Origin of the sequence: Microbispora sp. NPDC049633 (assembly GCF_040675265.1) — a bacterium.
In the GTDB taxonomy this organism is placed as follows: Bacteria; Actinomycetota; Actinomycetes; order Streptosporangiales; family Streptosporangiaceae; genus Microbispora; species Microbispora maris.
Genome location: NZ_JBFAOO010000001.1, coordinates 1 through 54861 on the forward strand (window position 1 = coordinate 1; position 54861 = coordinate 54861).

Annotated in this window: 56 protein-coding genes, 2 tRNA genes and 1 other RNA gene; 28 read left to right on the plus strand and 31 right to left on the minus strand. The window is 71.7% G+C overall.

The genetic code is table 11. The features are described from left to right. Both AB0J39_RS00005 and AB0J39_RS00010 read right to left on the minus strand, forming a co-directional pair. Positions 1–1880, minus strand: a 1880-nt coding sequence (locus tag AB0J39_RS00005; protein WP_363460071.1) for a DUF222 domain-containing protein, incomplete at its 3' end; no start/stop codon positions are given. A gap of 214 nt (positions 1881–2094) precedes the next feature. After that, positions 2095–2724, minus strand: coding sequence for a TetR family transcriptional regulator (locus tag AB0J39_RS00010; RefSeq protein ID WP_363460073.1), 630 nt, complete (start codon positions 2722–2724; stop codon positions 2095–2097). Positions 2725–2796: 72 nt separating this feature from the next. Between AB0J39_RS00010 and AB0J39_RS00015 the strand changes: the two genes are divergently transcribed. Together AB0J39_RS00015 and AB0J39_RS00020 are read left to right on the plus strand one after the other, a co-directional pair. Further along, positions 2797–4257 (plus strand): FAD-dependent oxidoreductase, encoded by a 1461-nt coding sequence (locus tag AB0J39_RS00015; protein WP_363460075.1) that lies wholly within the window; start codon positions 2797–2799, stop codon positions 4255–4257. 109 nt (positions 4258–4366) lie between these two features. Next, a complete protein-coding gene (locus AB0J39_RS00020) occupies positions 4367–5050 on the plus strand; it encodes a GNAT family protein (RefSeq protein ID WP_363460077.1) in 684 nt (227 codons plus the stop codon). 62 nt (positions 5051–5112) lie between these two features. On the opposite strand, the gene AB0J39_RS00025 is transcribed toward AB0J39_RS00020, so the two are convergent. Next, positions 5113–5655, minus strand: coding sequence for a hypothetical protein (locus AB0J39_RS00025; RefSeq protein WP_363460079.1), 543 nt, complete (start codon positions 5653–5655; stop codon positions 5113–5115). 227 nt (positions 5656–5882) lie between these two features. On the opposite strand from AB0J39_RS00025, the gene AB0J39_RS00030 reads away from it, so the two are divergent. Further along, positions 5883–8900, plus strand: coding sequence for a BTAD domain-containing putative transcriptional regulator (locus tag AB0J39_RS00030; protein ID WP_363460081.1), 3018 nt, complete (start codon positions 5883–5885; stop codon positions 8898–8900). A gap of 260 nt (positions 8901–9160) precedes the next feature. On the opposite strand, the gene AB0J39_RS00035 is transcribed toward AB0J39_RS00030, so the two are convergent. Genes AB0J39_RS00035 through AB0J39_RS00045 form a run of 3 tightly spaced genes read right to left on the minus strand, consistent with a single transcriptional unit; the run spans position 9161 to position 11754 of the window. Next, on the minus strand, positions 9161–10630 hold the full coding sequence (locus AB0J39_RS00035) for a methyltransferase (protein ID WP_363460083.1): 1470 nt from the start codon (positions 10628–10630) through the stop codon (positions 9161–9163). Positions 10631–10639: 9 nt separating this feature from the next. After that, positions 10640–11230, minus strand: coding sequence for a TetR/AcrR family transcriptional regulator (locus AB0J39_RS00040; RefSeq protein ID WP_346223665.1), 591 nt, complete (start codon positions 11228–11230; stop codon positions 10640–10642). After that, positions 11227–11754: a GNAT family N-acetyltransferase gene (locus AB0J39_RS00045; protein ID WP_363460085.1), complete on the minus strand. Its 528-nt coding sequence runs from the start codon at positions 11752–11754 to the stop codon at positions 11227–11229. The genes AB0J39_RS00040 and AB0J39_RS00045 overlap by 4 nt, the downstream gene beginning before the upstream one ends. An 80-nt stretch (positions 11755–11834) precedes the next feature. On the opposite strand from AB0J39_RS00045, the gene AB0J39_RS00050 reads away from it, so the two are divergent. From AB0J39_RS00050 to AB0J39_RS00060, 3 genes are all read left to right on the plus strand, one after another. After that, a complete protein-coding gene (locus AB0J39_RS00050; RefSeq protein ID WP_363460087.1) occupies positions 11835–12302 on the plus strand; it encodes a helix-turn-helix domain-containing protein in 468 nt (155 codons plus the stop codon). A 49-nt stretch (positions 12303–12351) separates the two neighbouring features. Continuing rightward, complete coding sequence (locus AB0J39_RS00055; protein WP_363460089.1) at positions 12352–13137, plus strand: SURF1 family protein; 786 nt, start codon at positions 12352–12354, stop codon at positions 13135–13137. A gap of 69 nt (positions 13138–13206) precedes the next feature. Then, entirely contained in the window at positions 13207–14403 is a 1197-nt protein-coding gene (locus AB0J39_RS00060) for an amidohydrolase family protein (protein WP_363460091.1), read from the plus strand. Here AB0J39_RS00060 and AB0J39_RS00065 read toward each other — a convergent pair. The 3 genes from AB0J39_RS00065 to AB0J39_RS00075 all read right to left on the minus strand — a co-directional run bounded on the left by AB0J39_RS00065 (position 14400) and on the right by AB0J39_RS00075 (position 16495). Then, positions 14400–14750 (minus strand): YkvA family protein, encoded by a 351-nt coding sequence (locus AB0J39_RS00065; protein ID WP_363460093.1) that lies wholly within the window; start codon positions 14748–14750, stop codon positions 14400–14402. The genes AB0J39_RS00060 and AB0J39_RS00065 overlap by 4 nt on opposite strands. Before the next feature lie 88 nt (positions 14751–14838). After that, a complete protein-coding gene (locus tag AB0J39_RS00070) occupies positions 14839–15789 on the minus strand; it encodes an LLM class F420-dependent oxidoreductase (protein WP_363460095.1) in 951 nt (316 codons plus the stop codon). A gap of 58 nt (positions 15790–15847) precedes the next feature. Beyond that, positions 15848–16495: a TetR family transcriptional regulator gene (locus tag AB0J39_RS00075; protein WP_363460097.1), complete on the minus strand. Its 648-nt coding sequence runs from the start codon at positions 16493–16495 to the stop codon at positions 15848–15850. Positions 16496–16649: 154 nt separating this feature from the next. Here AB0J39_RS00075 and AB0J39_RS00080 point away from each other — a divergent pair, with 154 nt between their 5' ends. Next, positions 16650–17273, plus strand: a complete 624-nt coding sequence (locus AB0J39_RS00080; protein ID WP_363460099.1) for a hypothetical protein — start codon at positions 16650–16652, stop codon at positions 17271–17273. Positions 17274–17277: 4 nt separating this feature from the next. Here the strand turns inward: AB0J39_RS00080 and AB0J39_RS00085 are convergent, their stop codons facing one another. The 7 genes from AB0J39_RS00085 to ffs all read right to left on the minus strand — a co-directional run bounded on the left by AB0J39_RS00085 (position 17278) and on the right by ffs (position 23677). After that, on the minus strand, positions 17278–18345 hold the full coding sequence (locus AB0J39_RS00085) for an aspartate-semialdehyde dehydrogenase (RefSeq protein ID WP_363460101.1): 1068 nt from the start codon (positions 18343–18345) through the stop codon (positions 17278–17280). Then, on the minus strand, positions 18342–19616 hold the full coding sequence (locus tag AB0J39_RS00090; RefSeq protein WP_363460103.1) for an aspartate kinase: 1275 nt from the start codon (positions 19614–19616) through the stop codon (positions 18342–18344). Before AB0J39_RS00090 ends, AB0J39_RS00085 begins: the two co-directional genes overlap by 4 nt. Before the next feature lie 86 nt (positions 19617–19702). Next, positions 19703–20233, minus strand: coding sequence for a DUF5063 domain-containing protein (locus AB0J39_RS00095; RefSeq protein ID WP_346223673.1), 531 nt, complete (start codon positions 20231–20233; stop codon positions 19703–19705). Next, complete coding sequence (recR, locus tag AB0J39_RS00100) at positions 20226–20825, minus strand: recombination mediator RecR (RefSeq protein ID WP_169983653.1); 600 nt, start codon at positions 20823–20825, stop codon at positions 20226–20228. Before recR ends, AB0J39_RS00095 begins: the two co-directional genes overlap by 8 nt. Before the next feature lie 3 nt (positions 20826–20828). Further along, positions 20829–21179 (minus strand): YbaB/EbfC family nucleoid-associated protein, encoded by a 351-nt coding sequence (locus AB0J39_RS00105; protein ID WP_079320096.1) that lies wholly within the window; start codon positions 21177–21179, stop codon positions 20829–20831. Positions 21180–21366: 187 nt separating this feature from the next. After that, positions 21367–23538 (minus strand): DNA polymerase III subunit gamma and tau, encoded by a 2172-nt coding sequence (locus tag AB0J39_RS00110; protein WP_363460106.1) that lies wholly within the window; start codon positions 23536–23538, stop codon positions 21367–21369. Positions 23539–23581: 43 nt separating this feature from the next. After that, positions 23582–23677: signal recognition particle sRNA small type (gene ffs, locus AB0J39_RS00115), an RNA gene on the minus strand. Positions 23678–23761: 84 nt separating this feature from the next. Here ffs and AB0J39_RS00120 point away from each other — a divergent pair. Then, positions 23762–23847 (plus strand) — tRNA-Ser (locus AB0J39_RS00120). A gap of 94 nt (positions 23848–23941) precedes the next feature. Here AB0J39_RS00120 and AB0J39_RS00125 read toward each other — a convergent pair. Then, entirely contained in the window at positions 23942–24667 is a 726-nt protein-coding gene (locus AB0J39_RS00125; RefSeq protein WP_363460108.1) for an SDR family oxidoreductase, read from the minus strand. 105 nt (positions 24668–24772) lie between these two features. Between AB0J39_RS00125 and AB0J39_RS00130 the strand changes: the two genes are divergently transcribed. The 3 genes from AB0J39_RS00130 (at position 24773) to AB0J39_RS00140 (ending at position 27744) form a co-directional block, all read left to right on the plus strand. Next, positions 24773–25621, plus strand: a complete 849-nt coding sequence (locus AB0J39_RS00130; RefSeq protein ID WP_363460110.1) for a LysR family transcriptional regulator — start codon at positions 24773–24775, stop codon at positions 25619–25621. A gap of 10 nt (positions 25622–25631) precedes the next feature. Then, the gene (locus AB0J39_RS00135) at positions 25632–26462 is read left to right on the plus strand and encodes an MBL fold metallo-hydrolase (protein WP_363460112.1); all 831 of its coding nucleotides are present in this window, start codon (positions 25632–25634) and stop codon (positions 26460–26462) included. 145 nt (positions 26463–26607) lie between these two features. Then, complete coding sequence (locus tag AB0J39_RS00140) at positions 26608–27744, plus strand: lipase family protein (RefSeq protein WP_363460114.1); 1137 nt, start codon at positions 26608–26610, stop codon at positions 27742–27744. Here the strand turns inward: AB0J39_RS00140 and AB0J39_RS00145 are convergent. Continuing rightward, a complete protein-coding gene (locus AB0J39_RS00145; protein ID WP_363460116.1) occupies positions 27741–29276 on the minus strand; it encodes a phospholipid carrier-dependent glycosyltransferase in 1536 nt (511 codons plus the stop codon). The two genes, AB0J39_RS00140 and AB0J39_RS00145, sit on opposite strands and share 4 nt — an antisense overlap. 134 nt (positions 29277–29410) lie before the next feature. On the opposite strand from AB0J39_RS00145, the gene AB0J39_RS00150 reads away from it, so the two are divergent. From AB0J39_RS00150 to AB0J39_RS00165, 4 genes are all read left to right on the plus strand, one after another. Continuing rightward, positions 29411–30271, plus strand: coding sequence for a neutral zinc metallopeptidase (locus AB0J39_RS00150; protein WP_363460118.1), 861 nt, complete (start codon positions 29411–29413; stop codon positions 30269–30271). Between the two features lie 57 nt (positions 30272–30328). Continuing rightward, the gene (locus AB0J39_RS00155; protein WP_363460120.1) at positions 30329–30625 is read left to right on the plus strand and encodes a type II toxin-antitoxin system VapB family antitoxin; all 297 of its coding nucleotides are present in this window, start codon (positions 30329–30331) and stop codon (positions 30623–30625) included. A gap of 84 nt (positions 30626–30709) precedes the next feature. Next, positions 30710–32068: an AAA family ATPase gene (locus AB0J39_RS00160; RefSeq protein ID WP_363460122.1), complete on the plus strand. Its 1359-nt coding sequence runs from the start codon at positions 30710–30712 to the stop codon at positions 32066–32068. Continuing rightward, positions 32065–33270 (plus strand): tetratricopeptide repeat protein, encoded by a 1206-nt coding sequence (locus AB0J39_RS00165; protein WP_363460124.1) that lies wholly within the window; start codon positions 32065–32067, stop codon positions 33268–33270. The genes AB0J39_RS00160 and AB0J39_RS00165 overlap by 4 nt, the downstream gene beginning before the upstream one ends. Before the next feature lie 51 nt (positions 33271–33321). On the opposite strand, the gene AB0J39_RS00170 is transcribed toward AB0J39_RS00165, so the two are convergent. The 4 genes from AB0J39_RS00170 to AB0J39_RS00185 form a co-directional block, all read right to left on the minus strand. After that, positions 33322–33406: transfer RNA gene (locus AB0J39_RS00170), tRNA-Ser, on the minus strand. A 61-nt stretch (positions 33407–33467) separates the two neighbouring features. Further along, positions 33468–33962 (minus strand): tRNA adenosine(34) deaminase TadA, encoded by a 495-nt coding sequence (gene tadA / locus AB0J39_RS00175; RefSeq protein WP_363460126.1) that lies wholly within the window; start codon positions 33960–33962, stop codon positions 33468–33470. Beyond that, positions 33959–34441: a tRNA adenosine deaminase-associated protein gene (locus AB0J39_RS00180; protein WP_363460128.1), complete on the minus strand. Its 483-nt coding sequence runs from the start codon at positions 34439–34441 to the stop codon at positions 33959–33961. Before AB0J39_RS00180 ends, tadA begins: the two co-directional genes overlap by 4 nt. A 15-nt stretch (positions 34442–34456) precedes the next feature. Next, complete coding sequence (locus AB0J39_RS00185; RefSeq protein WP_169983642.1) at positions 34457–34945, minus strand: tRNA adenosine deaminase-associated protein; 489 nt, start codon at positions 34943–34945, stop codon at positions 34457–34459. A 138-nt stretch (positions 34946–35083) separates the two neighbouring features. Between AB0J39_RS00185 and upp the strand changes: the two genes are divergently transcribed. The 6 genes from upp to AB0J39_RS00215 all read left to right on the plus strand — a co-directional run bounded on the left by upp (position 35084) and on the right by AB0J39_RS00215 (position 39137). Further along, positions 35084–35722: a uracil phosphoribosyltransferase gene (upp, locus tag AB0J39_RS00190; RefSeq protein WP_363460130.1), complete on the plus strand. Its 639-nt coding sequence runs from the start codon at positions 35084–35086 to the stop codon at positions 35720–35722. Positions 35723–35894: 172 nt separating this feature from the next. After that, the gene (locus AB0J39_RS00195; RefSeq protein ID WP_079314255.1) at positions 35895–36113 is read left to right on the plus strand and encodes a hypothetical protein; all 219 of its coding nucleotides are present in this window, start codon (positions 35895–35897) and stop codon (positions 36111–36113) included. A 71-nt stretch (positions 36114–36184) separates the two neighbouring features. Next, entirely contained in the window at positions 36185–36361 is a 177-nt protein-coding gene (locus AB0J39_RS00200; protein WP_169983590.1) for a hypothetical protein, read from the plus strand. Continuing rightward, positions 36358–36888: a PH domain-containing protein gene (locus tag AB0J39_RS00205; protein WP_079314254.1), complete on the plus strand. Its 531-nt coding sequence runs from the start codon at positions 36358–36360 to the stop codon at positions 36886–36888. Before AB0J39_RS00200 ends, AB0J39_RS00205 begins: the two co-directional genes overlap by 4 nt. Positions 36889–37083: 195 nt before the next feature. After that, positions 37084–38349: a helix-turn-helix transcriptional regulator gene (locus tag AB0J39_RS00210; protein ID WP_363460328.1), complete on the plus strand. Its 1266-nt coding sequence runs from the start codon at positions 37084–37086 to the stop codon at positions 38347–38349. Between the two features lie 98 nt (positions 38350–38447). Then, entirely contained in the window at positions 38448–39137 is a 690-nt protein-coding gene (locus tag AB0J39_RS00215) for a FadR/GntR family transcriptional regulator (RefSeq protein WP_363460133.1), read from the plus strand. A 135-nt stretch (positions 39138–39272) separates the two neighbouring features. On the opposite strand, the gene dnaN is transcribed toward AB0J39_RS00215, so the two are convergent. The 3 genes from dnaN to AB0J39_RS00230 all read right to left on the minus strand — a co-directional run bounded on the left by dnaN (position 39273) and on the right by AB0J39_RS00230 (position 42567). After that, positions 39273–40364: a DNA polymerase III subunit beta gene (dnaN, locus tag AB0J39_RS00220; protein WP_363460135.1), complete on the minus strand. Its 1092-nt coding sequence runs from the start codon at positions 40362–40364 to the stop codon at positions 39273–39275. A gap of 68 nt (positions 40365–40432) precedes the next feature. Continuing rightward, positions 40433–41080: a response regulator transcription factor gene (locus tag AB0J39_RS00225; protein ID WP_363460137.1), complete on the minus strand. Its 648-nt coding sequence runs from the start codon at positions 41078–41080 to the stop codon at positions 40433–40435. Next, positions 41071–42567 carry a histidine kinase gene (locus AB0J39_RS00230; protein ID WP_363460139.1) on the minus strand — a complete coding sequence of 499 codons (1497 nt, stop codon included), beginning with the start codon at positions 42565–42567 and terminating at the stop codon, positions 41071–41073. Before AB0J39_RS00230 ends, AB0J39_RS00225 begins: the two co-directional genes overlap by 10 nt. Positions 42568–42701: 134 nt before the next feature. On the opposite strand from AB0J39_RS00230, the gene AB0J39_RS00235 reads away from it, so the two are divergent. The 5 genes from AB0J39_RS00235 to AB0J39_RS00255 all read left to right on the plus strand — a co-directional run bounded on the left by AB0J39_RS00235 (position 42702) and on the right by AB0J39_RS00255 (position 46598). Beyond that, the gene (locus tag AB0J39_RS00235) at positions 42702–43601 is read left to right on the plus strand and encodes an ABC transporter ATP-binding protein (RefSeq protein WP_363460141.1); all 900 of its coding nucleotides are present in this window, start codon (positions 42702–42704) and stop codon (positions 43599–43601) included. Next, entirely contained in the window at positions 43598–44347 is a 750-nt protein-coding gene (locus tag AB0J39_RS00240) for an ABC transporter permease (RefSeq protein WP_363460143.1), read from the plus strand. Before AB0J39_RS00235 ends, AB0J39_RS00240 begins: the two co-directional genes overlap by 4 nt. A 70-nt stretch (positions 44348–44417) precedes the next feature. Continuing rightward, a complete protein-coding gene (locus tag AB0J39_RS00245; protein WP_363460145.1) occupies positions 44418–45200 on the plus strand; it encodes a helix-turn-helix transcriptional regulator in 783 nt (260 codons plus the stop codon). A 95-nt stretch (positions 45201–45295) separates the two neighbouring features. Beyond that, entirely contained in the window at positions 45296–45760 is a 465-nt protein-coding gene (locus AB0J39_RS00250) for an SRPBCC family protein (RefSeq protein ID WP_363460147.1), read from the plus strand. Positions 45761–45863: 103 nt separating this feature from the next. After that, positions 45864–46598 carry a metallophosphoesterase gene (locus AB0J39_RS00255; protein WP_363460149.1) on the plus strand — a complete coding sequence of 245 codons (735 nt, stop codon included), beginning with the start codon at positions 45864–45866 and terminating at the stop codon, positions 46596–46598. A gap of 7 nt (positions 46599–46605) precedes the next feature. Here AB0J39_RS00255 and AB0J39_RS00260 read toward each other — a convergent pair whose 3' ends face one another. Together AB0J39_RS00260 and AB0J39_RS00265 are read right to left on the minus strand one after the other, a co-directional pair. Then, positions 46606–47910 (minus strand): carotenoid oxygenase family protein, encoded by a 1305-nt coding sequence (locus AB0J39_RS00260; RefSeq protein ID WP_363460151.1) that lies wholly within the window; start codon positions 47908–47910, stop codon positions 46606–46608. Between the two features lie 15 nt (positions 47911–47925). Further along, positions 47926–48483 carry a hypothetical protein gene (locus tag AB0J39_RS00265; protein WP_363460153.1) on the minus strand — a complete coding sequence of 186 codons (558 nt, stop codon included), beginning with the start codon at positions 48481–48483 and terminating at the stop codon, positions 47926–47928. 95 nt (positions 48484–48578) lie between these two features. Between AB0J39_RS00265 and AB0J39_RS00270 the strand changes: the two genes are divergently transcribed. Beyond that, the gene (locus AB0J39_RS00270) at positions 48579–49133 is read left to right on the plus strand and encodes a PadR family transcriptional regulator (RefSeq protein WP_363460155.1); all 555 of its coding nucleotides are present in this window, start codon (positions 48579–48581) and stop codon (positions 49131–49133) included. A 52-nt stretch (positions 49134–49185) separates the two neighbouring features. Here AB0J39_RS00270 and dnaB read toward each other — a convergent pair whose 3' ends face one another. Continuing rightward, positions 49186–50508 carry a replicative DNA helicase gene (gene dnaB / locus AB0J39_RS00275; protein ID WP_346224074.1) on the minus strand — a complete coding sequence of 441 codons (1323 nt, stop codon included), beginning with the start codon at positions 50506–50508 and terminating at the stop codon, positions 49186–49188. Positions 50509–50842: 334 nt separating this feature from the next. Between dnaB and AB0J39_RS00280 the strand changes: the two genes are divergently transcribed. Continuing rightward, positions 50843–52171 (plus strand): MATE family efflux transporter, encoded by a 1329-nt coding sequence (locus tag AB0J39_RS00280; protein WP_363460157.1) that lies wholly within the window; start codon positions 50843–50845, stop codon positions 52169–52171. A gap of 2 nt (positions 52172–52173) precedes the next feature. Here the strand turns inward: AB0J39_RS00280 and AB0J39_RS00285 are convergent, their stop codons facing one another. The 3 genes from AB0J39_RS00285 to AB0J39_RS00295 are packed head-to-tail and all read right to left on the minus strand — an operon-like array spanning position 52174 to position 54691. Next, positions 52174–52917, minus strand: coding sequence for an amino acid ABC transporter ATP-binding protein (locus tag AB0J39_RS00285; protein ID WP_363460159.1), 744 nt, complete (start codon positions 52915–52917; stop codon positions 52174–52176). Beyond that, positions 52914–53813, minus strand: coding sequence for an amino acid ABC transporter permease (locus AB0J39_RS00290; protein WP_363460161.1), 900 nt, complete (start codon positions 53811–53813; stop codon positions 52914–52916). Before AB0J39_RS00290 ends, AB0J39_RS00285 begins: the two co-directional genes overlap by 4 nt. Next, positions 53810–54691, minus strand: a complete 882-nt coding sequence (locus AB0J39_RS00295) for an ABC transporter substrate-binding protein (protein ID WP_363460163.1) — start codon at positions 54689–54691, stop codon at positions 53810–53812. Before AB0J39_RS00295 ends, AB0J39_RS00290 begins: the two co-directional genes overlap by 4 nt. Positions 54692–54861 lie beyond the last annotated feature (170 nt).

Here is a 54861-nt window from a genome sequence, read left to right on the forward strand (position 1 = left end):
TCGATCTGGCACTTGGTGGCGGGCAGGGGGCAGCCGTCGATCCAGCAGGTGGCGTAGCGGGCGAAGATCGCCCGCCGCTGGGCGGGGGTGGCCAACCTGACCTTGCGGCCCATGTCCAGCACCTGCCCGTCGGCGTCCATGACCAGGCGCATGAGGGTGGAGGTGCGGGCCAGGCGGTGCACGGCGGAGATGGGCAGCACCTGCCCGGTCGCCAGCAACAACCCCGGCGCCGTCCCCAACAGCGGACCCAACACCGTCCCCCGCGCCGCGCCCGGCCCCGCCCCTGGCAGCCCTCCGGCCGACGCTCCCGGTTCCGATCCCCGCACGCCTCGCGGTGCCCCCGGCGTCTCCGGCGTCTCCGGCGTGGTGGACGAGCACCGTGCCTTACTGCCGCACCCGCACCTGCACCCGCCCTGGCCGTGCCACTGGTGCTCGTGGCCGTCGTCCTCACGCGTGGCCTGCGCATGGCGGCAACCCTCCGCAGGCCGAGGCCCAGCGTGGGTGTGAGAGGCAGAGGTGCCCCCCGGTGGACCAGACGGTCGCCACTCACCCCACCGCGACTCCCACGAGTGCGACTCCTGCCGCTGTGGGGTGCTTCCACGTGAGTCCCTCTGCTGCGACTCCCCCTGCTTCGGCAAGCTGCTCTGCTGTGGCGTGCTCTGCTGTGGCTCCTGCTGTGACTCCCTCCGCTGCCTGTTCTTCGCCTGCGCGTTGCCGGTCATGTCAGCGCCGGACTGCTCGTCACGGGGGCCGGTCGCAAGGTCGTCGCCGTTCACGGCGCTCCCGGCGCTCCCGGCGGCGCTGCTGCCGGTGCTCTCGACGGCGGCCTCTGCGGCTACATCGGCACCGGTGTCTACCGCACTGGCGGGGTTGGTGCTGCCGACGTCAGCCGGGTCGGGGCCGGTGGTGGGGGTGGGGTCGGTGGGGAGGGATTCGGCGTTGACCAGGACCAGGAGCTCAGCGGCGATCTTCTCCTCCAGCAACGCCATGAACGCATCCGCCTGACGCACCCGCAGCGGCCGATCATCACCCTCCGCCCTGGGCCTGGCATAAGCCTCCAGCAGCGCCTGCAACCGGGCGGCGTGCTCACGCGGCAGATAGAACTCCCCCTCCAGACCGCCGCCCCGGCCCGGGCGGACCCGCAGGAACCGCCGCCCGTAATCGGCCCGCTCATCGCGGTCCTCACCATCGGGGTCCAGCACCGCCCGCAGATAACGACCCGCCTTGGCCACCTCCGCCGCCCCCGCCCTGCCCGCCAGCTCCACCAGGATCGGCTCGGCCAAGCCGGCCTGCTCATCCGACAGACCGGAAACCGCAGCGCAGATGGCCTCGGCCACCCCCGCCGCCAAATCGCCGGCGGCGAACATCTCCCGCACCCGGGGCAGGCGGGCCAACTCGACGCCCAAGGTCAGTAGCCGGCTTGCACCCGCGACGGTCATCCCGCCCGTGGTGCGCAGCCAGCTACGGGTGGAGGCATGCCCATGCCGCTTGGCCTGCCCCGCCCGATGCACCCGCCCGACGCGATCCGCCAACGCCGAGGTGATCCGATCCCGGGCGAACATCAGGTCCTCGGCCTCGGCCAGGCAGATATCCACATCGTCCGGAACCGGCGCCAACGCCAACGACTGCACCGACTCACGCACCGAGGCCACCAGCACCCACGACGACCTGCCCCTACCATCGGCGGCCCGGCCATCGGCGGCCCTGCTGGCGCTGGGCGCGCCGTCTTCCACATTGTCGTCGCGGGCTGCCTCGTCGCGGGCTGCCGAACCGTCGGACGACCACAAAGGAGAATCGGCCGTCAGCCGATCCCACCAACCGCCGTCGGTATTGTTCGAACGACGAGAGCGGTCGGGATCGAATTCGAACAGATCCACCATGCTCCTCTCAATAAATTCGAAAGTCTGTATGAATTCTTCCACTCTCGCTTCATCCCGAGCAACCGCGAGAAGCGAATAGTTGGAGTTACAGATCGAGCGAAAAAAGGGGTATCAATACTGACCAAATCGGCACCCGTCCCATCAACCGATCGGTATCGAGCCGAAGGGCCTGGGGTCGATACGAACACCGGGAGCCGGCTTCGCACGCACGGCTTCAGAAACCGGCGATGGCGCGTTCGACGGCTCCCATGGCGCGGTCGAGCAGGGCGATGTGGTCGGCGAGCACATCCTCCGCGGGATCGCCGGCACGGATCCTGCCGACGCTGGTGACGTACACGGTGCGGTAGGCGGCGACGACCAGGGCGGCCGCGAGCCTCTGGGCGGGTTGTGCGGGGTCGGTTCCGGCCGCTTCGGCGAACAGGCCGGCGAGCACGTCCTCGAACTCCTCGACCAGTTCTCTCACCCGCGCCCTGAGCGCGGGCGAGTCGAGGACCACCTGCCAGAACACCCGATATCCCGGGTTGATGCCGCCGATGGGGTGGCCCTCTTCGAGCATGCGGAGGAACAGCCGGCGCAGCGCGGAGAGCGGGCTCTCCCCCTCGGCGCGCCCCCGTACGGCATGGGTGACCAGCTCGACCGCCTCGGGGAAGCGGTCGAGGAACAGGTCCTCCTTGCGGGGGAAGTAGTTGAAGACGGTCTTGGTCGAGACTCCGGCCGCCTCGGCGACCTCGGCGACCGTCACGTTGTCGAACCCGCGCTGGATGAACAGGCCCGAGGCCACGTCCGAGATGAGCGAGCGAGTCTGGCGCTTCTTCCGCTCCCGCAGCCCCAACGTCTCCGCCACCTGCCCCACTCTAGTTGCTAAAAACTTTTATTGACAGTAACTTTTTAGCGACGGCAACTACGGGGAGGACGAATGTCGTACGACGTGGTGGTGGCCGGCGGGGGGCCGGTCGGCCTGATGCTGGCCTGCGAGCTGCGGCTGAGCGGCGCGTCGGTCGTGGTGCTCGAACGGCTGACCGAGATCGACCAGACGATCAAAGCGGGCGCCCTCAACACGCCCAGCGTGGAGGCGCTCTACCGGCGCGGCCTGCTGCCGGCGCTCAAGGACGCCCACGACCGGACACTGGAGCTGATGGCCGCCTTCATGCGCGGGCGCGGCCCCGCGGAGGGCCCCACGGAGGGACCACGTCGCGTCCCGCCCAGGTTCGCCGGTCACTTCGCCGGGATCATGCTGAGCGCGGAGCGCCTGGACGCCGACGACCCGGATCTGTCCGGCCAGGGACCGGCCGCCGGGATCGGCCTGGTGTCCCAGCAGCAGCTCGAGCACATCCTCGCCGTACGCGCGGCCGAGCTGGGGGTCGAGGTACGGCGCGGTACGGAGGTGACCGGCTTCACCGACGACGGTGAGCAGGTCACGGTCACCACGACCGGCGGCCCGGTGCACGGCCACTGGCTGGTGGGCTGCGACGGCGGCAGGAGCACGGTACGCAGGCTGGCCGGATTCCCGTTCCCCGGCACGGACCCGGAGATCACCGCCTACCAGGCCGTGGCGGAGATGGAGGGCGCCGAAGGCCTGGGCGTCGGGTGGCTCGCCACCCCCACCGGTGTCTACTCCCACGGACCGGTTCCGGGCCGCGTGCTCGTCGCGCGCTTCGACGGCGCCCCGCCCGGCAGGGACGGCAGGACCGTCCCGGTGACGATTCAGGAGTTGCAGGACGCCGTGAGGCACGTGACGGGCGCCGAGGTGGTGGTCAAGGACATCAAGACGGCCACCCGGTTCACGGACAACGCCCGGCAGGCGGCGACCTACCGGCTCGGCCGGGTGCTGCTGGCCGGCGACGCCGCGCACGTCCACTCGCCCTTCGGCGGCCAGGGGCTGAACCTGGGACTGGGGGACGCCGTGAACCTCGGCTGGAAGCTCGCCTCCGTCGTACGAGGGCGGGCGCCGGAGACTCTCCTCGACTCCTACACCGGCACGACCTATTTCGTGAAGAAGATCTCGGGCGTCTGGCAGCGCTACGACATGCCCGGCGCCGATGAGCACCCGCTGGTGGGGCGCAGCGTGCCCGACTACGAGTTCGAGGACGGCTCACGCGTCGCCGACCACCTCCACGAGGGCCGGGGCCTGCTTGTCGGCCAGGACGAAACCGGACCTGACGGCTACGACGACCGGGTGACCACCATCGCGACGGCCGTGCGCGACCCGCACGCTCCCGGCGCGCTTCTCGTACGCCCGGACGGGTTCGTCGCATGGGCGCGGGACCCGCGGGAAGCCGGCGGCGAGGGGCTCGAGAACGCCCTGGAGACCTGGTTCGGGCCGCCGTCGAACCCGCCCGCGGCGGATCGTGGATCTTTGGCCAAATCTTTACCCTGAGCGCCGACCCCAAGGCTCCTGATTCACCCCTCTGACCTGCGGTTTCTCGGGCGGTCACCCCCCTTAACCGGACCCCCGCCAAGATGTCTCGTGTCATTTGGTATCGGCCGTGTTCAGCAGCCCCCATCATGTGCTCATGCCCGCTTTTGTCACCCTGTCCGGGCGCTCCGTGCGCCTGGAACCGCTCAGCCTCGCGGTGCTCGACGACCTCGTCGCCGCGGCGAGTGAAGACCGTTCGACATACGCCTTCACTCGGGTTCCCGCTGGCCGGGATGAGATGGCCTCCTATGTGGAGGCCGCCATGGCTGAGCAGGCGGAGGGCCGCACGATGCCCTTCGCCATCCGGTGGCTGCACACCGACCGCGTGGTCGGTGCCACCCGTCTGATGAACCTGGAGTACTGGCAGGGCCCGATGCCCTGGCCGCCGGGGTCCAAGGGCGCGGTGGGCGAGGTCCCGTCCGTCGCGGACATCGGGTACACCTGGCTCGCCGCGTCGGCCCAGGGCACCGGTGTCAACCGGGAGAGCAAGTATCTGCTGCTCTCCCTGGCCTTCGAGACCTGGCAGGTTCACCGGATCACCCTCAAGGCAGACGTACGCAATACCCGATCCCGGGTCGCCATCGAGGCCCTCGGCGCACACCTCGACGGTGTGCGACGAGCGGACAGCCGAGGCGCCGACGACACGGTCCGAGATACCGCGTACTACTCGATCCTGAGTCCCGAGTGGCCGGCCGTACGCGAACGTCTTCGCACGAAGCTGGGAATTCTGGAAGCGGCGTCGGAAGCAGCGTGATCGTCCTGTAGAGAAGAAAGCGGCCCGTCCCGGAAGGGACGGGCCGCGTCGTGCGGAGACGGTCAGGCCTCGTAGCCGTACTCGTCCTCGTAGGCGTTGTAGATGTCGCGCCAGTAGCCGCACTTGACGGGCTGGCTGCTGTGCAGGCCGATCTGACAGACCTTCGCCTGGACCTGGGCGACGTCGTAGCGCCAGAAGTTGATGTTCTTGTAGCCGCCGGCGCCGCAGTACTTGTACGACTTGTAGCTGGAGGACCAGTCGTCCTCGCTGTCGTCCCAGGACGACACCCGGAACTTGATGTACGCGCACTTGCCGCCCTGCCCGTAGGTGCGGTGGTCGTTGTCGTACAGCTTGCCGGTGATGTGGACCCGGTTCGACTCCTCGTCGTTGTAGTTCACGTCGACGTAGCCCCTGGCCTTGGCGAGGTGGTTGGACGACCAGTAGGTGCCCCACCAGCCGTCGTAGTCCCAGTCGTCGTGGTGCGGGGAGGCGGCGGAGGAGGAGGCGGAGGCGGGGGCGGCGTTGGCGGCCGTCGCGAGGGCCGGCAGCCCGAGGGCGGCGACGGTGGTGGCGGCGGCGAGACCGAGGGTGATGGAGCGTCGCATTTCGGTTCTCCTGTTCGAGGACGATCCCCCGATCGCGGGGTGCTGTCGGGGTTGCACCTCAGTGATAGGCCCGCCCGCCTGCAACTTGCTTTCAGCGCTCACACCGTGGTTTGCAGGTTGCTTTCAAGCACCTGAACGCAGACTGAACCAGCGCGTTCGGTCCTACTGCCGCCGCGCTACACGATCTATCATTTGGTCGGAAATCTTGCCATTGGGAGACAGGTCACATGCCTGATCACGCCGCCGCGGACGGCCTGCGCTTCGCCGTGCTAGGACCCGTCCTGGCCTGGCGCGACGGCGACGAACTCGACCTCGGCACGCCATTGCAACGCTCCATCCTCGCCATGCTCCTGCTGCGGGAGGGGCACCCGGTCACGCCCGACGAGATGATCGACGGCGTGTGGGGCGAGGACGCGCCCCCACGCGCGCTCGGCGCGTTGCGCACCTACGTCTCCCGCCTGCGCACCGTCCTGGAGCCGGACCGTTCCCCGAGGACCCCGCCGCGGCTGCTGACCTCGGTGGGCCGGGGATACGCGCTGCGGCTCGACTCCGCCCACTCCGCCCCTGCCCAATTCGACCTCGCCGTCTTCGAGCGCGAGTGCGCCGCCGCCGAGTCCGACCGCCGTACGGGCAAGGCTGGAGAGGCCGCCCGGCGGCTGCGCGGGGCCCTGAGCCTGTGGTCGGGCGAACCGCTGACCGGCGCGGTCGGCCCGTACGCCGAGCACCAGCGCGACCGGCTGGCCGAGCGCCGGATGAGCGCGGTCGAGACGCTCATGGAGCTCGACCTGGAGCTGGGCCGCCACGCGGAGATCGTCTCCGAGCTGGTGGCGCTCGCCGCCGAACATCCGCTGCGCGAGCGGTTACGCGCCCAGCTCATGCTCGCCTACTACCGCTGCGGCAGGCAGGCCGAGGCGCTGTCGGTCTTCACCGAGACCCGGCAGGCGCTCGTGGAGGAGCTCGGCATCGAGCCCGGGGCCGAGCTGACCGGCCTGCACCGGCGCATCCTCGCCGCCGATCCCGCCCTCGCCCACACACCCCCTCCCGTACGGCTCTCGCATCCGGACGGCCACGATGACGCCGCGACGGCCGGGACCGCCCCCGCGATCGAGATGCCGCGGCCGGCGCAGCTCCCGGCGGCCGTCTCCGACTTCACCGGGCGCACCGGCCTCGTGCACCGGCTGCTCGCGCTGCTCCGTGGAGAAGGAGCGGGTGAGGGCGTGCCGATCGCGGCGATGTCGGGCATCGGCGGCGTGGGCAAGACGACCCTGGCCGTCCACGTGGCCCATCTCGCCGGAGACCTGTTCCCCGACGGCCAGCTCTACGCCGACCTGCGCGGATACGGCGCCGAGCCCACCGCGCCCGAGACGGCGCTGGTCGCGTTCCTGCGCGCCCTCGGCATCCCGATGGACGTGATCCCCGACGGCCTGGCCGAGCGCTCCGCGCTGTTCCGTTCGCTGCTCGCCGACCGCAGGATGCTGGTGCTGCTCGACAACGCCCGCGACGCCGAGCAGGTCGAGCATCTGCTGCCCGGCGCGCCCGGCTGCGCCGCGATCATCACCAGCCGGGGCAAGCTGGCCGACCTGCCCGCGGCCCGTCTCGTCGACCTCGACGTGATGGAGCCCGAGGAGGCGCTGTCGCTGCTCGCCGCGGTCGCGGGCCCCGAGAGGGTGGCGGCGGAGCGGGCCGCCGCCATGGACGTGGTCGCCGCCTGCGGTTTCCTGCCGCTGGCCGTGCGCATCGTCGCCGCCAGGCTCGCCTCCCGCCCGTCGTGGACGGTGGCCTCGCTCGTCCCCCGGCTCGCCGACGAGCGCCGCCGCCTGGACGAGATGAAGATCGGCAACCTGGCGGTCTCGGCCACGTTCGCCCTCGGCTACGGCCAGCTGGACGCCCGGCAGGCGCGGGCGTTCCGGTTGCTGTCACTGCCGGCGGGCTCGGGCATCTCGGCCTTGGCGGCGGCGGCCGTGCTCGGCCTCACCCCGGCCGAGGCCGAGGACCTGATCGAGTCGCTGGTCGACGCCAGCCTGCTGGAGGCGCCCGCGCCGGGCCGCTACCGATTCCACGACCTGCTCAAGCTGTTCGCCCGGCGGCAGGCGGAGGACGCGGAGGAGCCCGAGGCCCGGGCGCTCGCCCTGCGGCGGCTGCTCGGCTTCTACCTGGCGTCGGCGGGCGCGGCCCACCGGCTGGCGTACGAGGGCAGCGCGATCGCCGACAACCTCACCGACCTGGGTGTGCTCGGCCATGCCTTCTCCTCCGCCGACGAGGCCGTGGCCTGGTTGTCGGCCGAGGCGGAGGACATGTTCGGGGCCGTGGCCCAGGCGGCCCAGGCTGCCCAGGCGCACGAGCCGGGCGGGGACCTGCTCGCGGCGGCCGACCTGCTGCTGGCACTGGAGCCGCTGCTGGAGTCGGGCACCAGCCAGCGCGACTTCGAGCAGCGCACCTCGGCCCTGCTGACGGCGACCCGCCGGACCGGCGAGCGGCGCGGCGAGATGCGCTGCCGCTACGTCCTCGGCCGGGTGCTGTTCGGCGCGAACCGGCTGGCCGAGGCCGAGGCCCACTTCCTCGCCGCACGGACGCTCGGCGAGGAGACCGGCGACCACATCGTGCTGGGCGAGACGTGCAACGCGCTGGCGGTCGTCGCGGGCCGGCGGCGGCGCCACACCGAGGCGCTCGAATGGTTCGACCGGGCGACGGCGGTCTACCGGGAGGTGGGCAACCCGGCGGGCGAGGCGCTGGCGTCGTGCTACTCGGCCCGCGACCATCTGGGCCTCGGGCGGCCCGGCGACGCCATCGCCGCGGCCGAGCGCGGGCTCGCGGTCTTCAGCGAGATCGGCAGCGGCGCGGGGGTGGCACGGGCCCGCTACCACCTCGGCAACGTGCTGTCGCATGTCGGGCGGCTCAACGAGGCCGTCGTCCACCACGCCGAGTGCCTGGCCTTCTTCCGGGCGAGCAACCAGCGGGTCTGGGAGCAGCGGGTCTGCTACCGGCTGGCCGCCACCTTCATCGCCGCCGGGCGGTTCGCCGAGGCCGCCCGGCACGCCGAGCAGGCCCTGACCGTGAGCCGCGAGATCACCCACCCGTACGGCGAAGCGCAGTCACTGGCCGCCCTCGGCAAGGCCCTCGCGAGTCTCGGGGAGACCGGCCGAGGCAGGCAGGCCCTGGTCAAGGCCCTCGACATCTTCACCCGGCTCGGCTCGCCCGAGGCCGACGACATCCGCGCGCTCCTGCGCGAACAGGTCGAGACGTGAGTCGAGTCGCAGGTCGTCGTCGAGCCGGCTCATCCGGACATGGTTGATCACATCGATCACCGATTCTCAATCGTGGGGGCGTGAACCGCCCGGCCGGTCGCCCGTCGTCACTGGGACGCGCAGGGGGCCCGGATCCTTACCGGTGCGCCCCGTGACGACTCGCCGCCTCACGTCGGCGACCGGCCGGGCTTTCTCCGCGGGCTCCGAACCCCCCCGAAGCCCGCTCAGGACCACTGTCGGCCCGGCCGTTCAAACTCCGATCAACGTGGGCTTGCAACGCGGAGGAAGCCCTCGGCGATCAGGGAGCGCAGCGCGGCGGGAGCCCGCCCGAGCACGGCGCCGGGGTCCTCGCCGGTCAGTTCGGCGATCGCGGCGAGCAGCGGCCGCGTGGGCAGGTCGCCGTCGCACACCCCGGCCAGGGCCGCCTCCACCGTCCCCACGGTGACCGTACGGCGCGCGCCCAGGGTCTGCCGCAGGACGATCCGGGAGGGGTCATCGGCGCCGGGCGGGCCGACGCGCTCCTCCACCACCCCCTCGGCCGGCTTCAGGCGCGCGTCGAGCAGGTCCTCGTCGGACAGCTCGTGCGCGGTGCGCGCCGCGCGCAGGACCTCCTCGACCAGCGCGCCGGACGGAGGCTCGACCGGCTGCGTCATCTCCTCCACCCGCACGAGCGGGCTCAGCGACCCGGAGTCGTGCAGGGCGATCCAGCCGAAGCCGACGCCGGTCACGTCCATCGACTCGAACCAGCCGAGCCACTCGTCGTAGCGCTCCCGGTAGGCCGAGGTGCCGTGCTCCGCGGAGTCCCGCAGCCACAGCTCGACGTACTCGGCCGGGTCCTGCACGTCGCGCTGCACGGCCCAGCCGTCGCAGCCGGTCTCCGCGAGCCAGCCGCCCACCCTGTCCTGCCAGTCCTCGCCCTTGACGTGCAACCAGTTGGCGAGGAAGCGCGCCCGGCCGCCCTGGGCGAGGTACCGGGGCGTGCGCCGTACGAGGTCGCGGCAGAACTCGTCGCCCCGCCGGCCCGTCTCGCGGTAGGTGTATCTGGCCTCGGGCGCGATGACGAACGGGGGGTTGGACACCACGAGGTCGAACCGCTCGCCGTCCACGGGGTCGTACATCGAGCCCTCGCGCGCCTCGACGCCGGTCACGCCGGACAGGCCCCAGCTGAGGCGGGCCAGCCGCAGCGCCCTGCGGTTCACGTCGGTCGCGACGACGTCCTCCGCCCGGGGCGCCAGGTGCAGCACCTGCACGCCGCAGCCGGTGCCGAGGTCGAGCGCCCGCCCGACCGGCGCGGTCCAGCCGAGCTGGGCGAGGTTGGCCGAGGCGCCGCCCGCTCCCACCACGTGGTCGGGCCGCAGCGAGGGGTCGCCGGGCCGCACCTTGCGGTCGGACACCACGTACGCCGGGTCGCCGGTGCCGGTGTCCCAGGGTTGGAGGTGCACGGTGGCCTGCACGGAGTCGCCCAGGCGCACCAGCAGCCCGGCCTCGATGAGGTCCTGCAGCGGGAGGTCGGCGGCGGCCATGCTGACCGGGACGCCCAGCCACCACAGGCGGATCAGCGCGGCGAGGGGGTCGGCGTCCCTGGTCGCCCGCAGTGCGGGCACGACCTCCTCGCGGGCCAGGGCGGAGGCGGCCATGTCGCCCAGCCGCTCACGCACGCCGTCGATCGTGTATCCGGTTTCCACGAACCTGTCGCGAAGCCGCCGGACCAGGTCAGAAGGGGCGTCCACAGATCGAATCTACGGCATCTTCAGGCTGTTCCAGGCGGCCTCGCCCAGCTCGCGGATCTCCTCCTGCGTGGGCTGGTGGGCGCCGCTGAACCACAGGCGGCACATCTCCTGCGCCGGGCCGAGCCACAGCACGTAGCACATGGTGGCGGGGACGGGACGGAGCACGCCGTCCTTCATGTGCGGCCGCCACCAGTCGGAGACCTGCCGGAAGAACTCACGCCGCGACTCGGCGACCTCCGGGCCGCCGGGCTCGTTGCGCCGGGGCGGACGCTCGCTGATCAGCAGGCGGGCGCGCTCGGGGTGCTCGCCGCACCACGCCATGTGCATCGCGACGATCGCCTCGATGCCGGCGCGGGCGTCCTCGTGGCGGACGAGCTCGCCGACGAAGGCGTCCTGGTACATGTCGAGGATCTCGGCGTAGAGCACGCCGAAGACGTGTTCCTTGCTCGTGAAGTGGTGGTAGAAGCTGCCGACGCTGACGCCGCTCTCCTGCCGGAGGCTGGCCAGGGTGGTGGCCGACACCCCGCTCTGGCTGAACCTGCGCAGGGCGCCCTCGATGATCCTGGCTCTGCCGTCCCGCGCGCTCTTCGCGTTCTTCACATAGTCAATGGTGAACCAACAGAACCTTGTTCTGCAAATGCGAGGCGCGCTTTGATCTCGACGTATGGGCCGTCTGTGACGATTGTGGCAGAGGGCCACGTCCTGCGCACCATCGCCAGCACCCGCCGGTTCTCGGTCATGACGTCCATGCCGACGGCGACCGCGCCGCGTACGGACGCCCGGCGCAGGAGGGTGCGCACGAGCCGCGATCCCACACCGAGGTTCTGCCACCGGTCGTCCACCACGACCGCGATCTCGGCCTCGGCTCCGCCGCCGCCGGACAGGTGGCTCATGGCGTGCCCGATGACGGCGTCGCCGTGCAGCGCGAGCAGCGCGTCCCGCCTGTCGTCCCGCGCGACCATGGCGCGGACCAGGCTCGCGCTCGGCCGGCCCGGGCCGACGAAGAAGCGGTTGGTCAGCGTGGCGCGCGACAGGCCTCGCAGGAAGAGCCGCACCCGCTCCTCGTCGTCGTCCGGGCACGCCGCACGGATGTCCACGGCGGGCCTCACCTGAGTTCCCAACATGGACTCAGCCTCCCTCGAAACGTCTGAGTCTGTCAACTAGACTTAGATGTCGGAAGGAGGTTGTGGCTACGATGCGCGACATGCGGCGTTATCGGGTGGACAACTGCTCCATCGAGCGAACCCTCGCCGTGCTGGGCGAGAAGTGGACCTTCCTCGTCCTCCGGGAGGCGTTCAACGGCATCCGGCGGTTCGCCGACCTGCAGACGCGCACCGGTGCGCCCCGGCAGGTGCTGAGCGCGCGGCTGTCGCGGCTCGTCGACGAGGGCCTGCTGCGCAAGGTGCCCTACCAGGAGCCCGGCCAGCGCCAGCGCGACGAGTACCGGCTCACCCAGAAGGGCCTCGACCTCTATCCGATCATGATCGCCCTCATGCACTGGGGCGACCGCTATCTGGCCGATCCCGAGGGAGCACCGGTCGTGGTCACCCACCGCGACTGCGGCGCACCCGTCGCCCTGCACCTGACGTGCGAGGAGGGCCACGAGGTCGACGGTCCGCGCGAGGTGACCCCCCGTCCCGGCCCGGGCGCCCGGCTGAGCACACCTGCTTGAGACACGTCCTGACAGCAGGACCGGTCGTGGCGCTGCCTAGGCTGGTGGCGTGTACCGGTTCCTCCTCACACGCCGCTGGGTCGGGCTGCACCTGCTCGTGCTCGCGCTGATCCCCGCTTTCTTCTTCCTGGGGAAGTGGCAGTGGGGGCGGTTCGAGGAGCGGTCGGCCACCAGCGCCAGGATCACCGCCAACCTCGCCGCCGCTCCCGTGCCGATCGACCGGCTGGCCCGGCCCGGCGCGACCGTGCCGGAGCGGGACAGGTACCGCCTCGTCACCGCCACCGGCCGGTACGACCCCGCCCACGAGCTCGTGGTGCGCCGGCGCACCCTCAACACCCGGGTCGGGTTCTACGTGATCACCCCGCTCGTCACGCCGCAGGGCGCCGTGCTGGTGAACCGGGGCTGGGTCCCGGCCGGGGCGACCGCGGACGCCCCGCCGCGGGTGCCCGCACCGCCCGCCGGAGAGGTGACGGTCACCGGACGCCTCCGCCCGGCCGAGACCCGGGAGAACACCGGCATCAGGAACCGGTCCGGGCTGCCCGCCGGCCAGATCCTGCTGATCGACACGCCCGCTCTCGCCAAGGGCCTGCCGTACGGGGTCTTCGGAGGGTTCGTCGAGCTGACCGCGCAGACTCCCGTGCCGGCCGAGGCGCCGGAGCTCCTGCCCCCGCCGGACGTCGGCGGCGGAGGCGGGCTCAACCTGGCGTACGCCGTGCAGTGGTGGCTGTTCATCGGCATCGCGGTGGGCGGCTGGGCGCTGCTGGTACGCCGTGAGGCCCGCGATCTCCGGACGGAGCGGGAGTCACAGGGCGTAACCGTACGCGCCGCAAGGTGAGCGAACGGATACCAACCGGAGACCTCGCAGCTTGTACCGTGTTATCCCTTGGCCCTACCGTTTACTACCGTGACGACGCCGCTGCATACCGACCCAGAGCCGAGGCGGCGGGACTTCGTGATCATCTCGGTCGATGATCACCTGATCGAGCCGGCCGATCTCTTCGAGGACCGCCTTCCGGAGAAGTACAAGGACCTCGCGCCCAAGGTCGTGGAGACCGACTCGGGCCACCAGGTGTGGCGGTACGGTGGCGCCACCTATCCCTGCGCGGGGCTGGACGTGGGCGCGGGCCTGCCCAAGGAGCAATGGACGCTCGATCCCGTCCGGTTCGAGGACATGCGGCCGGGCTGCTACGACATCGAGGCCCGGATCGGCGACATGGACCGGGCCGGGATCTGGGCGGCCCTGTGCTTCCCCGGCATGCTCGCGAGCCAGGCCGGAGTGGCGTTCGGCCGCACCCGCGACCAGGACCTCGGGCTCGCGCTCGTACAGGCCTGGAACGACTGGCACGTCGACGTGTGGGCCGGCACCTACCCCGAGCGCATGATCGCGCTCCAGCTTCCCTGGCTCCCCGACCCCGAGATCGCGGCGAAGGAGATCAGGGCCAACGCCGCACGCGGGTTCAAGGCCGTCGTGTTCCCCGAGTTCCCCACCCGGCTGCGGCTGCCGTCGATCCACAGCCGCCACTGGGACCCGTTCTTCGCCGCCTGCGAGGAGACGGGGACGGTCGTGTGCCTGCACACCGGCGCGTCCTCCTGGGCGCCGGTGCCGTCGCCCGACACCCCGGTCGAGGCGATCACCACGCTGATCCCGGCCAGCGCGATGTTCGCGTGCGCCGACTGGCTCTGGTCGGGGGTGGCGCTGCGCTTCCCCAAGCTGCGCATCCTCATCGTGGAGGGCGGCGTCGGGTGGCTGCCGATGCTGGCCGAGCGGGCCGACTACGCGCTCGATCACCCGGTCGCGGGCGAGCCGAGCTGGGAGGGCGGGCTGAAGCCCAGCGAGGTGCTGCGGCGCAACTTCTTCTTCGGCACGCTCGACGACAGCGCGCTGAGCTCGGTGCGGCTCGCCGTCGGCATGGAGCGGGTGATGCTGGAGACCGGCTACCCACGCGCGGAGTCCACCTGGCCGGACACCCAGCGCGCGGTGGCCCGCAACCTCGGCAGCCTGCCCCCCGCCGACATCGCCAGGGTCTCGTACGGCAACGCCGCACGCCTGTTCGGCCACCCACTGCCCTCGCGGGCCTGGCTGCGGCAGGAGCAGCTCTAACGCCGGACCTTGCCGGCGTGTGTGGGCCGGCCGCCGTGCTCCCAGTCGACGAACTGGCCGCTCTCGCCGAGCAGCGCGGTCGCCAGCCAGAGGAACACGCCGAAGTCGTCGACGACGCCGATGCCCAGGAGGAAGTCGGGGACGACGTCGATCGGCGACACGATGTACGCCACGGCCATGCCGAGCATGGCGAGCTTGCCCTTGGTCATGCCGGGGTAGTCGCCCTTGATCGCGGCGCGGAGCATCCGGGGCACGGCCCGGATGCGGGCCCCGAGCCCCGGCGATCCGGGCTTGGAGACCTCGCGGTAGGCGCGCCAGGTGGCCGCCGCACGTCCTGCCTTCACCATGAGGACACCTCCAGGTAGATTCCTCTGCCCGCTTTGCCTCCCCGATAACGTCCGGCGGCGCTCCCCCGGTTCCTTAGGCCCGGTTCCGTCAGGCGCCCGGCGCGAGGTCCCGTACGGTCTGGGCCAGGTCGCCGAAAGGCAGGGGGGCGAGCACGGGCGTGTCGAGCCCGGCGGCGACGTACTCCCGGACGCGGGCACGGCAGGCCGCCGCGTCGCCGTGCACGATCAGGTCGTCCACGACCTCGTCGGGGATCGCCTTCAGCGCGGCCTTGCGGTCTCCGGCGGCCCACGCCTCCTGCATGGGCCGCAGCGCCTCACCCCGGCCGAGCCATTCGTGGAAGGCCGCGTACACCGGCACGGTGAGGTAGGAGGCCAGCAGCCGGCGGCCGATCTCCCGTGCCTTGGCGGTGTCCTCCGTCACCACGACGAACAGCCGCGCGGTCAGCTCGGTCTCCGGCCCCAGCTCGGCCCGGACCTTCCGTACGTCCTGAGGCGACAGCCAGTTGGTGATCGCGCCGTCGGCCTCGCGGGCGGCCATGCGGAGCATGCCGGGGCGCAGCGCGGCGAGCACGATCTTCGGCGGCGTCGCGGGGGCCTTCTCCAGCCGGAAGCCCTTCACGGCGAAGGTCTCGTAGCTCTCGGTGACCTTCTCCCCCGCCAGCGCCGCGCGCAGGAAGCGCAGGGTGTCGCGGACCCGCGCGTACGGCTTGTCGAACTCGCCGGCGTTCCAGTTGCCCACGATCACCGGCGACGACGCGCCGATGCCCAGCACGAACCTGCCCGGGGCGACGTCGGCCAGCGTGGCCGCCGACATGGCCAGCAGGGCCGGGCCGCGGGTGTAGACGGGGACGATCGCGGTGCCCAGGCGCAGGGACGGCGCCCACTCGGCCGCCAGGGCCAGCGGCACGAACCCGTCCGTGCCGCCCACCTCCGCCGACCACGCGTCGGTGTAGCCCAGTGCGGGCAACTCGGCGATGAGCTCCTTCGACTCGACCGGCGTCTGCCCGAAGAACGGAATCGTCATGCCCCAGCGGTCCACGGCCACCCCTTTCAAGGTCTCGACCCGACCATACCAACCGGACGGTATGGAGTCGCGGTCACGCCCGGAGTTCGTGGACCACCTCGATGACCTCCCTGGCCACACCCTTGATGCCGGGCAGATGCGACAAACCGACCAGACGGTCGACGAGTGGGACGACCCGGTCGATCAGCCGGTAGGTGCGCGCGCACCCCGGCGAGTTGTCGTGGACCCAGAACAGCACGACTCCCATCCACAGCAGCCACAGCAGCTCGGGAAGCTCCTCGCGGAGTTCGTCGTCCATCCGCCCGGCCGACCCTTCGACCACCTCCCGATAGAGCGCGACGGCCGACTCGCGCGCGGGGGCGGACTCGGCGCTGAACGGGCTCAGGGGGTTGCTGGGCTCCGCTGCGTGCTTGAAGAACTTCACCGCGAACTCGTGGTACGGCTCGGAGATCCGCACCCACTCCCGCAGCACGCCCCCGAGCCGCCCGGCGAACGACCGCTCGGCGGCGAACACCTCGCGGCACGCCGCCTCGTGCGTCGCCTGCGCCCGGTCGTAGTACGCCTGGATCAGCTGCTCTTTGGACCTGAAGTAGTAGTAGGCGTTGCCCACCGACACGCCCGCCTCCGCGGCGATGGCGCGCATCGTGGTCGCCTCGTACCCCCGCTCCCTGAACAACCGGAGGGCCGTCTCGACGATCAGCTCCCGTGTCTTCTCGGCCACGCTCGTCACTGTACGGGTCGGGCCCGCATCCGGTCATGAACCGACAAGATGATCCACGCGTGGCGGCAAACCGCCTCGTGGCAACGGGCGGACCGGTCGCCGGATGTGGCATTAGAGACCACAGCCCCCGCCGTCGACCGAGGAAACGAGGCTCTTGGACGTCCGCCCGTCATGGCGGGGGCTGGCCGGCATCGGCACCGCCGTCCTGATCTCCCTGCCCATGCAGAACGACAGGGACCCCGTCCCGCCGCCGTCCCCGGCGCCCGCCGCGACCGCCGAGGCCGTCGAGGTCGTCGAGGCCGCGCGGCAGGAGGTGACCCTCCCGCCACTGCTGGCCGGCACGTTCGTCGCCACCGTGAGAACCCGGGACGCTTTGGACGCGGACGCACGGCTCCCGCACGAGGAGGCGGTGGGCCTGCTGCTGGACGCCGGGGTGCGCCGGAAGTCGAGTGGCGACTGCGCCGACCGCCGCCGGCGGTACTGCACGTCACTCCAGGCGATCAGGTACGGCACGCTGATGCGCGTCGTCGACCTGAGGCGGGCCAGCGGCTGCCCGGTGACGGTCACCGGCGGCACCGAGACCGGTCACGCCGGCGGCCGCTACAGCCACGGCAACGGCTACAAGGTGGACCTCGCCCACAACGCGTGCCTCGACGCGTACGTCACCCGGACCTGCCGCTTCTGGCGCACGCGCGCGGACGGCGCGGCGCTGTACCGCGCCGCGCCGTCGGACGTGTGGGCGGACGAGCCGACCCACTGGGACGTGCTGTTCCGGTGACGACCTACGCGAACTCGGTGGCGACCAGCGCCGCGATCTCGGCGGTGTTGAGCGCGGCGCCCTTGCGGAGGTTGTCCCCGCACAGGAACAGGTCGAGCGTGTTCGGGAAGTCGAGCGCCTGGCGGATCCGGCCGACGTAGGTCGGGTCGGTGCCCACGACGTCCGCCGGGGTGGGGAACACGCCGTTCGCGGGGTCGTCGAGCACCACCACGGTCGGCGCGGCGTCCAGGAGCGCCCGGGCGCCCTCGACCGTGACCTCCCGCTCGAACGTCGCGTGGACGGCCAGCGAGTGGGTGGTGACCACCGGGACGCGGACGCAGGTCGCCGAGACCTTCAGGTCCGGGATGCCGAGGATCTTGCGCGACTCGTTGCGGACCTTGAGCTCCTCGGAGGTCCAGCCGCCGTCCTTGAGCGAGCCCGCCAGCGGCACCACGTTGAGCACCAGCGGGGCGGGGAACGGCGAGTCGGACAGGTCGGGCACGGCCTTGCGCACGTCGCCCGCCACGGTGCCCATCGTCCGGTCGCCGGCGACGGCCTCGATCTCGGCGTAGAGCCGCTCGGGCCCGGCCACCCCGGCCCCGGACACCGCCTGGTAGGAGGCCACGACCAGCTCGCGCAGGCCGTACTCGCGGTGCAGGGCGCCCATGGCGGCCATCATCGACAGCGTCGTGCAGTTGGGGTTCGAGATGATCCCCTTGGGCCGGTTGCGGGCCTGCTCGGGGTTGCACTCGGGCACCACGAGCGGCACGTCCGGGTCCATCCGGAAGGCGCCGGAGTTGTCCACGGCCACCGCGCCGCGCGAGGCCGCGACCGGCGCCCACTCGGCGGAGACCTCGTCCGGCACGTCGAACATCGCGATGTCGACGCCGTCGAACGCCTCCGGCGACAGCGCCTGGACGACGACGTCCTCGCCGCGCACGCTCAGCACCTTGCCCGCCGAGCGCGGCGAGGCGATCAGCCGGATCTCGCCGTACGCGTCGGACAGGTCGCGGCGGCTGGTCAGGATGTCGAGCATGACGGTGCCGACGGCACCGGTCGCGCCGACGACGGCGAGGGTGGGCTTGCGGCTCATCGTCCGGTACCTCCGTACACAACTGCCTCGACCTGGTCGGCGTCGAGGTCGAACGCGCGGTGGGCGGCGGCGACCGCGGTGTCCACCTCGTTCTGTCCCACGACGACGGAGATGCGGATCTCCGAGGTCGAGATCATCTCGATGTTCACCCCGGCGTCGGCCAGCGCGCCGAAGAACTTGGCGGTGACACCCGGGTGCGAGCGCATGCCCGCGCCGATCAGGGAGACCTTGCCGATCTGGTCGTCGTACAGCAGCGACTCGAAGGCGACCTGGTTCTGGATCTTCTTCAGCGCCGTGAGGGCCGTCTGGCTGTCGTTGGCCGGCAGCGTGAAGGAGATGTCCGTGCGCCCGGTCGCCGCGGCCGACACGTTCTGCACGATCATGTCGATGTTGATCTCGGCGTCGGCCAGCGTGCGGAAGATGGCGGCCGCCTCTCCGACCTTGTCGGGCACCCCGACCACAGTGATCTTGGCCTCGCTCCGGTCGTGCGCGACCCCGGAGATGATGGGCTGCTCCACTTCGGTTCCTTCGCTGTAGGGGTCGGAGACGACCCAGGTGCCTTCCCTCGTGCTGAACGAGCTTCTGACGTGAATCGGCAGGCCGAACCTGCGGGCGTACTCCACGCAGCGCAGGTGCAGGATCTTGGCCCCGCACGCCGCCATCTCCATGGCCTCGTCATAGGAGATCCGCGGGATCTGCCGCGCCGTACGGACGATGCGGGGATCGGCGGTGTAGATGCCGTCCACGTCGGTGTAGATCTCACAGACGTCCGCGCCGAGCGCCGCCGCGAGGGCGACGGCCGTGGTGTCGGACCCACCCCGGCCCAGCGTCGTGATGTCCTTGCTGTCCTGGGAGACGCCCTGGAACCCGGCCACGATCGCGATCTGACCGGCGTCGACGGCCTCCTGGATACGGCTGGGCGTCACGTCGATGATGCGCGCCTTGCCGTGCGTCGAGTCGGTGATCACACCGGCCTGCGAGCCGGTGAAGCTGCGCGCCTCGTGACCCAGGTTGGCGATCGCCATCGCGAGCAGCGCCATGGAGATCCGCTCACCCGAGGTGAGCAGCATGTCGAGCTCGCGGCCGGGCGGCAGCGGCGACACCTGCTGGGCCAGGTCGAGCAGCTCGTCGGTGGTGTCGCCCATCGCGGACACCACGACGACGACGTCGTTGCCCGCTTTTTTCGTCGCGACGATCCGCTGGGCGACCCGCTTGATGCAGGACGCGTCGGCTACGGAGGAACCACCGTACTTTTGCACAACGAGCGCCACTGGAATCTCCAACGAATCAGGACGTGGAGCTCACAGTGTACTTGGACGTCCCAAACCGAGACCGGCGGCGACCAGCATGTGGACGGTCAGACCGCGGTGCCCTCTTCGACCACGTCGAGCCGGGTGTGCGCGACCAGCGCCTGCAGGGCCCGCAGCGCCGCGCCGGCGTGGTTGCCCCAGGTGTTGAAGTAGGAGTACTGCCACCACCACAGCGCCTCCAGCGGACGGCCCGCCCGGTAGTGCCGCAGCCCGTGGATGAGGTCGGCCGCCACCGCCGTGAGGTCGTCCGACAGCCGGTACGGCGTGACGACGGTGTCCTTGTAGGGGTCGAACACCTCGGCGTAGTCGTCCACCGGGCCGAGCCGGGCGGCGAGAGCCGTACGGAGGGGGTCGATGTCGGGGTCGTCGCTCAGCGCGGGTTCGACGTTGCCCTGCAGGATCACGTCCTGGGCGGCCCCGAGCTGGGTGCCCGCGAGACTGACCTGGGCCACCTCCACCAGGAGCAGCGGCAGCGTCGCGTCGCCGCCCTCACCGCCGGCCAGGCGGGTGAGGCCGTCGATGAAGTTCTGCGCGTGTCCGGCGACGCGTGCGGCCAGGTCGTTCCACTCGTCAGACATCCAGCAGCCTCCGTCCTTCGAAAGCGCGGCCCAAAGTGACCTCGTCGGCGTACTCGAGATCACCGCCCACAGGCAGGCCGCTGGCCAGTCGGGTCACTTTCAATCCCAGGGGCTTGACGAGCCTGGCCAGGTAGGTGGCCGTCGCCTCGCCCTCGAGGTTCGGGTCGGTCGCGAGGATCAGCTCGGTCACCTGGCCGTCGGCCAGCCGGGTCATCAGCTCGCGAATCTTCAGGTCGTCCGGGCCGATGCCGTCGATGGGGCTGATCGCCCCGCCGAGCACGTGGTAGCGACCGCGGAACTCACGGGTCCGCTCGATCGCCACCACGTCCTTCGACTCCTCGACCACACAGATCACGTGCGGATCGCGCCGCTGGTCCCGGCAGATCCGGCACTCCTGCTCCTCGGCCACGTTTCCGCACACCCGGCAGAAGCGCACCTTCTCCTTCACTTCGAGCAGGGCGTGCGCGAGCCGCTTGACGTCGGCCGGATCGGCCGCGAGGAGGTGGAACGCGATCCGCTGCGCGCTCTTGGGACCGACGCCGGGCAGCAGCCCGAGCTCGTCGATCAGGTTCTGGACGACCCCTTCGTACATGCTCTAGAACCCCGGCAGCTGACCGCCGAGGCCGCCCCCCAGTCCCTGCGCGAGCGGGCCCAGCTTCTCCTGCTGCAGCTCCCCCGCGGCGCGTACGGCGTCCCGCACGGCGGCGAGCACGAGGTCCGCGATCGTCTGCGCGGTCTCCTCCGGGTCGCTCGCGTCGATGGCCAGCGGGCTGATCTCGAGCTCGAGAAGCTCGCCGCTGCCGTTCACGGTGGCGACGACCAGGCCGCCCCCGGCACTGCCCTCCACTTCGGCGTCGCTGAGCTCCTGCTGCGCGGTGACGAGCTGCTGCTGCATCAGCTGAGCCTGCTCCAGCAACTGCTGGAGGTTGACATCCCCTGGATTCACGATGGTTGCGCTCCTCAGCGTCCAGCGACATGTTCGTCGCGACCGAGCCTACGGTGTCGCCCCGGTTTCCGCACCGGCGCGGCGTGCGTGTTCCACGCGGGTCGCCGGCCTGTCGCGGGCGGACGGACACCGGTTACCCAACCAGTCTCCGTCCATGCGGCGGCCGTCCCTCCGGCGGGGAAGGCGCTCAGGAGTGATCGATCTCCTCGATGACGCGGCCGCCCAGCTCACGCTGGATCAGCGCCATGCCGGACAGCTCGCTCACGTCGGCGTCGTCGTCGTTGAGCGGGTCCACGTCGTCGTCCGGGCGCGCGGTCCCGCCCGTACGGCCCGGCACCGTCTCCGGCCAGGCCTGCCGGGGGCCCGTCTGGGCGGCGGCCCTGGCCGCCGAGCGGGCCGCGGCCAGGCCGGGACTCGGCGCGGACCGCGAGGCAGGGGAAGGCGAGGCCGGGGAAGGCGCGTCGTAGTCGTCGGACGGCGCGTCCGGCCACGACTCGTCGGTCGCCGCCGGCGCCGCGGCCTTCCGCTCCGGGGCCGGGGCCGGCGTGGCGCCCGTGGGCGGCATGGCCGCCGGAGCCGGCGTGGGCAGCGCGGCCGGTGCGGAGGGTTGAGCCGGGGGAGCCGCGGGAGCCGGGGGAGGCGGTGCCGGCGTCTGGGGCGCCGGCGGGCCGGACGGCCCGCGCGGTGCGGGGCCGGCCGGGCCGGGACCCGAGCCGCCGACCACCACGTCGACGCGCCAGGTGCCGCCGAGCACGTCGCCGAGCGCGGCGGCCACCACCTCGTCGCGCTTGCCCTTGAGGAAGCCCTGCACGTCGCCCGGCTTCTCGAAGCCGACGGTCACGACGTTGCCCTCGACGCCGAGCAGCCTGCCCTGGGCGTTGAGGATCATCCAGGCCACCCGCTGGCGGTTCTTGATCGCTTCGAGCACCTGCGGCCAGGCCTGCTGCACCGGCCCTCCGCCCGCAGCGGGCGCCTGGGCCTGCGGCGCCTGCGAAGGCGGTGCGGCAGCCGACCCGGAGCCGGGCCGTACGGGGGTGGGCCAGTCGTCGGCGCTCCGGGCGGCCGCCTGAACCCGCGGTGCGGGAGCCGGGGCGGGAGCCGGGGCGGGGGCCGGAGCGGAAGCCGGAGCGGAAGCCGGAGCCGGGGCAGCGGCGGGGGCCGGGGGCGCCGCCGGTGCGGGTGCGGCGGTGTGGACACCGGCCGCGACGCCGCGCTCCAGCCGTTCGAGCCGTGTCAGCAGCGCCGCCTCGCCCTGGTCGGCCCCGGGCAGCAGCACGCGGGCGCACATCAGTTCCAGCAGCAGGCGGGGTGAGGTCGCGCCGCGCATCTCGGTCAGCCCGGCGTTGAACACCTCGGCCGCCCGGGTCAGCTCGGCGGGGCCCATGGACGCCGCCTGTGCCTGGAGGCGCTCCAGTTCGTCGTCCGGCCGGTCGAGCAGGCCGCTGCCCGCCGCTTCGGGGACGTTGGACAGGATCACCAGGTCGCGGAAGCGTTCGAGCAGGTCCGTGGCGAAGCGGCGGGGGTCGTGACCACCCTCGATCACCCGGTGCACGGCGTGGAAGACGGCCGCGCCGTCCCGCTTGGCGAACGCGTCGACGACCTCGTCGAGCAGGTCGCCGTCGGTGTAGCCGAGCAGGGACACCGCTCGCTGGTAGGTGATGCCGGAGTCGTCGGCGCCCGCGAGCAGCTGGTCGAGGATCGACAGCGTGTCCCGGGCCGAGCCCGCGCCCGCCCGTACGACCAGCGGTAACGCGGCCGGCTCGTACGGCACCGACTCGGATTCGAGGATCTCCTCCATGAGCCGCTTCAGAGTTGCGGGCGGCATCAGGCGGAAGGGGTAGTGGTGGGTGCGCGACTTGATCGTCCCGATGACCTTCTCGGGCTCGGTGGTCGCGAAGACGAACTTGAGGTGCGGCGGCGGCTCCTCCACCAGCTTCAGCAGCGCGTTGAAGCCCTCACGGGTGACCATGTGGGCCTCGTCGATGATGTAGATCTTGTAGCGCGCCGAGACGGGGGCGAAGAAGGCCCGCTCACGCAGGTCGCGGGCGTCGTCCACGCCGCCGTGGGACGCCGCGTCGATCTCGATCACATCGAGGTGGCCCGGCCCGGTGGGAGCCAGCGCGACGCAGGACTCGCACTCGCCGCAGGGGTCGGGCGTCGGGCCCTTCTCGCAGTTCAGGGAGCGGGCGAGGATGCGGGCGCTGGAGGTCTTGCCGCAGCCGCGCGGGCCGCTGAAGAGATAGGCGTGGTGGATCCGGCCGCTGCGCAACGCCTGGCGCAACGGATCGGTGACGTGCTCCTGCCCCTTGACCTCGGCGAACGTCCCGGGTCTGTACTTGCGGTACAGCGCAAGACTCATGCCGCCTCCTCGGGGGGTCGACCCGGCCGGCGTACCCGCTAACTGAAGAGACCCCTCGCACACCCGCCAGAGCCCGCTTATCCTTGCTGCCTTCCGGCCCTGGGGAGGTTCACAGGATGACGCCGCGCGAGGGGTCCTAGGACAGTCTAGCCACTCGACGGGTGTGCGCGGGCCGTGTCGCGACACGTCGAAACCACACGGGAAGTGAGCTAAGCTGTCCGACGGAGGATTCGCCTAGTTGGCCTAGGGCGCACGCTTGGAAAGCGTGTTGGGGGCAACCCCTCAGGAGTTCGAATCTCCTATCCTCCGCGCTTGGTTGAGCAGCAAGAACGCGAAAGGCCCGGTCCATCCAGCCGGGCCTTTCGTGTGTCCGGACCTCAGTCGTGTGTCACCAGGGCACGCGTCACCAGGGAATCGGGCCGTCGTCGTCGAAGAACCCGCCCGTCGGCCCGTCGTCGGGCAGGGTCGCGAGCCTGATCGCGATCGCCGCGCCCTGCTCGGGGGTACGGACGCCGCGGAAGCCGTTGAGGTCGGTCGCGCAGAAACCGGGGCAGGCGGCGTTGATCAGGATGTTCGTGTCGCGCAACTCCTTGGCGTACTGGACCGTGACGGCGTTGAGGAACGTCTTCGACGGCGCGTAGGCGACGGCGATCGGGCCCGTCTCGGCGCCGGGAGTGGTCTGCCGGGTGAGTGAGCCGACGGTGCTGGACATGTTCACGATCCGCGGTGACGCCGAGCGGCGCAGCAGCGGCAGCATCGCGTTGGTGACGCGGATGACGCCGATCACGTTGGTCTCCACGGCCGTCCGCACCTCGGCGAGGTCGGCCGTGGTGGGCATCTGTGCCGCGCCGCCGGTTATCCCCGCGTTGTTGACGAGCACGTCGAGACGTCCCGCGCGCTCCTCGATCAGTCCGGCGGCCGCGGCCACGCTCGCGTCGTCGGTCACGTCGAGCGGCACGCCGAACGCGTCGACACCGGCCGCGCGTAGCTTCTCCACCGCGGATTCCCGGCGCTCGTCGTCCCGGGCGCCGACGCCGACACTCCAGCCGAGGGCGCCGAGGCCAGCCGCGATCTCGTATCCGATCCCCTTGTTCGCGCCGGTGACCAGCGCGATCGTCTGTCCGCTCATGCGTCTCATCCTGTCCGCGACCAGGCCGGAACCTCCAACACCGATCGGGTGGCCGGCGATACCTCCCGGGTATCGATCGAGGCGGCCGGGAGATAACGTGGCGGCATGGAGACGCGAGAGCTGCGCTACTTCGTCGCCGTCGCCGAGGAGCTGCACTTCGGACGGGCCGCGCAGCGGCTGGGAATCGCGCAGCCGCCGCTGTCGCGGGCGATCAGTCAGCTCGAACGGCGGCTCGGGGTGGCGCTGCTGGAGCGCACCAGCCGCTCCGTCACGCTGACCGACGCCGGGTCGGTGCTGCTGACCGAGGGCCGGGCGGCTCTCGACGCGGTCGAGGCCGCCGAGCGCCGTGCCCGCCGCGCCGCACTCGCCGCTGCCGGCAGCCCCGGCCTGGTCCTCGTCACGAAGGCCGGAGCGGCCGGCGAGCTGCTGCCGAAGCTGCTCGACGCGTACGCCGCGGAGCCCGGCGCACTGGCCGTCGACGTGCTCCTGTGCGGCATCGGCGAGCAGGAGCGGCTGCTGCGCGACGGGCGGGCCGACGTGGCGCTGCTACACCGGCCGTTCGACTCGACGGCCGGGTTCGACGTGGAGGAGCTGTGCACGGAGGGGCAGGTCGTGGTCCTGCCGGCCGGGCATCCCCTCGCCGCCCGGGCACATCTGCGGATGGCCGACGTCACCGCGCTGCCCGGACTGCCGATGCCACGCTGGCCCAACCTCGACGGCACATACCCGGACGGTCCCGGTCCGCAGGTCCGGGACCACGCGCAGCTTCTCCAGCTGATCGCGCTCGGCCGGGCCACGGCGGTCCTGCCGGAATCGTGCCGGACTCATCTGCGCGGCGACCTCGCCGCCGTGCCGGTGCTGGACGCCCCGGCGGTGACGACGGTGATCGCCTGGCCGCCGCACAGCCGCTCCCGGGCCCTCGCCGGGCTGGTCCGGGCCGCCACCCGCCTCTAGCGTGGGCCGAATGGAGCAGATCGACTTCCCTCGCTGGATTCACGGCTCCGAGTCGGCCAAGCACAACACCGATCCGGACATCCAGGTGCACCGGTACGACGAGCACACCTTCGTCCTGCGCCAGAACAAGGCCATCAACTACGAGGCGCCCTTCATGTTCCTGCTGTTCGGGGGCGCCCGGGCCCTCCTGCTGGACACCGGCGCGACCGCGTCCGCCCGGTTCTTCCCGCTGCGCCGGACCGTGGACGCCATCGTGCGGGGCTGGCTGGAGGAGCACCCCCGCGAGGGATACGGGCTTCTCGTCGCCCACACCCACGGCCACGGCGACCACATCGCCGGTGACGCCCAGTTCTCCGGCCGTCCGGAGACGGTGATCGTGGATCCCGCGCCCGAACGCGTACGCGAGTTCTTCGGCCTCGGCGACGACCTGGACGTGCCCGTCCCCCTCGATCTCGGCGGCCGCGTCCTGGACGTGCTGTCGAGCCCCGGGCACCACAGGTCGGCGGTGACCTTCTACGACCGGTCCACCGGGCTGCTGCTGACGGGTGACACGGTCTACCGCGGCCGGCTGTACGTCGAGGACTGGCCGGCGTTCGAGCGGACCATCGACCGCCTGGTGAAGTTCGCCGCGGACCGGCCGGTCACCCACGTGCTCGGCTGCCACATCGAGATGACGAACGCGCCCGGCGTGGACTACCCGATCCGCACCACCTATCAGCCCGACGAGCCGCCGCTGCAGATGACGGCCGGCCACCTGCGGGAGATCCGCGACGCGGTGAAGGAGATCGGCGGGCGCCCCGGCGTGCACGTCTATCCCGATTTCATCGTCTACGCCGGCTGATCCGCGAAAGTTTCAGCTCCGGCGGCCCGTCGTCGCACGCCCCGTCAGGGCGGCGGGCGCCTGCGGTTGACCAGCGGTTCACGGCTGGGACACTCCGGTCCTGCGGCCCGGACAGGCCCGGCCGCCGGACCCTGGAGACACACCCATGACGATCTCCCGTAAGGCCGCGGCGCTCGCCGCCGCGTTCGCGCTCGTCCTGCCGGCTCCCGCGTCCGCGTCGGCACCGCCGAAGGTGCCGATCAAGGCACCGATCAAGGCACCGGGGACGCCGGTACGGACCGAGCCGCTGGCCGAGAGCCTGCGGCTGGCGGGGGCGGGGACGTCGCTGGCGATCTGGTACCGGTCCACCGGCCACGACGGGCGGCCCACGGTGGTGAGCGGCACGCTGGCGCTGCCGGCCGGACGCCCACCGGCGGGCGGGTGGCCGGTCGTGAGCTTCGGCCACGGGTTCGGCGGGATCGCCGACGCCTGCGCCCCCTCCCGTACGGGCCCGAGTCCCTGGGAGCGCGCCGTGCAGGAGACGCTGCTCGCGGCGGGATACGCCGTGGCGGTGAGCGACTACGAGGGGCTCGGCACACCCGGCGACAGCCCCGGCATCGACGGGCGGTCCGAGGCGTACGACCTCGTGGACATCGTCCGCGCCGCCCGCCGCGTCGCGCCCGTGAGCCGGAACTGGGCGTCCGTCGGCTATTCGATGGGCGGGCACGCGGCCCTGTTCGCGGGCGCCCTCGCCGCCGCGTACGCCCCCTCGCTGCGGCACATGGGCACGATCGCGATGGCCCCGATCACGCAGTGGGGAGTGCAGACGGCCGACCCGGCGTTCCGGGACCCGGCGAAGCCGATCAACCACACGATCCCCTACAACGGCCGCACGATGCCGCTGACGACCCCGGGCTTCCGGGCGGCGGACTGGTTCACCCCGAAGGGACTCGAACTCGTCGATCTCGCCGGGCGGGCCTGCATCGGCGAGATGATCGAGGCGGTCGCCGGCCTCACCAACGGCGACGTGCTCAAGGACCCGGCGGCGGCCACCGACGCGTTCGCCCGGGCGCTGGCCGACGACGAGATCCCGGTGGCGCGCTATCCACGGCCGGTGTACGTCGTCCACGGCACCGAGGACGTCATCCCGATCGCGCTCAGCCGGATGACGGCCGGGCAGCTGCGCGGGGCGGGCACCGACGTCACGTTCGTCCCGGTGGAGGGCGCCGACCACATCACGCTGCTGCCGGCGATCGCCACGCGGGTGCGCGAGTGGACCGACCGGCTCTTCCGCCGCCGCTAAATCCAGCTCCGCAGCAGCATGCGGCTCAGCCAGGCGTCGTACGGCACGGGCACGGCGGTGAACACGGGCGACAGCCACCAGAAGTTCACCAGCGCGAGCAGCGTGAACGCGCCCACCAGCGCCGCGCCCGTGGACCGCCGGGAGTTCGAGGCGCCCGGCGGCCCGAGGACGAGCCCGCACGCCAGCACGATCGCGAGGATCATGAACGGCACCGCCGGGAGCAGGTAGAACAGGTACATCGTGCGGTCGTCCGCCAGCGCGAAGTAGAACCACGGCAGCCAGCTCGCGGCGTAGGCGAGCAGGACGGCCCCCGCCCGCCAGTCGCGGGTCGCCGTGTACCGGACCACCATCGCGAGCAGCGCGAGCAGCGCGGCGTACCAGATCACCGGGGTGCCGGTCCCGAGGATCGCCTGGGAGCAGGACGCCGCGCCGCACGTGCGGGGCGACTGGTAGAAGAACAGTGTCGGCCGCAGCAGCAGCGGCCATCCCCAGGGATCCGACTGGTAGTCGTGGTGCGCGCTCAGCCCCTGGTGGAAGCCGAACACCTGGCTCTGGTAGTCCACGAACGAGCGCAGCGAGTCGAAGACGAAGTAGGCCCAGCCGTTCGAGGTGGCGCGGTCCCAGTTGCGGCCCCACCCGCCGGCCGAGGCGAACCATCCGGCGAACGACGCGACGTAGACGGCGAGCGGCACGGCCCCGAGCCAGGCGAGGCCCAGCGGCCAGTCGTGGCGGACCGCCTGCCGGTACGGCCGGCGCAGGCCGACGGCGCGTCTGGCCCCGCAGTCCCAGACGAGAGTCATGATCGCGAATGCCACGGCGAACAGCAGACCGGTCCACTTGGTCGCCGCCGCCGCGCCCAGGCACAGGCCGGCCGCCAGCCGCCAGGGCCGCGGGCCGAGCCGGGGGGCGGGCCCGGTCAGGGCGGAGGTGCGGTACCACTCCGTCAGGCGGGTGCGGGCCGCGTCCCGGTCGGCGACCAGGCAGGCGAAGCCCGCCAGCACCCAGAACGTGAGGAAGACGTCGAGCAGCGCCGAGCGCGACAGCACGAGGTGCAGGCCGTCCAGCGCCAGCAGCAGGCCGGCGAGGCAGCCGAGGAGGGTCGAGCGGGTCATCCGGCGGGCGGTCCGCGCCAGGACCAGCACGCTGAGCGTGCCCGCGAGCGCGGCCGCGCACCGCCACCCGAAGGGCGTCAGGCCGAACAGCCACTCCCCCGCGCCGATCAGCCACTTGCCAAGCGGGGGGTGGGCGACGTAGGCGCCGCATTCCTCGAACGTCCCGCACGTCTTGAAGACGTCCGTGCCGCCGCGCAGGATCGCCGGGTCGACGTCGTCGGCGAACTGCCGCTCGACGCCGAACCTGATCAGCGAGTAGGCGTCCTTGGCGTAGTAGGTCTCGTCGAAGACGAACGCGTGCGGGACTCCGAGCCGATCGAACCGGAGGAACCCCCCGAAAGCGGCCACAACCAGCGGGCCGAGCCACCCCCGCCCGCCCGGCATCGGCGGCACCAGCCGGGGGAAGGCGCTCCGAGGCACGCGGTGATCCTAACCCGGCGAATCATGATGATCGGGGCAAGACGGATCCGGCATGGCGCGACCGCTGGCATGATCACCCCTATCCGGGGCAGTAGGCCCGGCGAGAGACGGGAACCCTACCGGGAGCGTCGCAGATGGATTTCGATGACCGAGCGCAGCTCGACACCTCACAAGTCGAGGACGTCGGCGGTGGAGGCGGCTTTCGCGGCGGAGGTCTGGCCATCGGCGGCGGAGCCGCCGGCATCATCGCCCTCATCGTGGCACTGATCTTCGGCATCAACCCCGGCAACATCACGGGCGGCGGGGGCGAGCCCGCCGGCTTGCAGCCGACCAGCGATCTGAGCGAGCAGTGCAAGACCGGCGCCGACGCCGACCAGTCGGAGAAGTGCCGGGTCGTGGGCGTCGTCAACAGCATCCAGAAATACTGGGGCGAGCAGATCCAGGGGTACACCGGCGCGAAGACCACCCTGTTCTCCGGTGGGGTGCAGACCGGCTGCGGCGCGGCGGACTCCTCCGTCGGCCCCTTCTACTGCCCTCGCGATCAGCACGTCTACCTGGACCTGTCGTTCTTCGACGAGTTGCAGTCGCGGTTCGGGGCCAAGGGCGGCCCGTTCGCGCAGGCGTACGTGATCGCCCACGAGTACGGCCACCACGCGCAGGACCTGCTCGGCACGATGAACCGGGTCGGCCAGGACCAGGGCGCGGAGAGCGGCTCGGTGCGGCTCGAGCTGCAGGCCGACTGCTACGCGGGCGTGTGGGCCAAGAACGCGGTGGACACCGGCTTCTACGCCGAGCCGTTCTCCGACGCCGACATCAAGGAGGCGCTCAGCGCCGCCGCGGCGGTCGGCGACGACCACATCCAGGAGCAGGCCCAGGGCAGGGTCAACCCGGACGCGTTCACGCACGGCACCTCGGCCCAGCGGACCCAGTGGTTCACGAACGGCTACTCGTCGGGTGACCCGGCGCGCTGCGACACCTTCTCGGGAAGCATCTGAGCACCCCCGGAGGAGCCTCGGACACGAGTCTTTGCGTCGTCTTCTAAACTACGTACCGTGATCTTTAAGTTGGTCGGCGACGGACGGCCCTATCCCGAGCACGGACTGTCGTCCCGGGAGTGGGCGCAGATCCCGCCCAGGCAGGTCCGGCTCGACACGCTGATCACCACGAAGGCGGTGCTGGATCTGCACTCGTTGCTGGCCGCCGACTCGACCTTCTACGGCGACCTCTTCCCCCACGTGGTGCAGTGGCAGGGCGAGCTGTACCTGGAGGACGGCCTGCACCGGGCCCTGCGCGCCGCGCTGCACCAGCGTTCGGTGCTGCACGCCCGCGTGCTGGAGCTGCAGGGCTGACGCCGCAAGATCGGACTGTCTGACCGCCTCGGTACCCTTACGGTCGTTTCACGTGACCTGATCCCGACAGAAGGGAGCCGGGCGGTGCTCGACGACCCCGGACTCCACGCCCTCCGCGAGGCGGCTCGGCTGTCTCCCGACAACCTTCCCCTGCGGCGCCACCTCGCCGAGCAGCTTCTGGCCAAGGGCTACCTCGCCGAGGCCGAGGCCGAGTTCCGCGCCGCTCTCGTGCTGTCGCCCCAGGATCCGGACGTCGTCGCCGGTCTCGCGGAGGCGTTCGTACGGCAGAGCGCCCACGGCCCGGCGCTGTCGGTGCTGGAACCGCTCCTGGCGGATCCCGGCCACGCCCCGCGCCTCGGGGTCGTCGCCGCCCGGGCGCTGCTGGGCGAGGGCGACGTGGCCGGCGCGGCACGCCGGTACCACGACGCGGTCTCCCGCGACCCCTCGCTGTCCGACCCCGATCTGGCCGCCCGGCTCGCGCCGCAGCCCGTCCCGTCCCCTCCGCCGCAGTCCGCCCCGTCCGGCGCGCCGCACGCCGCCGGGGGCGCCGACGCGGAGGTCGAGCGCTCCCGCGTCAGCTTCGCCGACGTGGCCGGCATGGAGGCGGTCAAGGACGCGCTGCGGATGAAGCTCCTGCTCCCCGTCCAGCAGCCCGAGCTGTTCGCCGCGTTCGGCAAGCGGGCGGGCGGCGGCGTGCTGCTGTACGGCCCTCCGGGCGCGGGCAAGACCCACCTGGCCAGGGCGGCGGCGGGCGAGCTCGGCGCGGCGTTCATCGACGTCGGGCTGGCCGACATCCTGGACATGTACATCGGCTCCAGCGAGCGCAACCTGCGGGCCACGTTCGAGATGGCCCGCCGCAACCGGCCGTGCGTGCTCTTCTTCGACGAGGTCGACGCGCTCGCCGCTCGCCGGTCGGACATGCGGCAGGCGCACCATCGGCAGCTGGTCAACCAGTTCCTCGCCGAGCTCGACGGCGTGGACGAGCACGCCAACGAGGGCGTCCTGGTGCTGGCGGCCACCAACGCGCCCTGGTACATCGACGTGGCGTTCCGGCGTCCCGGGCGGTTCGACCAGCTGGTGTTCGTGCCTCCGCCCGACCCCGCGGCCCGCGCCGCCATCCTGCGCATCCTGTGCCGCGACAAACCGCTGGCCGAGATGGACTTCGACGCGGTGGCGAAGGTGACGGACGGGTTCGTGGGCGCGGACCTCAAGGGCGTGGTCGACCGGGCGGTGGAGACCAAGCTCCACCAGTCGATCGCCGCGGGCCGTCCCCTCCCGCTGACGACGCACGACCTGCTCGCGGTGGCCCGGGCGACGAGGCCGACGGCCGTGAAGGAGTGGCTCGGGACGGCGCGCAACTACGTCCTGCACGCCAACGACTCCGGCGCCTGGGACGAGCTGATGCCCTGGATCGACGGCAAGCGCGGCAACGCCAAGTGGTGACCACCGCGGCCTCGCTCGAGCGGGCGCGGACGCTGCTGGGGCTGAACCGCCCGGCCGAGGCCGAGCGGGAGCTGCGCGGCCTGCTCGCCCGGGAGCCGGAGAACGTCGACGGGCACGCTTTCCTCTCCGTGGCGTTGACCCGGCAGGGCAGGGCGGCGGAGGCGATCGGCGAGGCCGCGGAGGCCGTACGGCTCGCCCCGGACCACTGGTTCCCGCACTACGTGAGCGGGCACGCGTACCACCGGGCGGGGTATCCGCACGAGGCCGTCGCCGCCGCGCGGACCTGCCTGGCGCTCCACCCCGAGCACGCGCCCACGTGGGAACTGCTGGCCCGGGCGCACGTCAGTGCCGAGCAGTGGCCGCCGGCGGCCGACGCGGCGCGCCGCGGGCTGGCCGTCGAGCCCGAGAACGCCGACCTGGCCGCCCTGCTCGCGGTGGCCCTGACCCAGCACGGCGACGCCGCCGGAGCGAAGGAGGCCGCCGGGCGGGCTCTGGGACTCGATCCCGAGAGCGCCCTGGCCCACCTCGCGTACGGGCGCGCGCAGCTCGCCTTCGGCTCGCCCGGCGAGGCCGCCCACGCGTTCCGCGAGGTGCTCCGCCTGTCTCCGGGCTTCGACCAGGCCAGGGATCTCCTGGTGGCGGCGCTCAAGCGGCGCAACCCGGTCTACCGCCTGCTCGCGCGGCTGCGCGGCAGGTTCTCCGGCGGATGGCGGATGCTGTTCCTGCTGCCCGCCGTGCCTCCGGTCATCGCCCTGTTCGTCCTCATCGCGCTCCTGCACTGGGCGGCCTGGGTCGCCGAAGCGGTCACCACCCTGCGCCTGGCGCGCGCCAGGGCCACCCGGCTGCTCTTGGACGGCGCGCAGGCGCGCACGGCCCTCGTGTGCTGCTGCCTGCCGGCCGCCGGAGCCGCGCTGCTCGTCACGGGTGTGGCGACCGCCCAGGAGGCGGTGGGAGTGGCAGGCGCGGCGGTCATGGCGCTGGTCACCCCCGTTCAGGAGGCGGCGCACACGAGCGCGCCCCGCGCCCGCGCCGTCCTGTACGGCTACGCGATCCTCCTGGGACTGGCCGCCGCCCTGGCGGCGCTCCTGTCCTCCGCCACCGCCGCGCTGCTCGCCGCCTACGCCGGGCTGGCCGGGATCTGGGTGGCCGCGGGCGTACGACGACTGGCCCGGCCGCGGGCCCCTGAGCTTGACGGGCCCTGAACGCGGAAGAGCCGCCGGCCCCTGGTCGGGATCGGCGGCTCTTCCGTCGAGCGGTGGAGGTGGGATTTGAACCCACGGTAGGTTGCCCTACACACGCTTTCGAGGCGTGCGCCCTCGGCCACTAGGCGACTCCACCGCGCAGCAGCTTACCGGACGAACACCACTGCGCGCGCATCCGTTTCCGTCCGCCCGCCCGGTCAGGCGCGGCGGCCCGAGAAGAAGTCGCTCAGCACGGCCGCGCACTCGCCGGCCAGCACGCCCATGACCACCTCGGGCCGGTGGTTGAGCCTGCGGTCCCGCAGGACGTCCCACAGCGATCCCGCGGCCCCGGCCTTCTCGTCCACCGCGCCGTACACCACTCGGTCCACCCGGGCGAGGACCGCGGCGCCGGCGCACATCGTGCAGGGTTCGAGCGTCACGACGAGGGTGCAGCCCGTCAGCCGCCAGTCGCCGGTCGCGGCGGCCGCCGCGCGCAGGGCGAGCACCTCGGCGTGGGCCGTGGGGTCGGCGCTCGCCTCACGGTCGTTGCCCGCCGCCGCCAGCACCTCCTGCGGCACCACCGAGCCGGGCCGCGGCGGGCCGAGCACCACGGCGCCCACCGGCACCTCGCCGCGCCCGCCCGCCCGCACGGCCTCCGCCAACGCCAGCCGCATGGCGGCCTCGTACGCCTCCGGCCGCGGCGAGCCGGTCACCGCAGGCGGTCGAGCTCGTCGGCGAAGCCGAGCCGTTCGGCGATGAGGGAGAGGATGTCGGCGGGCAGCACGCCCTCCTCCATGCTGAGCTCCACGAGCTCCTCCGCGCTCAGCGAGAAGTCGCCGAGCAGCTCGATGTCGCCCACCGGGCGGATGCCGAGGTCGGGCGCGTCCTTGTCCACGACGGCGCCGGCGAGCTCGGCGAAGATCTCCCCGAGCGGGTCGTTCTGCACGGCGTGCGCGTCGGAGATGAACACGCGAGGGTCGAGGTCGTCCTCATAACGGACGATCGCGAACCACTCGTCCTCGACCTCGACGCAGAGCAGGGCGAGCTCGTCGCCGCTCAGCCCGAGCGCCTCCTGCAGGGCGTCGCTCAGGTCGTCGGCGATCTCGGCCTCGCCGAGATCGACCTCGGCGCCGGTCCAGCGGCCGTCGATGCGGGCGAAGCCGGCGGAGAAGAGGTTGGATCTGGAGGGCATTGCCGTCTCCCCAGGTCAGCCGATGGCGGCGTCGACGGCGCGTTCGAACGGCTGGGAGAAGCCCAGCCGCGCGGCGATGCTGGACAGGACCTCGTCGGGCAGCAGGTCGAGGTCGCCGGACAGCGCGCCCAGTTCCATCTCGTCGAGCCCGAGGTCGGCGAAGATGGACAGGTCCCCGGCGGGCAGCACGCTGTCGAGCTCCTCCTCCTCGGGCACGGGCACGTCGAGGTACTCGAGGACCTGCTGCGCCAGCGGCCACTCCCAGGCGGCCGTGAGGTCCGAGAGGAAGACGTCCACCTGCTCGCCGAAGACCCGTAACGCCACGAAGAAGTCATCCCCTACGGCGACCATGCCAATCGTGGTGCCCATGCTGGGGGTCTGGCGGAGGGCGTGAATGAGGCCGTCCAGGTCGGAGGTCAGCGCCACCGGGAGCATTTCCGCCTCCCAGCGGTCCTCCTCGCGATAGACGACGATGGCGAAGTCAAGAGTGTCCACGTCTGTCATCGTCTTCCCCACCGCGCGCTCTTCACGCAGGCAATCGTCGCAGAATCGGAGTCCCACCGTACGGCGCTCACTCCAAATCGTGATCAAAGACTCAGGCGGCGTCGAGGGTCCGCCCAGGAGAGGGTAACTTTTGTCCCCATGGAGACCCTCGTCGTCGACCACCCGCTCGTCGCCCACAAGCTCACCACCCTCCGCGACGTGCGGACCGACTCGCCGACGTTCCGCCGCCTGGCCGACGAGCTGGTCACCCTGCTCGCCTACGAGGCCACCAGGGACGTGCGGGTCACCGACGTCACGGTCGACACGCCTCTCGCCCCCGCCAGCGGCGTACGGCTGGCGCGGCCCGCGCCGCTCGTGGTCCCGATCCTGCGCGCCGGGCTGGGGATGCTCGACGGGATGACCCGGCTCCTGCCGACCGCCGAGGTGGGTTTCCTCGGGATGATCCGCGACGAGTCCACGCTGCAGGCCCAGACGTACGCGACCCGGCTGCCGGAGGACCTGTCCGGCCGGCAGTGCTACGTGCTCGACCCGATGCTGGCGACGGGCGGCACCCTCGCCGCGGCGGTCAACTTCCTGTTCGACCGCGGGGCCCGGGACGTCACCGCGATCTGCCTGCTGGCCGCCCCCGAGGGCGTCGCCTACCTCGACGAGGCGTTCCGCGGCGGCGACCGGCCGATCCGGGTGGTGACGGCCGCCCTCGACGAGCGGCTGAACGAGAACGGCTACATCGTGCCCGGGCTCGGCGACGCCGGCGACCGCCTGTACGGCGTCGTCTGAATTCCCCGCGGCCCGCATTCCCCGCTCTGATTTCCCCGCGGTTTGATTTCCCTTTCCTCTCCGCGTGGTCCGTCCCCTCTCACCCTGGTTACACTCCGCGCCCGGTAGGGTACACAGTGTGATGACGACGTCACCTCGCGCTCTCGCGAGCGGCGCGCCACCAGGGAGAGCGATGATCCAGCATCCGGCCGGCGAGCACTACGAACAGCTCGAGGCCCTGCTCAGGGACGAGTTCGCGGGGGTTCATCCTCCTGCGACGGTGACCCGGTGCGTTCAGGCCGCCCACCACGGCGCCATCGAGGTCACCGGACACGCGCATCCCGCACTGGTCGAGCGCATCGCCCGCAAGCACCTGCGGGTCCTCGCGACCGCCGCTGCGGAGCGGGGATGACGCCGTCAGTCTCTCAACCCGTTCGCGGTTAGCCGCTTTACCAAACGGGGTGTCTGGGTAATGTATTGGTCATGGGAGTGGTGACGGCGGTGCAGGCGAAGAAAGTCATCAAGTGGACGCTCATCGTGTCGGCAGGGTTCTACCTGCTCACGAGACCGACTGACGCGGCCCAAACGGTCCACGGAGCCTTCAACGGAATCGTCAGCGCGGCCGACTCGATGGCGCAGTTCTTCGCCACCCTGACATGAGACTTGTGACCCACGGGGACTCCGCCCCGTCGTCGGTCAACCGTTACCTCCTCCCCCACGAACACCAAGTCATCATGGTGCGGCGCCACCCCGCCGTGCTCCTGCGCCCGGTCGCCGAGATCTTCGGTGGGCTCATCCTCGCCGGAGTCCTCAGCAAGTTCCTGAGCGACAACGGGGCGAGCCAGGCCCTCGCCCTCGTCTGGTGGGCCTGGCTCCTCCTGCTGGTCCGTTTCGTATGGAAGGTCGCGGAGTGGTCGGTCGACTACTTCGTCGTCACCTCCCAGCGCATGCTTCTCACCACCGGCCTCATCACGCGCAAGGTCGCGATGATGCCCCTGAGCAAGGTCACCGACATGAGCTTCCAGCGCTCGCTCCTCGGCCGCATGCTCGGCTACGGCGAGTTCGTGATGGAGTCGGCCGGCCAGGATCAGGCCCTGCGCACCGTCCCCCACATCCCCTATCCCGAGACCTTGTACCTCGAGGTCTGTCAGATGATCTTCCCCAGCAAGGACGGGGACGACGACTGACGGCGGGCCGCCCGTCCGGTATCTCGTCACCGTGATCGAACCTTCACCGTCGTGATTCTTGACGGAGGGTTACACGATTCGGTCGCTTCGTGCCATTATGGCGACACTATTGACCCTTCCCCCGCCCTGTGAGATCAGATGCCGAGTCAGGGAACCATCGGTGACCGCGTCCGCGGATTGCGGTTGAGCAGGCGCATGTCGCAGGCCCAGTTGGCCGGACCCGACCTATCCGACAGTTACGTCTCACTCATCGAGTCCGGAAAGCGGACGCCAACGCCGGTCGTCGCCCGGCTGCTTGCCGAGCGGCTCGGTTGCACCACCGAGTTCCTGCTCCACGGGATAGAACCCAGGCAGCGCATCGACACCGAGCTCGGCCTCCGACATGCCGAGCTCGAGCTTTATCACGGCGATCCCGCCGTGGCGACCGACCGCTTCGGCGAGATCGTCAAGGCGGCGGGTGAGGACAACGCGATGCTCGCCGCCCACGCGCGGCTCGGTGTGGCGCGGGCGCTGGAGGCGCAGGGCCGCGTCGGCCGGGCCGTCGAGGCGTACGAGCGGCTGCGCCGCGAGGCCTCCGCGCACCCCGAGCGCCTCGCCGACCTGCCCCTGACCATCGCGTTGTGCCGTTGCTACCAGCGGGCCGGCGACCGGCTTCGGGCGCGGGACCTCGGCGCGCACGCGCTCGGCCAGGTGGACCGGCTCGGCGTGATCGAGGGCGAGCTGGCCGTGGAGCTGGCGCTGGCGCTCGTTGAGGCCGAGACCGGCCTGCCGTACGTCGAGCGGGTGCTGTCGACGTCGGGCCCGGAGCGCGCCGGCGACCGCAGCACGGAGATCCTCGCGCTGTGGCAGGCCAGCGTGACGGCGGCCGAAGGCGAGGACTCGGCGCTGGCCGTGCAGCTCGCCGAGGACGCCCTCGCCGCCGGTCGCCCGGCCCGGATCGCCGTCCGCCGCGCCCGCATCGCGATGCACTGGGCTCGCCTCACCGCGACGCATCCCGAAGGCGCGGATTTGGACCGAGCCAACGCGCTCGCCCGCTCCGCGGCCGAGGTCTTCGCGGAGTTCCCGGCAGAGCGGCAGGAGCACGCTCGGAGCCTTGTGGTGCTGAGTTCCGTACGGTTCCGGATCGGAGACACGGAATCCGCAGCCGAACTCGCCGATCGGGCACTGCATCTGTTGGACGGCGCCAAGGGGACCACCTCGGCCACCGCGAACATGGTTCTGGCCGAGATCGCGTTGGCACGGTCCGAAGATGCGGCCCCCCTGTTGGACCGGGCACACGACCTGCTGGACGGCGTGACGCCCGACCGGGAGACCGCCCGGGCCTGGCGCATGCTCGGCGACCTCTGGGGCCAGGCCGGTGCCCTCGACCGGCAGTCAGGGGCATATCGTAGAGCCCTGGAAGCGGTCGGGATCCGGGTGAACATACCGGGCGCCATGACCACGACGGTGCTCGCTCGATAGCCTCCCGGGGCCTCCGGACTTGTTCTGGAGGCTCTGGAATAATAAGGGTCTACCACTCATTCCATCATCGGATGATTGGCAACCCAGAGGAGGCTGACGTGAGCCTGCGGACGGCGCAGCGGGCGTCTCTCGTGGACCAGGTGATCGACCAGCTCAAGGAGCAGATCACCTCCGGCTCCTGGCAGATGCATGCCAAGATTCCCACCGAGACGGTGCTCGCCGAGCACCTCGGAGTCGGCAGGAACACGGTTCGTGAGGCGGTCCGCGCGTTGACCCACGCCGGGCTGCTCGAGTGCCGCCAGGGCGACGGGACCTACGTGCGGGCCACCAGCGAGCTGTCCGGCGCGATGGCCAGGCGGCTGCGGGCGGCCGAGCAGCTGGAGATCCTCGAGGTCCGCCGGGCCCTGGAGGTCGAGGCGGCCCGGCTCGCGGCGACGCGGCGGACCGACGGCGATGTCGCGTCGATCGAGGCCGCGCTGGCCGCGCGGGAGAAGGCGTGGGCGGACGGCGACCCCGAGGCGTTCGTCGAGTCCGACCTCGCCTTCCACGTGGCGGTCGTGGAGGCCACGCACAACAGGGTGCTGATCGACCTGTATGTCGACTTCTCGGCGGCGCTGCGAGCGAGCATCGCGGCGGCCGGCGGCTCCTTGGAGCAGAACTACATCCCCCACGACGCGATCGTGCGCGCGATCGTCGCCGGCGACGCCACCGCGGCCGAGCGGGCCGGTCACGCGTGCATGGAGCACATCCTCATCGCCCTCACCGACTCCGCCACCCTCTCCTCCTGAGCGTCGCCTGCCAACCCCCGTCTCCCTCCTGACTCCCCGCCCGGCGGGTCCGTTCCCCACGGCGCCCGCGGGGCCCGAGCAGGCGAGCCCCGATCAGGCGGGCCTCGTCAGGTGAGCAGGGTCAGGTGAGCAGGGTCAGCCGAGCCGCAGCGACATGACGAGGTAGCGGAACCCGGGGTCCTCACCGTCGTCGGTGATCAGCGCGGGACGGGTCGGGGATTCCATGTGGATCCGCGCCCGCTCGGTCCCGACGCCTTCAAGCCCGTCGAGCAGGAAGTGAGGCTGGAAGGCGATCTCGATGTCCGGCCCCTCGAGCTCGGCGTCCACGATCTCCGAGCCCCTGCCGATGTCGCCGCCCCCGGCCCTGATCTGCACCTGCCCCTGCGAGAACGACAGCCGGACCGCGGTGTTGCGCTCGGCGACCAGCACGACCCGCTTGACGGCCTCCACGAACGGCGCCACCGCCACGTCGGCGTGGATGCCCCACTCGCCGGTCAGCCGCGACCGGTAGTCGATGAACTGGTCGTCGAGCAGGCGCACAGTGGTCGTGCGGCCCTGGCTCTCGAAGCCGGCCACGTTGTCGCCGAGCCCTATCGCCACCTCGCCCCCGCGCAGCGACCGGGCCACCTCGACCAGGACCCGCGCCGGCACGACCACGCCGTGCCGCACGTCCTCCTGCTCGGGGTGCCACAGGAACTCGCTCGCGGCGATGCGGTAGCGGTCGGTGGCGGCCATCGCGACCCGCACGCCCTCGATGTCCACGCGGACGCCCGTCAGCATGGGCAGCGTGTCGTCGCGGCTGGCGGCGGCCGCGACCTGGCGGATCGCGTCGGCGAACACGCCGCCGCCCACGGCGCCGACCTTCGGCGGCATCGGCGGCATCGCGGGGAAGTCCTCGTCGGGCATGGTGAGCAGGTTGAACTCCACGCTGCCGCAGGCGAGCACCGCCTCGGACCCGCTCGTGGCGATCTCGACGGGCCGCGCGGGCAGGCTCCGGGTGATCTCGGCGAGGACCTTGCCGGGGATCAGCACCCGCCCCGGCTCGGCGACGTCGGCCTCGACGTCGGCACGGGCCGACACGTCGTAGTCGAAGGCGGACACCCGCAGGTCGTCTCCCGCCTCCAGGAGCAGGCCCGCGAGAACGGGAACCGCGGGCCGGCCGGGCAGCACCCTGGCCGCCCACGCCACCGCGTCGGCCAGAACGTCGCGGTTCACCTGGAATTTCATGCCGACCTCCTGCCTGCGCCACGACTCGCTCTCCAAAGTAGCGGGCCGCACCGACAATCCCAGTGGCGCTACTTGCTGTTGAGGAAGGCGAGCACCGCGAGGACCCTGCGGTTGTCGTCGTCGGAGGGCGCCAGTCCGAGCTTGGCGAAGATGCTCGCCGTGTGCTTGCCCACCGCGCTGTCGCTGAGGAACAGCCGCTGCCCGATCGCGGCGTTGGACCTGCCCTCCGCCATCAGTTCCAGCACCTCGCGCTCCCTCGGGGTGAGCCGGCCGAGCGGTTCGCTGCGCGCGTTGCTCGCCAGCAGCCTGGCGATCACCTCGGGGTCCATCGCCGTCCCCCCGCCCGCGACCCGGCGTACGGCGTCGACGAACTGCTCGCCGTTGAACACCCGGTCCTTCAGCAGGTAGCCGACGCCGCCGGACCCGTCGGCCAGCAACTCCCTGGCGTACAGCTGCTCGACGTGCTGGGAGAGCACGAGAACCGGCAACCCCGGCACCTGCCGCCGCGCGGCCAGGGCGGCCTGCAGCCCCTCGTCGGTGAAGGTCGGCGGGAGCCGTACGTCCACGACGGCCACGTCGGGACGCTCACCGACCAGCGCGGCGAGCAGCTCCGGGCCGGACTCGACCGCCGCCACCACCTCGAAGCCGTGGGCGCGCAGCAGGGCGGCCAGGCCCTCCCTCAGCAGGTGCAGGTCCTCCGCAAGCACTACCCGCACCCGCCGGCCTCCGTTTCCCTGCTCCGCATCGTCGTCGCCAGTGCGACGGCCAGCAGGCCGCCGCCGAGCGCAATCATGCCGACGATGACCGGCCACTGGAAGGGCTCGGGCACGTGCAGGCCGAGGAACCAGGACTTCACCGGCGATCCCACCAGCTTGAACACCATCGCGATCAGCCCCTGCGGGAACAGCGCGATCGGCCACAGCGCCCAGCAGATCCGGCCGGCGTAGCGCCACGGTGACCTCGGCACCGGCCGCACCCGGAACGCCCGGGGCAGCTCTATGACGGCCGTGGTCGGACCACCTACAGGGCTGTTCACCGCGAGGACGCCGTCGAAGGCCCCGAGCCTGCGCTCGATGCCGCGCAGGCCGGTGCCGCGCTCGGGGTCCGCGCCTCCGTGGCCGTCGTCGGTCACCGTCACGCGCAGCGCCGGGCCCTGCGCGCTCACGTCCACCCACGCCTCGGTCGCGTCACCGTGGCGAGCGGCGTTCGCAAGCAGCTCGCTGACCGCGAAATACGCCGCCGACTCCAGCGGGGCGGAGGCGCGCTCCGGCAGGTCGACCGTGACGTGGACGCGCAGCGGACTGTCCAGGGCGAGGGCGCGTACGGCGTCACCGAGACCACGCTCGGCCAGCACCGGGGGATGGATGCCGCGCACCAGCCGCCGGAGCTCCTGCAGCGCGGTCGCCGAGGCCTCACTCGCCTTGCCGAGCAGCGCCCTGGCGGCCTGCGGGTCGCTTTCGAGCAGCTGCTCGGCAGCGCCGATCGTCATGCCGATCGCGACGAGGCGGGCCTGGGCGCCGTCGTGCAGGTCGCGCTCGATCCGGCGCAGTTCGGCGGCCTGCGAGTCGACGACCTCGGTGCGCGCCGCGTCCAGGCGGCTGACCTGCTGGGCCAGCCTGGCCTTCTCGGTAGGCCCGAGCAGTGCGGCGGCGATCCTGCCGTGCGCGCGCACGGCCCACGGGGCGTACCAGTACGCGGTGCTCACCGCCAGCAGGATCCAGGCCGCGCCCGAAAGGTCGCCCGTGGCCAGGCGGACCGCGCCGTACGCGGTCGCGAGCAGCGGTGCGGCGACGAGCAGGCCGCCCATCCACAGATCCCCGATGAGGAAGGCGAGGTCGCGCCAGGTGGCCGGATCCTTGGTCATCCAGTTCCACCGCGCGTTGAAGGCCGGGATCGTGGGCTTCTTGTAGAGGGTGCGGCCGTCCCGGTACCAGCCGTCGGCCTGCGGGACCGGCGGGGGCGGCGCGGGCAGATAGGGCTCGTCGATCGGTATGCCCGACCATCGCGCGGCCAGCCTCCGTTGCGCACGGGTCACGGCCCGCGCGAGCCGTACGGCCGGCGGGAAGACGACCACCAGGCCGACCAGGAAGGTGAGCAGCATGGCGAGCAGCACCACCAGGCCCGCGACCTGACCCAGCAGAGCGAGACCGGCGAGGGCGGCGCCTCTGCCGAGGGCGACGAGAGTCGGGCGCGCTGAGGTCATGCACTCCAGTTTGCGGGCTTCCGCCGCGCCGGCACAGTGGCCCGAGCCACCCCATGGGGGTGGGGGAAAGTGCACCCCCGCCGGGTCCGCAGACGCATTCCGGGGCCGCCCTCCCGCTTTCTAGCGTCGTCGGCATGGCAATCATCACCGTGGACCACCTCCGCAAGACGTACGGCACACGGGTGGCGGTCGAGGACGTGTCGTTCTCCGTGCAGGAGGGCGAGGTCTTCGGCATCGTGGGCCGCAACGGGGCGGGGAAGACGACGACGGTCGAGTGCGTCGCCGGGCTGCGCACCCCCACCGCGGGCACGGTCACCGTGGACGCGGACCTGAAGGAACAGGTCGGCGTGCAACTCCAGGAGTGCTCGCTGCCCGACAAGATCCGGGTCGGGGAGGCGCTGGCGCTCTACGCCTCGTTCTACACTCGCCCGGCCGATTGGCGGGCCCTGGCCGAGGAGGCCGGGCTCGACCTCCGCGCGCCCTTCGCGAAGCTGTCGGGCGGGCAGCGCCAGCGGCTGTCGGTCGCGCTCGCGCTGGTCGGAAACCCGCGCGTCGCGATACTCGACGAGCTCACGACCGGCCTCGACCCGCGGGCCCGCCGCGAGACGTGGGATCTGGTCACCCGGATCAGGGACCGCGGCGTGACGGTCCTGCTCGTGACGCACTTCATGGAAGAGGTGGAGCGCCTGTGCGACCGGGTCGCGGTCATCTCCGGGGGGCGCGTGCGGGCGGTGGACACCCCCGCGGGGCTGGTCGCCCGCGCGGGCGGCGAGCAGCGCCTGGTCTTCCACACCGGCGAGCCCGTCGACGCCCTTCGGGCGCTGCCCGAGGTGGCGTCCGTCACGGTGACCGGTGACGGGGACGGTACGGAGACCGGCACGGAGACCGGCGCGAAGGTCACGGTCACCGGCACCGGCGACCTGCTGAGCGCAGTCACCGCCGTGCTGCCCCCCGCCCGGATGCGGGACCTGCGCATGGAGCGCACCACCCTCGACGACGCGTTTCTCGTTCTCACCGGCCAGGAGGAGTCATGACCAAGGCATTCGGAAAGCTCGCGGCGGTGGAGGCCCGGCTGTTCCTACGCGAGCCCGCGGCCGTGTTCTTCGTGGTCGTGCTGCCGGTGGCGCTGCTGCTCGCGCTCGGCAGCACGATTCCCGGCTTCCGGGACGCCGACCCGTCGCTGGGCGGGCAGCGCTTCGTGGACGCGCCGTTCACGGGCATGATGATCCTGCTGTCGATCGTGACGCTCGCGCTCAGCGCGCTGCCGTCGGCCCTGGTGCTCTACCGGGAGCGCGGCGTGCTGCGGCGGATGTCCACCACGCCGGTACGGCCGGGGTCGCTGCTGTCCGCCCAGTTGCTCGTCAACGTGGCGGCGTCGGTGGTGGCGACCGCGCTGACGCTGGCCGTGGGCCACCTGGTCCTCGGAGTGCCGCTCCCCAAGGCGCCCGTGGCGTTCGCGATGGTCTTCGTCCTCGGCTCGGTCGCCATGCTCGCCCTCGGGCTGCTGCTCGCCGCCGTGGCGCCGAACTCCCGGGTCGTCCAGGGCGCGGGAGCGGCCCTCATGTTCCCCCTGCTCTTCCTCGCGGGGATGTGGCTGCCCCGGGCGCTCATGCCCGAGGTCCTGCGCCGGATCAGCGACTTCACCCCCACCGGCGCCTTCGGCCAGGGCCTCGTGGACGCCCTGGGCGGGCACGCCCCTCAGCCGCTCCACCTCGCCGTACTCGCGGGCTGGGCACTGGCCGCCGGCCTCGCCGCGGCCCGCCTGTTCCGTTGGCAGTGATCGCCCGCGGCCCCGCGGCTACCTCACGGGTAATCGCCGGGCCGATCGGCGAGCGGATAGCGTCGGGGTCGTGACCGTCGCCACTCTTCATCAGCGGCCGTTCGGCGAGCTCCTGCGTCAGTGGCGCGAGCACCGGCGGCTGAGCCAGCTCGACCTGTCCAACCAGGCCGAAATCTCCACGCGGCACATCAGCTTCCTGGAGACCGGTCGGGCCACCCCCAGCCGCGACATGGTGCTCCACCTCGCCGAGCATCTCGATCTTCCGCTCCGCGAGCGCAACCACCTGCTGCTGGCCGCCGGATACGCCCCCGTCTACAGCGAGTCGCCGCTCGACTCGCCGGGCATGGCCGCGGTGTACGACGCGGTCCGGCGGCTGCTGTCGGCCCACGACCCCTACCCGGCCGTGGTGGTGGACCGCGCCTGGGACCTCGTCGACGCCAACGAGGGCATCTCCCTGCTCGCCGAGGGGATCGACCCCGACCTGCTGAGCAACGTGCTGCGGGCGAGCCTGCACCCGGAAGGGCTCGCCCCGCACATCCTCAACCTCGGCGAGTGGCGGGCGCACCTGCTCGGGCGGCTGCGCCGGCAGATCACGCTCACCGCCGATCCCCGGCTCTCCGAGCTGTACGCCGAGCTGCGCGACTACCCCTGCGACCAGCCCGAGCCCGAAGTGGAGCTGCCCGGCCCCGGGGACATCCTCGTGCCGCTGCGGGTGCGGCGGGGCGGGCGGGAGCTGTCGTTCTTCAGCATCGTGGCGACCTTCGGCACCCCGCTCGACATCACGGTCTCCGAGCTGGCCATCGAGTCGTTCTATCCGGCCGACGCCGCGACGGCCGCCGTCCTCCTTTCGTGATCAACCGGCGTCCGCTCGGCGATCCGGCCCTGCCACAATTCCCCCATCGAGCCGAGCCCGAATCAGGGGGGAGGCCGGGGTGGGGGGAGAGCAGGGTGCCCACACGGGTGCTGACCAACACGTTCCACGTGGACGCCGCGCCGGAGGATGTCTTCGAGCACCTCACGACGCCCGAGAGCTACATAGGCCTGTCACCGCTCGTGGTGGCCGTGCGGGACGTCGACCGGTCCGATCCGGGGGTCGTGCGGTACACCTCCGTCGAACGGTTCCGCTTCCTCGGCCTGTCGTACGACAACCCGATCGCCGTCACGCTGCTGACCGAGCGCACGGCCGGGAGCCTGTCCGTACGCGGGCAGGTGCGCAGCCCCGGTGGCGTACAGCTGGGATACCGATTCGACCTGTCCCCGCAGGACGGCGGCACCCGGGTGGACGACCGGCTGGACGTGAGCGCGTCCCGGCTGCTGCTGGGCTTCGCGGCGGGCCAGGCGCGTAAGGTCCAGCTCGCCCGGGCCCGGATCCTCGCCGAACGGCTCGCCGGGAGGTCTGCGAACGGGTCCTGAGCGGCTTCACCGGCTCCGAGTGCCCGTCGCGCCGTTTCGCCACCCTGACCGCTGCCCTCTCGCGTGAGAAGCTGGAGTCCCCACCATCGCCCGGAGGTAGCACATGCTCGTGCTGGCGCACGTCAGCGACATCCACATCGACGGAAGCGAGCGGAACACCTCGCGCGCCGCACGCGCGCTCACCTACGCCCGTTCGCTGCGGCCCGACGCCATCGTGCTCACCGGCGATCTGGCGGATCACGGCGCGATGGAGGAGTACGAGATCGTCCGTGAGCTGATCTCCGGCGACGACGTGCCGCTCGTGCTGTGCCCCGGCAACCACGACGCGCGCGGCCACCTCCGCAAGGTCCTGCTGGAGCAGGACGGCGACCACCCGGTCAACCAGGCGCTCAACCTCGACCACGCGACGATCGCGCTGTGCGACTCCAGCATCCCCGGCCGGCCCGAGGGCGCGCTGGACGACGACACCCTGGCCTGGCTCGACTCCGTGCTCGCCGCCACGCCCGGCGTGCCGGCCTTCGTCGGCATGCACCACCCCGCCGTCCCGCTCGGCATCCCGTACGTGGACGGGATCCGGCTCGGGCGGCCGGAAGGGCTGGCCGAGGTCCTGGGCCGCCATCCGCACGCCATCGCGGTGCTGGCCGGGCACGCCCACACGGCGGCGGCCACGACGTTCGCCGGGCTGCCGCTGCTGGTAGCGCCGGGAGTGGTCAGCACCGCGCTGCTGCCGTCCGAGACCCCGGCACACCCGCCGGTCGACTACGATCTGCCCCCGGCCATCGCCCTGCACGTGCTCGACGACGGCCGGATCACCACCCACTACCGGCCCGTGCCCTGACCACCCCTCAGGCGTCCGGGATCCACGAGCCGTGGAACCCGGAGGGCACCCGGCGCGGCAGCCGTACGGACGCGACCTGGGCCAGGTCCGACGCGTCGAGCACCAGCAGCTCCGCGCCGTGCTCGGTGCCGGCGATCGACAGCAGCCAGCCCTCGTCCTCGGCCTTCGCGTCCGAGGCGGGGACGAACACGGCCTCGCCGGGCGAGCGCTCGCCGGTCTCGTGCGCCCGGCTCACGCCGGTCGCGGTGTCGTACTTCAGGATCGCGCCCTTGCTGACGGCGTAGATGTAACGGCTGGTCAGGCCGGTGCGCGCCTCGTTGATCGTGGGGAACTCGACGGCGAGGTCGTCGAGCTGCTCGTCCTTGGCGACGCCGGTGGCGGGGTCGAGGATCCAGCGGTGCAGGGCCGCGCCTCCCGTGTGGGCGGCCGGGTTGGCCGTGCCGCCGATGGTCGGCCAGAAGCCGCAGAACGCCCCCGGCGAGTAGCGCACGGCGTCGACGAGGACGCGCCCGTGCTCGTCCTCGCTCGCGTTGCCCACGTGGAAGACGTAGCAGGGGTCGATCTCGAACCACCGCACGTCGCCGGTCCTGCGGCTCATCACGCCCAGCCGCGCGCCGTAGGAGTCGTCCCACCGGTACGGCATGCCCCGGCCCACCAGGTCGAAGTCGAAGACGACCGGCAGGTCGAGCCACACCACGTGGTTCTCGGTGATCGCGAAGTCGTGGGCCATGGTGGGCCCGGGCACGTCCACCGGCCGGCTCTCCACCAGTTCGCCGGCCGCGGACAGCCGGTGGTAGGTGAGGTAGGGCTCGGCCCAGCCGTATCCGAAGAAGTGCAGTTCCCCGGTGACGGGGTCCTCCTTCGGATGCGCGGTCATCGCCGTGGCGAGCCGCCCGCCGAAGTCGCACGGGCCGACCGTGTCGAGCTCCGGCGTCATCACGTACGGCAGGCCGTTCTCCACGAGCGCGAGGATCTTGTCGGCGTGCCGGATGACGTGCGTGTTGGCGGGGACGGCGGCGAGGTCCACGCCGCGATCGTGCACGTAGGGCGCGCCGTCGAAGCGGGTGGTGCGCACCCAGCGGTTGCGGTACCACTCGGCCCGCCCGTCGCGCAGCCGGATGCCGTGGATCATGCCGTGGCCGACGAACCAGTGCCCCGGGTCCTCTCCGGGACGGGGATTGGGGCCGTTGCGGAAGTAGCGGCCGGTGAGCTCGGGCGGCAGGGTCCCCTCGACGGGCAGGTCGAGGGCGTCGATCTCGTCGGGGACCGGGGCGAGGCGGCCGGTCAGGTAGGAGGCGGTCGGCTCTGTCATGTCGGGGGACTCCCTTCAGGCGGCGTAGCGGGCGCGGACGATCTGGGGATAGCGGATGGTGAACAGGGCCGGCAGGGCGAAACCGCAGACCTTCACCGCGATGATCGCGGCGGTGGCGTGCGGGGCCAGGGCGAACAGCAGGGCGAGGCCGGCCGCGTTCAGCGTGAACCCGGCGGCCCACACTGCGGTGATGACGGCGTTGACCCGGTGGAACAGCGGCGTCGCGTGCACCTCGGCCGGGGTGGTCCGGCGGGCGATGCCCAGCGTGAACGGCTTGCCGATGGCCAGCGATCCCCAGGCGGTGAGGGCCAGCCAGGCCACCGACACGGCCGGGCCGTACTCGCCGAAGGGCGCCGGCGAGACCGTGAACGCGGTGAGCGTGAGACCGGCGAAGAAGACCCCCGAGCTGAGCTCGATGACCATCTCGTCCCATCCGCGCCCCGCCCGGCGGTCGGCCGCGAGCAGCACCACCGAGACGAGGAGCGCGGCCGCGGCCCCGACCCTGGCCTCACCGTTCGTGCTGAGGACGGCGAAGGCGATCCAGGGGAGGAAGGTGAGGACGTAACGGAGCACCGGGGGTTTCCTTAGGTTCGACATTCCACTTGTGACATGTCGAAAGTAGAACCTCCACTGGCGACATGTCAACACAGGAATGTACGATCGGACCCATGAGCCTTCGTCACGCCATGCTCGGCCTGCTCTCGGCCGGGCCCGCCAGCGGGTACGACCTGCTGAAGACCTTCGAGATCTCCCTGGCCAGCGTCTGGCCCGCCACCCAGAGCCAGCTCTACGCCGAGCTCGGCCGGCTGTCCAAGGAGGGTCTGGTGCGGGTCGTCGCGGAGGGCCCGCGCGGGCGCAAGGAGTACGAGATCACCGAGGAGGGCCACGCGGAGCTGCGCCACTGGCTCATCGAGGTGTCGCCCAACCAGACCCGGCGCAGCGACATGCTGCTGCGGGTCTTCTTCCTCGACCAGGTCGACTCCGACGCCGCCCGCGGCTACCTGGAGCGGCTGGCCGAGCGGGCCGTCCACGAGCACGACCAGCTCCGCGGCATCCGCGAGTTCGTCATCAGCGAGGGCGACGACGCACTGCGCCTGTACGGCGACATCGCGCTGGAGTGGGGCCTGCGCCTGACCGCCGCGCAGCGCGACTGGGCCGAGTGGGCGGCCGCCCGGGTGGCGGCGCTGGAGCAGCAGAAAGCCGGGCACACCGCGGCCGACTGACGGACTTCCACGCGGGTGCGCCGCGTCCTGACGCCGGCGGGACGGCCGTTCGTCAGTGCGTGGCCATGTCCACGAAGCGGCTGTAGTGGCCCTGGAAGGCCACCGTGACCGTGGCCGTCGGACCGTTACGGTGCTTGGCCACGATCAGGTCCGCCTCGCCCGCACGCGGCGACTCCCGCTCGTACGCGTCCTCCCGGTGCAGCAGGATGACCATGTCGGCGTCCTGCTCGATGGAGCCCGACTCACGCAGGTCCGACACCTGTGGGCGCTTGTCCGTACGCTGCTCGGGACCACGGTTCAGCTGGGAGATCGCGATGACCGGCACCTCCAGCTCCTTGGCCAGCAGCTTCAGGGCCCGGGACAGCTCGGAGACCTCCTGCTGGCGACTCTCGGTCTTCTTCGGCGAGCTCATGAGCTGGAGGTAGTCGACGATCACGAAGCGCAGGTCGTGACGCTGCTTCAGACGGCGGCACTTCGCCCGGATCTCCATCATCGACATGTTCGGGGAGTCGTCGATGAACAGCGGCGCCTCGGCGACCTCGCCCATCCGGCGGGCCATCCGCGTCCAGTCGTCGTCGCTCATCATGCCCGAGCGCATGGTGTGCAGCGCCACCCGCGCCTCGGCCGACAGCAGACGCATGGTGATCTCGTTGCGCGACATCTCCAGCGAGAAGATGACCGTGGTCATCCCATGCTTGATCGCTGCAGATCGGGCGAAATCCAGACCTAGCGTGCTTTTTCCGATCGCAGGCCGGGCGGCCACGACGATCATCTGGCCGGGGTGGAGGCCGTTCGTCAGGGCGTCGAGGTCCTGGAATCCGGTCGGGACGCCGACCATCTGGCCGCCGCGGCTGCCGATGGCCTCGATCTCGTCCAGCGCCGACGGCATGATCTCCGCCAGCGGGAGGTAGTCCTCGGAGGTGCGGCGCTCGGTGACCTTGTAGATCTCGGCCTGTGCGCGGTCGACCAGGTCGTCGACCTCCTCGCCCTGGCCGCCGTACCCGTAGGAGACGATGCGGGTACCGGCCTCGATGAGGCGGCGCAGGACGGCCTGCTCCCGGACGATCTTCGCGTAGTAGCCGGCGTTCGCGGCGGTGGGCACGATCGCGGTCAGCGTGTGCAGGTAGGCGCCGCCGCCGACGCGGGCGACCTCGCCGCGCTTTTGCAACTCGTCGAAGACGGTCACCGAGTCGGCGGGCTCGCCCCGGCCGTACAGGTCGGTGATCACTTCGAAGACGATCTGGTGGGCGGGCCGGTAGAAGTCGTCGGCGCGCAGCACCTCGATGACGTCGGCGATGGCGTCCTTGGACAGCAGCATGCCGCCCAGGACCGACTGCTCGGCCTCGATGTTGTGCGGCGGCGTCCGCTCGAACATCGAGTCGGAGCCTCCCGGTCCACCCGGGAAGTCGAGCACGCTCACCTCACACCCCCTGCCCGGTGGTCACAGCATCACCAGCCCGGTGCGCAAGTCTCCCCAAGCGCAGGGGTGAGGGGCAACTTGACCAGTGGACAACCCTGTGGACAACGTGTGCAGTGCGTGCGTGCGACATGTGAAAACCCTGGGGACGATCCTGTGGACAGAGATGTGGCCGCATCGCGAAAGTCCGCTCCCACCTGGGATTTCGGTATCCACGGCCTGTGGAAGGAAGAAACCCGCCGAAGTTTTTGATACCGATCGAGCATCGCTCCGTAAGCCGCAAAATGGGTTTATGCCACTTACCTCCGGAACGGGACACGGCCGTGCCCACGACAGGGAGATCCTCAGGCTCGCGATCCCGGCGTTCGGGGCACTGGTAGCCGAGCCGCTCTTCCTGCTCACCGACTCCGTCATCGTCGGCCACCTTCCCGATCCTGCGCTCGGCGCTCTCGGCGTGGCCAGCGCGGCCCTGTCCGCTCTCGTCGGGCTGTGCGTGTTCCTCGCGTACGCCACCACGGCCGCGGTCGCACGGCGGCTGGGGGCGGGGGACGTCAGGCAGGCGATGCGCCAGGGGATGGACGGCCTATGGCTGGCCGCGATCATCGGTCTGGCCGTCAGCGTGGCGTGCTGGCCTCTTGCTCCGTTTATCGTACACCTGTTCGGAGCGACGGGCGAGCTCGCCGCGCAGGCCGTCACCTATCTGCGCATCAGCCTCCTGGGCACCCCCGGCATGCTGCTGATCCTCGCCGGCACCGGCGTCCTGCGCGGGCTGCAGGACACGCGTACGCCGCTGGCCGTGTCCGTCGCGTCGTTCGCACTCAACGGCCTGCTCAACATCTGGTTCGTGCTCGGCCTGGGCTGGGGGATCGCCGGATCGGCCTGGGGCACGGTCGTCGCCCAGTCCCTGGCCGCCGCGACCTACCTCGCGCTGGTCGTGCGGACCGCCCGCGCGCACGGCGCCTCGCTGCTGCCCGACCTCGCCGGGGTGCGGGCCGCGGGCGCCGCCGGGTTCGCCCTGGTCGTCCGTACGGCATGCCTGCAGGCCGTGCTGCTCGTCGCCACCTCGCTCGCCACCCGGATGGGCGACGACCAGATCGGCGCGCACACGGTCGCCGCCCGGATCTGGACGTTCCTCGCCTTCGCCCTCGACGCCATCGCCATCGCGGGGCAGGCCATCACGGGCCGGGCACTCGGCGCGGGCGACACCGAGCGCACCCGCGCGGCCACCCGGCGCATGGTCGTATGGGGCGTCGCGTGCGGCGTGGTCTTCTGCGCCGCCGTCCTGCTGGCGCGCCCGCTGGTCCCGGCCCTGTTCGACGCGCAGGGCGAGGCCGCCACCGAGCTGCTCGCCGTGCTGTGGCCGGTCGCGCTCCTGCAGCCGGTCGCGGGCGTCGTGTTCGTCCTGGACGGGGTCCTCATCGGGGCGGGCGACCAGCGCTACCTGGCCTGGGCGGGGCTGTGGACGACGCTGGCCTACCTGCCGTTCGCCGCCGTCGCCGGCAGCCTGGTCGGCCTGTGGCTCGCGCTCGGCGCCTGGATGGCCGCCCGGCTCGTCACGCTCGCCCTCCGCGCGTACGGCACCGCCTGGATGGTCACCGGGGCCTCGCGGACCGCTCCCTGACGTCACATGCGGCGGGCCTCCAGGACGCGCTGGAGGAACGCCCGGGTGCGGGGGTGCTCCGGCGCGCTGAAGATCTGCTCGGGGGGACCGCTCTCCAGCAGCACGCCGCCTTCGAGGAAGCACACGGTGTCGGCGATGTCGCGGGCGAAGCCCATCTCGTGGGTGGCCAGGATCATCGTCATCCCGGTCTCCTTCAGCTCGCGGATCACACCGAGCACCTCGGTGACCAGCGTGGGATCGAGCGCGGAGGTGACCTCGTCGAGCAGGAGCAGGCGGGGGTCGGTCGCGACCGCGCGGATGACGGCCACCCGCTGCTGCTGACCGCCGGACAGGCGGTCGGGATACTCCCCCGCCTTGTCGGCCAGCCCGAACCGGTCGAGCAGCTCCCGTGCCCTGGCCTCGGCCTCCTCGGGGCGCACGCCGTGCACCTTGCGCGGCGCGAGCGTGATGTTGTCGAGCACGGTCATGTGCGGGAACAGGTTGTAGGCCTGGAACACCATCCCGATGCGGCGGCGGACGTCGTCCGCGTCGGCCCGGACGTCGGTGATCTCGGTGCCGTCGAGGTAGACGGCGCCGTCGTCGATCGTCTCCAGCAGGTTGACGCAGCGCAGCAGCGTCGACTTGCCCGAGCCGGAGGCCCCGATCAGGCAGACGACCTCGTGCGGCGCGACCTCCAGGTCGATCCCGCGCAGCACGCTCAGCCCGTGATAGTGCTTCCAGACGCCCTCGACCTTGAGCAGGCTCATGCCGTGCCGCCTCCCGTCTGACGCCGGGCGGCCCGTGCCGCGAGATGGTCGGTGAACCGCGCCATCGGCACCGTCAGCAGGATGAACAGCAACGCGGCGGCGAGGTAAGGGGTGTAGTTGAAGGAGGAGGCGCCGTGGATCTGCGCCTGCCGCAGCGCCTCCAGCGGGCCGAGCATGGCGACCAGCGCGCTGTCCTTCTGCAGGGAGACGAAGTCGTTGAGCAGCGGAGGGACCACGCGACGCACGGCCTGCGGCAGCACCACGTAGCGCATGGTCTGGCCGTGGCTCAGGGCCAGCGACCGCGCCGCCGCCCGCTGGCTGGGGTGCACCGACTCGATTCCCGCCCGGAACACCTCCGCGACGTACCCCCCGTACGACAGGACCAGCGCGATGATGCCGAGCGTGACCGGGTCGCTCGGCGCGCCCTGCAGCTGGAGCGCGGGGATGCCGAATCCGACCAGGTAGACGAGCAGGATGGTCGGGATACCACGGAAGACATCGGTGTAGAGCATGGCGAGCGCGCGCAGCGGGAAGAACACCGGCGCGCGCAGGCCGCGCACCAGCGCGACGAGGAGGCCCACCACCAGGATGAACACCTCGGCGATGAGGAAGATCTTGATGTTGAGCAGGAACCCGCGCAACACGTCGGGCAGTGCGTCGACGAATTCCTCGGGGCTGAAGAAGAACTCCTGGACCCGCGGCCACCCCGGCGACGCGGTGATCCCGGCGACCAGGGCGACCACCACGACCAGGGTCGAGGCGGTGGCGACGGAGACCGACCGCCGTGCCCGGCCGCGCAGCTCCGCCTCCCGGCGGAGCTGCCGCTCGCTCTTCACCCAGTCAGGCCCCGCATCCCCCACCGGCGTGGGCGACGCGGCCGCTTCCCCGTCGGTCACTTCAGCTCCGGCGCGCCCGCGGCGGCGGTCAGCCACTGGCTCTCGATCTTCGCCAGCTCACCGGACGACTTCAGCTCGCCGATCGCCTTGTCCACGCAGCTCACCAGCGGGCTGCCCTTCTGGAACAGCAGGCCGAACTCCTCGGGCTCCCCGCTGTTCGCGGCGAACTGGCCGACGATCTTCGAGTTCTCCACCTGGGCGGCGGTGACGTAGAAGGCGGTCGGCAGGTCGACGACGATCGCGTCGATCTGCTTGTTCTTCAGCGCGTTGACCGCGTCGACCTGCTGGTTGAACACGCTCGGGTCCTTGGCGGGCTGGATGACCGACCGCACCGCCTCCAGCGCGGTGGTGGCCGCCTGCACGCCGATCTTGGCATCCTTCAGGTCGGCGAGACTCGCGGCGGAGGCGAACTTCGTGCCGTCGAGGGCCACGACGCCCTGCTTGACCGTGTAGTAGCCCTGGCTGAAGTCGACGGCCTTCGCGCGTTCCGGGGTGGCGGAGATCTGGTTGATGTCGAAGTCGAACTGCTTGGGTCCGGGGGCGAACGACGAGTCGAACGGCACGACCGTCCAGGCGACCTCGTCCTTGCTGAAGCCCATCTTGTCGGCCACCGCGTAGGCGACGGCGCTCTCGAAGCCCTGCCCGTTGGCGGGGTCGTCATCCTTGAACCACGGCTCGTACGCCGGCTTGTCGGTGCCGATCGTGAGCTTGCCCGGGCTGGTGAGCTTCAGGCTCTCCTTCGCGCACGCGTTCGCGGCCGCGGAACCGGCCGGGCTGGCGGTGCCGCTCGCGGTGGTGGAGGTGTCGTTCGCCGGTGCGCAGGCGGCGGCCGCCAGCACAAGGGCGCCGGACGCCAGCAGGAGAGTAGGACGGCGCATCACAGCCTCCATCGGGGGGAGTTACCACGAAATCCGCTGAATCGGACGGCAAGATACTAGCGTTCCGTATAACCCTTGTTTACCTGAGGGGAATATCCCCCCGCGTCGGCAGAACCGCGAAGGGCCCCTCTCCGACGTGCGGAGAAGGGCCCTCGACGGACTACTGCGGG

Bases quoted from the DNA above. Each gene is read 5' to 3' on its own strand.
- AB0J39_RS00280 (WP_363460157.1), top strand. From the start codon at position 50,843: ATGCCACTTACCTCCGGAACGGGACACGGCCGTGCCCACGACAGGGAG.
- AB0J39_RS00295 (WP_363460163.1), bottom strand. From the start codon at position 54,691: ATGCGCCGTCCTACTCTCCTGCTGGCGTCCGGCGCCCTTGTGCTGGCG.
- AB0J39_RS00195 (WP_079314255.1), top strand. From the start codon at position 35,895: ATGATCCAGCATCCGGCCGGCGAGCACTACGAACAGCTCGAGGCCCTG.
- AB0J39_RS00180 (WP_363460128.1), bottom strand. From the start codon at position 34,441: ATGCCCTCCAGATCCAACCTCTTCTCCGCCGGCTTCGCCCGCATCGAC.
- recR (WP_169983653.1), bottom strand. From the start codon at position 20,825: ATGTACGAAGGGGTCGTCCAGAACCTGATCGACGAGCTCGGGCTGCTG.
- AB0J39_RS00110 (WP_363460106.1), bottom strand. From the start codon at position 23,538: ATGAGTCTTGCGCTGTACCGCAAGTACAGACCCGGGACGTTCGCCGAG.
- AB0J39_RS00135 (WP_363460112.1), top strand. From the start codon at position 25,632: ATGGAGCAGATCGACTTCCCTCGCTGGATTCACGGCTCCGAGTCGGCC.
- AB0J39_RS00085 (WP_363460101.1), bottom strand. From the start codon at position 18,345: ATGAGCCGCAAGCCCACCCTCGCCGTCGTCGGCGCGACCGGTGCCGTC.
- AB0J39_RS00095 (WP_346223673.1), bottom strand. From the start codon at position 20,233: ATGTCTGACGAGTGGAACGACCTGGCCGCACGCGTCGCCGGACACGCG.
- AB0J39_RS00125 (WP_363460108.1), bottom strand. From the start codon at position 24,667: ATGAGCGGACAGACGATCGCGCTGGTCACCGGCGCGAACAAGGGGATC.
- upp (WP_363460130.1), top strand. From the start codon at position 35,084: ATGGAGACCCTCGTCGTCGACCACCCGCTCGTCGCCCACAAGCTCACC.
- AB0J39_RS00130 (WP_363460110.1), top strand. From the start codon at position 24,773: ATGGAGACGCGAGAGCTGCGCTACTTCGTCGCCGTCGCCGAGGAGCTG.
- dnaN (WP_363460135.1), bottom strand. From the start codon at position 40,364: ATGAAATTCCAGGTGAACCGCGACGTTCTGGCCGACGCGGTGGCGTGG.
- AB0J39_RS00260 (WP_363460151.1), bottom strand. From the start codon at position 47,910: ATGACAGAGCCGACCGCCTCCTACCTGACCGGCCGCCTCGCCCCGGTC.
- AB0J39_RS00285 (WP_363460159.1), bottom strand. From the start codon at position 52,917: ATGAGCCTGCTCAAGGTCGAGGGCGTCTGGAAGCACTATCACGGGCTG.
- AB0J39_RS00140 (WP_363460114.1), top strand. From the start codon at position 26,608: ATGACGATCTCCCGTAAGGCCGCGGCGCTCGCCGCCGCGTTCGCGCTC.
- AB0J39_RS00200 (WP_169983590.1), top strand. From the start codon at position 36,185: ATGGGAGTGGTGACGGCGGTGCAGGCGAAGAAAGTCATCAAGTGGACG.
- AB0J39_RS00025 (WP_363460079.1), bottom strand. From the start codon at position 5,655: ATGCGACGCTCCATCACCCTCGGTCTCGCCGCCGCCACCACCGTCGCC.
- AB0J39_RS00230 (WP_363460139.1), bottom strand. From the start codon at position 42,567: ATGACCTCAGCGCGCCCGACTCTCGTCGCCCTCGGCAGAGGCGCCGCC.
- dnaB (WP_346224074.1), bottom strand. From the start codon at position 50,508: ATGTTCGAGCGGACGCCGCCGCACAACATCGAGGCCGAGCAGTCGGTC.
- AB0J39_RS00015 (WP_363460075.1), top strand. From the start codon at position 2,797: ATGTCGTACGACGTGGTGGTGGCCGGCGGGGGGCCGGTCGGCCTGATG.
- AB0J39_RS00185 (WP_169983642.1), bottom strand. From the start codon at position 34,945: ATGACAGACGTGGACACTCTTGACTTCGCCATCGTCGTCTATCGCGAG.
- AB0J39_RS00205 (WP_079314254.1), top strand. From the start codon at position 36,358: ATGAGACTTGTGACCCACGGGGACTCCGCCCCGTCGTCGGTCAACCGT.
- AB0J39_RS00255 (WP_363460149.1), top strand. From the start codon at position 45,864: ATGCTCGTGCTGGCGCACGTCAGCGACATCCACATCGACGGAAGCGAG.
- AB0J39_RS00065 (WP_363460093.1), bottom strand. From the start codon at position 14,750: ATGGTGAAGGCAGGACGTGCGGCGGCCACCTGGCGCGCCTACCGCGAG.
- AB0J39_RS00150 (WP_363460118.1), top strand. From the start codon at position 29,411: ATGGATTTCGATGACCGAGCGCAGCTCGACACCTCACAAGTCGAGGAC.
- AB0J39_RS00270 (WP_363460155.1), top strand. From the start codon at position 48,579: ATGAGCCTTCGTCACGCCATGCTCGGCCTGCTCTCGGCCGGGCCCGCC.
- AB0J39_RS00235 (WP_363460141.1), top strand. From the start codon at position 42,702: ATGGCAATCATCACCGTGGACCACCTCCGCAAGACGTACGGCACACGG.
- AB0J39_RS00030 (WP_363460081.1), top strand. From the start codon at position 5,883: ATGCCTGATCACGCCGCCGCGGACGGCCTGCGCTTCGCCGTGCTAGGA.
- AB0J39_RS00050 (WP_363460087.1), top strand. From the start codon at position 11,835: ATGCGGCGTTATCGGGTGGACAACTGCTCCATCGAGCGAACCCTCGCC.
- AB0J39_RS00045 (WP_363460085.1), bottom strand. From the start codon at position 11,754: ATGTTGGGAACTCAGGTGAGGCCCGCCGTGGACATCCGTGCGGCGTGC.
- AB0J39_RS00240 (WP_363460143.1), top strand. From the start codon at position 43,598: ATGACCAAGGCATTCGGAAAGCTCGCGGCGGTGGAGGCCCGGCTGTTC.
- AB0J39_RS00210 (WP_363460328.1), top strand. From the start codon at position 37,084: ATGTCGCAGGCCCAGTTGGCCGGACCCGACCTATCCGACAGTTACGTC.